The 57,671-nt window shown below is 42.0% G+C and carries 51 protein-coding genes, 9 tRNA genes and 2 rRNA genes (1 of these 62 running past the window's edge); 16 read left to right on the top strand and 46 right to left on the bottom strand.

Going from position 1 to position 57,671, the window contains the following annotated elements; translation table 11 throughout:
• On the bottom strand, positions 1-393 hold the 5' portion of the coding sequence (gene def, locus J7I90_RS26315) for a peptide deformylase (RefSeq protein WP_101225705.1). Its footprint begins 186 nt before the window's first position; only the first 393 of its 579 coding nucleotides appear in the window; it begins with the start codon at positions 391-393; the stop codon falls past the left edge of the window.
• Between the two features lie 249 nt (positions 394-642).
• On the opposite strand from def, the gene J7I90_RS26310 reads away from it, so the two are divergent.
• Together J7I90_RS26310 and J7I90_RS28215 are read left to right on the top strand one after the other, a co-directional pair.
• Positions 643-2,376: an AAA family ATPase gene (locus J7I90_RS26310; protein ID WP_214774742.1), complete on the top strand. Its 1,734-nt coding sequence runs from the start codon at positions 643-645 to the stop codon at positions 2,374-2,376.
• Between the two features lie 436 nt (positions 2,377-2,812).
• Entirely contained in the window at positions 2,813-2,977 is a 165-nt protein-coding gene (locus J7I90_RS28215) for a hypothetical protein (protein WP_214774740.1), read from the top strand.
• Positions 2,978-3,203: 226 nt separating this feature from the next.
• Here J7I90_RS28215 and nagE read toward each other — a convergent pair whose 3' ends face one another.
• Entirely contained in the window at positions 3,204-5,114 is a 1,911-nt protein-coding gene (nagE, locus tag J7I90_RS26300; RefSeq protein ID WP_214774738.1) for an N-acetylglucosamine-specific PTS transporter subunit IIBC, read from the bottom strand.
• Positions 5,115-5,419: 305 nt separating this feature from the next.
• Between nagE and nagA the strand changes: the two genes are divergently transcribed.
• Genes nagA through J7I90_RS26280 form a run of 4 tightly spaced genes read left to right on the top strand, consistent with a single transcriptional unit; the run spans position 5,420 to position 8,843 of the window.
• Positions 5,420-6,598, top strand: coding sequence for an N-acetylglucosamine-6-phosphate deacetylase (gene nagA / locus J7I90_RS26295; RefSeq protein ID WP_214774736.1), 1,179 nt, complete (start codon positions 5,420-5,422; stop codon positions 6,596-6,598).
• Positions 6,598-7,332: a glucosamine-6-phosphate deaminase gene (nagB, locus tag J7I90_RS26290; RefSeq protein ID WP_214774735.1), complete on the top strand. Its 735-nt coding sequence runs from the start codon at positions 6,598-6,600 to the stop codon at positions 7,330-7,332. Before nagA ends, nagB begins: the two co-directional genes overlap by 1 nt.
• Positions 7,333-7,346: 14 nt before the next feature.
• Positions 7,347-8,069, top strand: coding sequence for a GntR family transcriptional regulator (locus J7I90_RS26285; RefSeq protein ID WP_214774734.1), 723 nt, complete (start codon positions 7,347-7,349; stop codon positions 8,067-8,069).
• A 51-nt stretch (positions 8,070-8,120) separates the two neighbouring features.
• Positions 8,121-8,843 carry an SIS domain-containing protein gene (locus J7I90_RS26280; RefSeq protein ID WP_214774733.1) on the top strand — a complete coding sequence of 241 codons (723 nt, stop codon included), beginning with the start codon at positions 8,121-8,123 and terminating at the stop codon, positions 8,841-8,843.
• Positions 8,844-9,446: 603 nt separating this feature from the next.
• Here J7I90_RS26280 and J7I90_RS28310 read toward each other — a convergent pair.
• From J7I90_RS28310 to J7I90_RS26270, 3 genes are read right to left on the bottom strand one after another with little or no spacing between them, the layout of a single operon-like run.
• Positions 9,447-10,178, bottom strand: a complete 732-nt coding sequence (locus J7I90_RS28310) for an MMPL family transporter (RefSeq protein ID WP_483861571.1) — start codon at positions 10,176-10,178, stop codon at positions 9,447-9,449.
• Positions 10,150-12,564 (bottom strand): MMPL family transporter, encoded by a 2,415-nt coding sequence (locus J7I90_RS26275; protein WP_483861570.1) that lies wholly within the window; start codon positions 12,562-12,564, stop codon positions 10,150-10,152. The genes J7I90_RS28310 and J7I90_RS26275 overlap by 29 nt, the downstream gene beginning before the upstream one ends.
• Complete coding sequence (locus J7I90_RS26270; protein ID WP_214774732.1) at positions 12,564-13,028, bottom strand: MarR family winged helix-turn-helix transcriptional regulator; 465 nt, start codon at positions 13,026-13,028, stop codon at positions 12,564-12,566. The genes J7I90_RS26275 and J7I90_RS26270 overlap by 1 nt, the downstream gene beginning before the upstream one ends.
• Before the next feature lie 170 nt (positions 13,029-13,198).
• Between J7I90_RS26270 and J7I90_RS26265 the strand changes: the two genes are divergently transcribed.
• Positions 13,199-13,714, top strand: a complete 516-nt coding sequence (locus J7I90_RS26265) for a YtxH domain-containing protein (protein ID WP_214774731.1) — start codon at positions 13,199-13,201, stop codon at positions 13,712-13,714.
• 350 nt (positions 13,715-14,064) lie between these two features.
• Here J7I90_RS26265 and J7I90_RS26260 read toward each other — a convergent pair whose 3' ends face one another.
• The 10 genes from J7I90_RS26260 to J7I90_RS26215 all read right to left on the bottom strand — a co-directional run bounded on the left by J7I90_RS26260 (position 14,065) and on the right by J7I90_RS26215 (position 25,187).
• Complete coding sequence (locus J7I90_RS26260; protein ID WP_214774729.1) at positions 14,065-14,955, bottom strand: peptidylprolyl isomerase; 891 nt, start codon at positions 14,953-14,955, stop codon at positions 14,065-14,067.
• A 322-nt stretch (positions 14,956-15,277) separates the two neighbouring features.
• Positions 15,278-16,351, bottom strand: a complete 1,074-nt coding sequence (locus tag J7I90_RS26255) for an ABC transporter substrate-binding protein (RefSeq protein ID WP_214774727.1) — start codon at positions 16,349-16,351, stop codon at positions 15,278-15,280.
• Positions 16,348-17,151: an ABC transporter permease gene (locus J7I90_RS26250; RefSeq protein ID WP_214774725.1), complete on the bottom strand. Its 804-nt coding sequence runs from the start codon at positions 17,149-17,151 to the stop codon at positions 16,348-16,350. The genes J7I90_RS26255 and J7I90_RS26250 overlap by 4 nt, the downstream gene beginning before the upstream one ends.
• 1 nt (position 17,152) lies before the next feature.
• Positions 17,153-17,956: an ABC transporter permease gene (locus tag J7I90_RS26245; RefSeq protein ID WP_134784274.1), complete on the bottom strand. Its 804-nt coding sequence runs from the start codon at positions 17,954-17,956 to the stop codon at positions 17,153-17,155.
• Positions 17,946-19,055, bottom strand: a complete 1,110-nt coding sequence (locus J7I90_RS26240) for an ABC transporter ATP-binding protein (RefSeq protein ID WP_214774723.1) — start codon at positions 19,053-19,055, stop codon at positions 17,946-17,948. The genes J7I90_RS26245 and J7I90_RS26240 overlap by 11 nt, the downstream gene beginning before the upstream one ends.
• A 62-nt stretch (positions 19,056-19,117) precedes the next feature.
• On the bottom strand, positions 19,118-19,660 hold the full coding sequence (locus J7I90_RS26235; RefSeq protein ID WP_214774721.1) for a helix-turn-helix domain-containing protein: 543 nt from the start codon (positions 19,658-19,660) through the stop codon (positions 19,118-19,120).
• Positions 19,661-19,830: 170 nt separating this feature from the next.
• Positions 19,831-21,216: a protoporphyrinogen oxidase gene (locus J7I90_RS26230; protein ID WP_214774719.1), complete on the bottom strand. Its 1,386-nt coding sequence runs from the start codon at positions 21,214-21,216 to the stop codon at positions 19,831-19,833.
• Positions 21,217-21,395: 179 nt separating this feature from the next.
• Entirely contained in the window at positions 21,396-21,908 is a 513-nt protein-coding gene (locus J7I90_RS26225) for a GNAT family N-acetyltransferase (RefSeq protein WP_214774717.1), read from the bottom strand.
• A gap of 121 nt (positions 21,909-22,029) precedes the next feature.
• Positions 22,030-24,063, bottom strand: coding sequence for a Na+/H+ antiporter (locus J7I90_RS26220; protein ID WP_214774715.1), 2,034 nt, complete (start codon positions 24,061-24,063; stop codon positions 22,030-22,032).
• Positions 24,064-24,296: 233 nt separating this feature from the next.
• Positions 24,297-25,187 carry a diacylglycerol/lipid kinase family protein gene (locus J7I90_RS26215; RefSeq protein WP_214774713.1) on the bottom strand — a complete coding sequence of 297 codons (891 nt, stop codon included), beginning with the start codon at positions 25,185-25,187 and terminating at the stop codon, positions 24,297-24,299.
• A gap of 479 nt (positions 25,188-25,666) precedes the next feature.
• Between J7I90_RS26215 and yhfH (J7I90_RS27910) the strand changes: the two genes are divergently transcribed.
• The 5 genes from yhfH (J7I90_RS27910) to yhfH (J7I90_RS26195) are packed head-to-tail and all read left to right on the top strand — an operon-like array spanning position 25,667 to position 26,486.
• On the top strand, positions 25,667-25,801 hold the full coding sequence (gene yhfH / locus J7I90_RS27910; RefSeq protein ID WP_258249957.1) for a protein YhfH: 135 nt from the start codon (positions 25,667-25,669) through the stop codon (positions 25,799-25,801).
• A gap of 43 nt (positions 25,802-25,844) precedes the next feature.
• Positions 25,845-25,982: a protein YhfH gene (gene yhfH / locus J7I90_RS26210; RefSeq protein ID WP_082162914.1), complete on the top strand. Its 138-nt coding sequence runs from the start codon at positions 25,845-25,847 to the stop codon at positions 25,980-25,982.
• 29 nt (positions 25,983-26,011) lie between these two features.
• Complete coding sequence (gene yhfH / locus J7I90_RS26205) at positions 26,012-26,149, top strand: protein YhfH (RefSeq protein ID WP_076372630.1); 138 nt, start codon at positions 26,012-26,014, stop codon at positions 26,147-26,149.
• Between the two features lie 30 nt (positions 26,150-26,179).
• A complete protein-coding gene (gene yhfH / locus J7I90_RS26200; protein WP_082201097.1) occupies positions 26,180-26,317 on the top strand; it encodes a protein YhfH in 138 nt (45 codons plus the stop codon).
• A gap of 28 nt (positions 26,318-26,345) precedes the next feature.
• Positions 26,346-26,486 carry a protein YhfH gene (yhfH, locus tag J7I90_RS26195; protein ID WP_082352252.1) on the top strand — a complete coding sequence of 47 codons (141 nt, stop codon included), beginning with the start codon at positions 26,346-26,348 and terminating at the stop codon, positions 26,484-26,486.
• Positions 26,487-26,610: 124 nt separating this feature from the next.
• On the opposite strand, the gene J7I90_RS26190 is transcribed toward yhfH (J7I90_RS26195), so the two are convergent.
• The 12 genes from J7I90_RS26190 to J7I90_RS26135 form a co-directional block, all read right to left on the bottom strand.
• Positions 26,611-28,245 (bottom strand): PucR family transcriptional regulator, encoded by a 1,635-nt coding sequence (locus J7I90_RS26190; protein ID WP_214774711.1) that lies wholly within the window; start codon positions 28,243-28,245, stop codon positions 26,611-26,613.
• A gap of 157 nt (positions 28,246-28,402) precedes the next feature.
• Positions 28,403-28,621, bottom strand: coding sequence for a hypothetical protein (locus tag J7I90_RS26185; RefSeq protein ID WP_214774709.1), 219 nt, complete (start codon positions 28,619-28,621; stop codon positions 28,403-28,405).
• A gap of 16 nt (positions 28,622-28,637) precedes the next feature.
• Positions 28,638-30,122, bottom strand: a complete 1,485-nt coding sequence (locus tag J7I90_RS26180; RefSeq protein ID WP_214774707.1) for an NCS1 family transporter — start codon at positions 30,120-30,122, stop codon at positions 28,638-28,640.
• Positions 30,123-30,166: 44 nt separating this feature from the next.
• The gene (gene hydA, locus J7I90_RS26175; protein WP_214774705.1) at positions 30,167-31,585 is read right to left on the bottom strand and encodes a dihydropyrimidinase; all 1,419 of its coding nucleotides are present in this window, start codon (positions 31,583-31,585) and stop codon (positions 30,167-30,169) included.
• A 13-nt stretch (positions 31,586-31,598) separates the two neighbouring features.
• Positions 31,599-32,885, bottom strand: coding sequence for an NAD-dependent dihydropyrimidine dehydrogenase subunit PreA (gene preA, locus J7I90_RS26170; protein WP_214774703.1), 1,287 nt, complete (start codon positions 32,883-32,885; stop codon positions 31,599-31,601).
• A gap of 27 nt (positions 32,886-32,912) precedes the next feature.
• Positions 32,913-34,271 carry an NAD(P)-dependent oxidoreductase gene (locus J7I90_RS26165; RefSeq protein ID WP_396020120.1) on the bottom strand — a complete coding sequence of 453 codons (1,359 nt, stop codon included), beginning with the start codon at positions 34,269-34,271 and terminating at the stop codon, positions 32,913-32,915.
• Between the two features lie 711 nt (positions 34,272-34,982).
• Positions 34,983-36,248, bottom strand: a complete 1,266-nt coding sequence (gene hflX / locus J7I90_RS26160; protein ID WP_214774698.1) for a GTPase HflX — start codon at positions 36,246-36,248, stop codon at positions 34,983-34,985.
• 263 nt (positions 36,249-36,511) lie between these two features.
• A complete protein-coding gene (locus J7I90_RS26155; RefSeq protein ID WP_214774696.1) occupies positions 36,512-38,635 on the bottom strand; it encodes a heavy metal translocating P-type ATPase in 2,124 nt (707 codons plus the stop codon).
• Positions 38,628-38,999, bottom strand: a complete 372-nt coding sequence (locus J7I90_RS26150; RefSeq protein WP_214774694.1) for an ArsR/SmtB family transcription factor — start codon at positions 38,997-38,999, stop codon at positions 38,628-38,630. Before J7I90_RS26150 ends, J7I90_RS26155 begins: the two co-directional genes overlap by 8 nt.
• Positions 39,000-39,474: 475 nt before the next feature.
• Positions 39,475-39,675: a cold-shock protein gene (locus J7I90_RS26145; protein WP_034304915.1), complete on the bottom strand. Its 201-nt coding sequence runs from the start codon at positions 39,673-39,675 to the stop codon at positions 39,475-39,477.
• Positions 39,676-40,006: 331 nt separating this feature from the next.
• Positions 40,007-41,701: a methyl-accepting chemotaxis protein gene (locus tag J7I90_RS26140; protein ID WP_214774692.1), complete on the bottom strand. Its 1,695-nt coding sequence runs from the start codon at positions 41,699-41,701 to the stop codon at positions 40,007-40,009.
• A 12-nt stretch (positions 41,702-41,713) separates the two neighbouring features.
• Positions 41,714-42,883, bottom strand: coding sequence for an ATP-grasp domain-containing protein (locus tag J7I90_RS26135; RefSeq protein WP_214774690.1), 1,170 nt, complete (start codon positions 42,881-42,883; stop codon positions 41,714-41,716).
• Positions 42,884-43,247: 364 nt separating this feature from the next.
• On the opposite strand from J7I90_RS26135, the gene J7I90_RS26130 reads away from it, so the two are divergent.
• From J7I90_RS26130 to J7I90_RS26120, 3 genes are read left to right on the top strand one after another with little or no spacing between them, the layout of a single operon-like run.
• Positions 43,248-45,005, top strand: coding sequence for an ABC transporter ATP-binding protein (locus tag J7I90_RS26130; RefSeq protein WP_214774688.1), 1,758 nt, complete (start codon positions 43,248-43,250; stop codon positions 45,003-45,005).
• 23 nt (positions 45,006-45,028) lie between these two features.
• Entirely contained in the window at positions 45,029-45,703 is a 675-nt protein-coding gene (locus tag J7I90_RS26125) for a response regulator transcription factor (RefSeq protein ID WP_214774686.1), read from the top strand.
• A complete protein-coding gene (locus tag J7I90_RS26120) occupies positions 45,700-46,734 on the top strand; it encodes a sensor histidine kinase (protein WP_214774684.1) in 1,035 nt (344 codons plus the stop codon). Before J7I90_RS26125 ends, J7I90_RS26120 begins: the two co-directional genes overlap by 4 nt.
• A 109-nt stretch (positions 46,735-46,843) precedes the next feature.
• Here the strand turns inward: J7I90_RS26120 and J7I90_RS26115 are convergent, their stop codons facing one another.
• The 7 genes from J7I90_RS26115 to sigW form a co-directional block, all read right to left on the bottom strand.
• Positions 46,844-47,215, bottom strand: a complete 372-nt coding sequence (locus J7I90_RS26115; protein WP_214774682.1) for an iron chaperone — start codon at positions 47,213-47,215, stop codon at positions 46,844-46,846.
• A gap of 313 nt (positions 47,216-47,528) precedes the next feature.
• Entirely contained in the window at positions 47,529-49,331 is a 1,803-nt protein-coding gene (gene glmS, locus J7I90_RS26110; protein WP_214774680.1) for a glutamine--fructose-6-phosphate transaminase (isomerizing), read from the bottom strand.
• 464 nt (positions 49,332-49,795) lie between these two features.
• Complete coding sequence (gene glmM / locus J7I90_RS26105; protein WP_101225662.1) at positions 49,796-51,145, bottom strand: phosphoglucosamine mutase; 1,350 nt, start codon at positions 51,143-51,145, stop codon at positions 49,796-49,798.
• Between the two features lie 56 nt (positions 51,146-51,201).
• Positions 51,202-52,569: a CdaR family protein gene (locus J7I90_RS26100; protein WP_214774678.1), complete on the bottom strand. Its 1,368-nt coding sequence runs from the start codon at positions 52,567-52,569 to the stop codon at positions 51,202-51,204.
• A complete protein-coding gene (gene cdaA, locus J7I90_RS26095) occupies positions 52,562-53,386 on the bottom strand; it encodes a diadenylate cyclase CdaA (protein ID WP_034304935.1) in 825 nt (274 codons plus the stop codon). Before cdaA ends, J7I90_RS26100 begins: the two co-directional genes overlap by 8 nt.
• 220 nt (positions 53,387-53,606) lie before the next feature.
• The gene (locus J7I90_RS26090) at positions 53,607-54,230 is read right to left on the bottom strand and encodes an anti-sigma factor family protein (protein ID WP_048685729.1); all 624 of its coding nucleotides are present in this window, start codon (positions 54,228-54,230) and stop codon (positions 53,607-53,609) included.
• A 16-nt stretch (positions 54,231-54,246) separates the two neighbouring features.
• A complete protein-coding gene (gene sigW, locus J7I90_RS26085; protein ID WP_048685727.1) occupies positions 54,247-54,810 on the bottom strand; it encodes an RNA polymerase sigma factor SigW in 564 nt (187 codons plus the stop codon).
• A gap of 172 nt (positions 54,811-54,982) precedes the next feature.
• Between sigW and J7I90_RS26080 the strand changes: the two genes are divergently transcribed.
• Complete coding sequence (locus J7I90_RS26080) at positions 54,983-55,168, top strand: aspartyl-phosphate phosphatase Spo0E family protein (RefSeq protein ID WP_034304941.1); 186 nt, start codon at positions 54,983-54,985, stop codon at positions 55,166-55,168.
• 137 nt (positions 55,169-55,305) lie between these two features.
• Here the strand turns inward: J7I90_RS26080 and rocF are convergent, their stop codons facing one another.
• From rocF to J7I90_RS26020, 12 genes are all read right to left on the bottom strand, one after another.
• Positions 55,306-56,208 carry an arginase gene (gene rocF, locus J7I90_RS26075; protein ID WP_214774676.1) on the bottom strand — a complete coding sequence of 301 codons (903 nt, stop codon included), beginning with the start codon at positions 56,206-56,208 and terminating at the stop codon, positions 55,306-55,308.
• A gap of 208 nt (positions 56,209-56,416) precedes the next feature.
• Positions 56,417-56,492, bottom strand: a tRNA-Ala gene (locus tag J7I90_RS26070).
• A gap of 21 nt (positions 56,493-56,513) precedes the next feature.
• Positions 56,514-56,585, bottom strand: a tRNA-Gly gene (locus J7I90_RS26065).
• A 3-nt stretch (positions 56,586-56,588) separates the two neighbouring features.
• A tRNA-Gln gene (locus J7I90_RS26060) sits at positions 56,589-56,663 on the bottom strand.
• Positions 56,664-56,767: 104 nt separating this feature from the next.
• Positions 56,768-56,851, bottom strand: a tRNA-Tyr gene (locus J7I90_RS26055).
• A gap of 18 nt (positions 56,852-56,869) precedes the next feature.
• Positions 56,870-56,945: transfer RNA gene (locus J7I90_RS26050), tRNA-Thr, on the bottom strand.
• A 15-nt stretch (positions 56,946-56,960) separates the two neighbouring features.
• Positions 56,961-57,036, bottom strand: a tRNA-Val gene (locus J7I90_RS26045).
• 17 nt (positions 57,037-57,053) lie between these two features.
• A tRNA-Glu gene (locus J7I90_RS26040) sits at positions 57,054-57,128 on the bottom strand.
• 33 nt (positions 57,129-57,161) lie between these two features.
• Positions 57,162-57,234: transfer RNA gene (locus tag J7I90_RS26035), tRNA-Thr, on the bottom strand.
• A gap of 3 nt (positions 57,235-57,237) precedes the next feature.
• A tRNA-Asn gene (locus J7I90_RS26030) sits at positions 57,238-57,312 on the bottom strand.
• Between the two features lie 44 nt (positions 57,313-57,356).
• Positions 57,357-57,472, bottom strand: a 5S ribosomal RNA gene (rrf, locus tag J7I90_RS26025).
• 72 nt (positions 57,473-57,544) lie between these two features.
• Positions 57,545-57,671 (bottom strand): 23S ribosomal RNA (locus tag J7I90_RS26020); the annotation flags it as partial.

The raw sequence follows: 57,671 nt of genomic DNA, 5'->3' as shown, positions 1-57,671 counted from the left end.
ACGAGGTACATATCCCTTAATGTCACGGTCGACGGAAAGGCAGCCTTCACTTTGCGGTAAATAGATCATTGTGGCAGAATGGCTGATGATTTTCGGATTCACAAGGGCATATTCAAACAGCTTCCCCTTTTCGTCGGGAAAGTACATGACGAACATGCGTTTATTCAAGCCTATCTGATTGGCAGACAACCCAACTCCTTCACGTAAGTTGTACTTCTTTTGGAGTTTTGGGTCCTGGCTGTTTTTCAAGTATTGCATCATGCATTCCAACGTTTCACGATCTTCATCCGAAATCGGCAGGCTAACTTCATCCGTTACCTGACGCAGAATGGGATCACCTTCTCTAACGATATCCTTCATCGTAATCATATAGTCTTTTATAAATTTACTCATAGAACTTCACACTCTTCTACCATTTTATTTTTTCATGACTTAGACCATTTCACTTTAGCATTTTGCATTTAAAAAGTCTAATATGCCGGTTAGATTAAATATTCCTAAATTCCGGACCCTTTAAACCTTCATAATAATTATTATTTCTTGACTTTAACATTATTTACCTTTAATTTAAGGCATAAAGACCTATAGATTACATGTTTAAAAATTTTATACTGAATATATATACTTAAAGGAGATGAAAAATTGAACTCGAACTCTAAATTAGTTTCGAAATTGCTGCCGTTCCTTACGGCTCTCATTGTGATAATTGCTGGAATCAGTTGGTATGCTGTTACTCAGTCAAAGGATATGGTCATTCCTTTTTCATCGGTGGAAAAAACGATTAAAGCCCAAAATGGAGCTACTGTCACCATTGAAGAAAAAAGAAATGGCACTCTTCACATCTCCACACCAGATGGAGAATACGTTTCCAGTATTCCTCCCAACAGTCAAATGATCAACAAACTAGTCGAAACTTATAACGTTCAATATTCTTTTTCATCAACTAATAAATCAGCATTATGGATTTTAGGCGGGTTAATGGCGGCCCTCGTCACAACCGGTGTCATTATACAGAAAAAATCAAAGGGCGGATTGCGGATCGGCAGCAAAAAACAAAGCCTTTCCACCCCAAAACCCCTGCCAGAGATAACTTTGGATGATGTAGGCGGTTTACAATCCGAAATCAAACAGGAAATCCTTCAGACACTTACTACACTAAAGGAACCTGAACGTTCAGCTAAAATTGGAATTAAGCCGCCTCAAGGCATTTTATTATACGGCCCTCCTGGAACGGGGAAAACGCTGCTTGCACAGGCAATTGCAAAAGAGCTTGGTGCAAACTTCTTCTCAACGAGCGGTTCAGCTTTCAACGAAATGTTTGTTGGAGTCGGTGCAGCCCGAGTCCGCAGCCTTTTCCAAAATGCACGTAAGCAATCGCCAGCTGTCATTTTCATCGATGAAGTGGACGCATTGGCTGGTAAAAGGAAACCCCATGGCGGGGAAGAAGGCGAAAAAACGTTAACCGAACTGCTTGTCCAATTGGATGGGGGCCATCCAAATGAAGGCATTTTATTCATTGCAGCGACCAACCGGAAAGATATGCTCGATGAGGCATTTCTACGTCCGGGCAGGATCGATTTCTCTTTCCAAGTCCCACTTCCGGATACACAAGGAAGAAAGGAAATCATCGATATCCATACGAAGGGAAAGCGTCTAGCGACAGATGTCCTGGCTTCACTGGATGAGTTGGCTGAAAGTACATCCGGTTTCTCCGGCGCTGACTTAAGCTCCCTTTTCGATACTGCCTCACGTCATGCCCTGAGGAATGAACAGGATATGATTCATAAACAGGATCTTGATTACGCGATTGACCGTACGATACTTGGAGCGACATCACGTACCTTGAATGATGCGGAAACGAAGCGGCGTGTGGCCATTCATGAAAGTGGACATGCCCTGATTGCTGCTTTGACAAAGCCTGGCTCCGTTAGAAAGGCGACCATCATTCCGCGCGGGGAAGCCCTTGGATATGTAGCGCCGATCCCAAAAGAACTCCATCTGGCAACAGCCAGTGAATTGCTTGATCAAGTCAAAATGATCTTGGCAGGCGGCGTGGCGGAAAGAATGTATTTAGGAGAACATAGCATCGGTGTAGGCGGAGACGTGCAGCAGGCGAAACATCTACTTGAACAAATGGTCGATACCGGAATGCTTCAAGATGGATTCACCCTCACCTTCAATAAAGGCGAGAAGGAGCAAAAGATGCAGGAACTATTTACGAAAGCGATATCTGAAACAGAAATGTTGATTGACTCGAATCGCCTTCAGTATGAAGAGCTCGTTGAAGAGTTGTTGAAAAAAGAGACACTTGAGGGATCTGAAGTTCAGCGTATCGTTGATGCAGCGGAAATAACCAGCATTTGCTCGAATGCATGATACTCTTTTCCGCCGAGCCTTAAGACCTAATATACTATGTAGAGCCTGTTTCCAATCGAACAGGCTCTTTTTTTCATATGTGGTAGTGAGCCGCAAAGCCAGCCTTAATTAACATTTTATGTAGGCAGTCACTATACTGCTAGCAAAATGAAAGGGATGTCACTGGCAAAATCACAGTGGCCTTCCTCTACCAGAAACCTGACTGAATGAGTTACTTATCCGCTTCTGACCTGTTTTACATCCAGGGATTTAGCCATATGTTGTTTCGGTATCTTGGCCTTAAAATCATACTTTTTCAAACGCATTGCAAATAATAGGGCTATGACGAGCAAGCCACAGAACCTAGGAGAGCAAATTGATAGGATATTGAATTAACATGGTGTTCCCCATTCGTTCCTATCGAGCTAGTGCCCACTTCCCCAGAATGCTGGCTAGGATGGCTACACCAATTGCAGAGCCAATCCGGTTTTGTACATTGAACAATGTGGCTGCCATTCCCATCGAAGCAGAGTTGATATTGGTGAAAGTGGAAAACTGTACGGCCACAACAGTACGTCCCAAACAGAAAGTGGTCAGCCCGCTTTCTACAGCTGAAGCATGAAGGGAATGATACATTAACGGGAACACGAAGAGCATCGCCAATAGAAGGAGAGATGATCAGTGAGTATGACCCAAACCACCCCCTCCAACTCAAGACCCCGCAGGCGAAAGCCGAGGAGGCTCCCCGACCGTCCGCGCCATAAAAAAACTGCAGGCAAACTCACTTTTCTTTGAGTTTGTCTACAGTCTAAAGGAATGTCGACGAGTCGACACCCCTTTTTACAAATTTATAGTTTTTCCAACTGGATGATATCTGGTGTATTTTGTTTCTGGATCCCTGACTTTTGCAACTTCACTGCCGTTCCTTCAGGTAAGTTTGTGAATATAATAGGAGTGACCGTTGATGGTGCATTCCGTTTAATGAAATCTAAATCAATTTCCAAAAGAGGTGTTCCTTTTGTTATTCTTTGGCCTTCTTGAACAAGAGCTGTGAACCCTTCTCCATTTAATTTAACTGTATCCAAACCAACATGGATCAGAATTTCCAGACCATTATCCATTTTCAAGCCCAGTGCATGATTTGTCGGGAAGATACTTAGCACTTCACCATCGATTGGAGATACTAGTTTTCCGTTGACCGGCTCGATAGCAAAGCCATCCCCCATCATTTTCATGGCAAACACTTGATCGGGAACTTGTTCTATCGGTAAAACGGTTCCTTCAATTGGAAGAACAAAGTCATTTGCACCCAAAGCTTGGTTTTCCTCTACAACATCCTCTGCCACTTGTGCAGATGGACTTGTTTTCACTTTACTAGGGTCGACGCCATCTTTGACAAGCTGTTTCATTGCATTAGCAACGAATTCAACATTCGTTCCAACAATGACCTGCACACTCGATTTATTCAACTTCATGACACCGCGCGCACCATGCCGTTTTAAGGCTGCTTCATTCACATTTCCTGAATCGGCCACTTGTAAACGCAAGCGTGTTGCACAGTTATCAATTAGCTTTATATTCTCTTTACCGCCAAGATCTTGAATGAAAAGCGATCCCATATCGGTATATTTATCCCCTGTTTTCACAATTGTTTCTTCTTCCACTTCTTCCTCATCGTCTTCACGGCCAGGTGTTTTTAAATCCATGATCTTGATGACAAAATAGAAGATCACGAAGTAAACTGCCGCGTATACCAATCCAATCGGAATTAACCATAGCGGTTTTTGCGCAATACCAAAGTTCAAGAAATAATCAATGGCTCCTGCGGAGAATCCAAACCCATGATGGATATCCAATATAACAGCAAGTGCCAGAGAGACCCCGGTTAAAAGGGCATGTATTACATATAACACCGGTGCGATGAACATGAACAGAAATTCAATCGGTTCAGTGATTCCTGTAAGGAAAGAAGTGAAAGCCAACCCAACAAGCATCCCTGTCACCAATTTACGTTTCTCTTTCTTAGCAGCTGCAATCATAGCTAATGCTGCAGCTGGAAGACCGAACATCATGATCGGGAAAAAGCCGGTCATGAAGGGCCCAGCAGTCGGGTCCCCTGCGAAGAAACGATTTATATCACCCGTCGCTCCATTGTACTCACCAAAGACGAACCAAACCATACTATTCAAGACATGATGCAGTCCTACTGGAAGCAATAGGCGATTCAATACGCCGAATACGCCGGCACCCAATGCCCCTGCACCTGTAATCCAGTCACCGACACTATTTATTACATCTTGAATCGGAGGCCACACAAAACCGAATATCCCCGCAAGTATGATCATCGCAAGCGAAGTGATGATCGGGACGAATCGTTTCCCTGAAAAGAATCCAAGCCATTCAGGGAGTCTTATGTCGGAGTATCTATTATATAGAAGAGCGGCAACTATACCCGATATAATACCGCCTAAAACAGCCATGTTGATCTCTTTATCAATCGCTTGTGTACCATTCGTTAATACAAAGTATCCAACAAGACCTGATAATGCCGCAGCTCCACTTCCGTCTTTGGATAATCCTATCGCTATTCCCAAGGCGAACAATATCGCAAGGTTATCGAATATCGCCTTTCCAGCTGCGGCAATAAAGGCTATATCAAGTAAATCCGGTTGCCCTAAACGAAGCAATAACGCGGCTGCTGGTAAAACGGCAATCGGTAACATTAAAGCTTTCCCGATCTTTTGCAAAAAATTTAACATCGAACTCATCTCCCTTGTACCTAACTTCTTTGATCAACAACAAGATGTATTAAGCGTTTTCATTTTATCAATATGATAACTTTTCTTTGGGATTATACTAGCACAGAAAATATATAGATGTCTATACCAATTTACTTGTAAATATACTATATTCTTCGAAAACAAAGTAAAAACATCATTTTTGTTCCTGATACTCCTTAACTGGTCTAGACAACTATTAATAAAAACGATAAAATGAGGGCAAAATATATGAGACCATTTCATGACTCATTCATTAAGTTTTACTTTCATAAAGGAGATTATGTATGAAAACATTCATTATTAATAATCTGATGGTTCACAGCGAAAAGGAAACATACAAAAATGGGTACATTAAAGTCGTGGATGGAAAAATTGCCGAAGTTGGTCCAGTCAGCCAATACAAACAGGACGATGATGCCAAGGTGATTACCCTTTCACCGGATTATCAGGTAATTCCCGGTGCCATCGACATTCATATTCACGGAGCATCCAATTCCGATGCAATGGATGCCACACATGACGCATTATCCACAATGGCAAAGACCCTTCCTAAAGAAGGAACCACCAGCTTTCTGGCCACTACAATGACCCAATCCACCCAAGCCATTGAATCAGCACTTCTTAACGCTGGTAAATATATCGAAAATCAAACTCAAGAAAACGCTGAAATAGTTGGAATTCATTTAGAAGGTCCTTTCATTTCACCGGCCCGTAAAGGAGCACAGCCTGAGGATTATATCGTTGATCCTGATGTCACTCTATTTAAAAGATGGCAGGAAATGGCCGAAAATCAAATCAAGCTTGTAACGCTTGCTCCTGAACAACCGAACGGATTAGATCTTGCCGCCCACTTAAGGGGAACTGGCGTCGTCGCCTCCATCGGCCATTCAGATGCAACATATGACCAAATAGATGAAGCAATCCAGGCAGGGACTACCCACGTTACACATCTTTATAATGGGATGCGTGGACTCCATCACCGCGAACCTGGTGTTTTGGGAGCTGCTTATCTTCGAGACGAGCTATATGTTGAACTTATTGCCGATGGTATACACTGCAGGCCGGAAATGATCAAGCTGGCATATAACCAAATTACCAGCGAACGAATGATACTGATAACGGACTCGCTTCGTGCCAAATGGCTTGAAAAGGGAACCTATGATTTAGGCGGTCAGCCTGTTAATGTTGACGAAACGAAAGCAACGCTTTCAGACGGTACACTAGCCGGCAGTATATTGAAAATGAACGATGCCATCAAGAACACAATGGAATATACCGATTGTTCCATGACTGACATTATTAAAATGACAGCGGAAAACCCTGCCAAACAACTTCGGATTTTTGACAGAAAAGGAAGCATCCAGGTCGGCAAGGACGCAGATCTTGTAATATTGAATGACCGCTTGGACGTTGAAATGACGTTCTGCAGAGGGAATTTAGCTTTTAAAAAGGAGAATGTATAATGAATATCATACAAGTGCAGGACTACACGGAAATGAGCCGGAAAGCCGCAGAAATAGTGATCGGAAAAGTCAAAGGAAATCCAAATATCAAATTGGGCCTTGCAACAGGCGGTACCCCTAAAGGAATGTACGATAATTTGATTGAAGATCACGTGCGCAATCATACTTCATATGAACATGTAACGTCTTTTAATCTTGACGAATATATCGGCTTAAAACCAAATGATCCAAACAGTTACCATTATTATATGAATGACTCCTTATTCACTCACATCAATATAAATAAAGAGCGCACTCACCTGCCAAATGGCACAGCCGATGACACGAACGGAGAATGTCAACGGTATGATGAAATGATTGATTCCGTGGGAGGGATCGATCTTCAGATACTTGGCATTGGGCAAAATGGCCATATTGGTTTTAATGAACCTGGAACTTCCTTCACATCCGGTACACATGTCGTGACACTTGAAGAGTCAACGCGCCAAGCGAATGCACGTTATTTCGACTCCATAGACGAAGTTCCGACACATGCCGTTACGATGGGCATTTCAACAATCATGAAAAGCAAAGAAATTCTGCTGCTGATTTCTGGTGAAGAAAAAGCCGAAACACTGAAGAAATTGATACACGGTGACATTTCCGAGGAATTTCCTGCATCTATCCTAAAAAAACATAATAATGTTACAATTATCGCAGACCAAAAAGCGTTATCCGGAGTGATAATACCCTAAAGGAGCGAAAGTCGATGATTGATAAAAACTCACCTCTTCCGATTTATTTTCAAATTGAAGAACAAATAAAGAGACAAATAGAAAACGGTGAGTTCCAAGCGCACGATGCCCTTCCATCTGAACGTGAATATGCCGAGCAATTCGAAATTAGCCGGATGACCGTCCGCCAAGCCATAAATAATTTGGTGAATGACGGATACTTATACCGCCAGAAAGGAAGGGGAACATTTGTCGCCGATAAGAAATTGGAGCAGCAGCTCAATGGGCTGACCAGTTTTACCGAGGACATGAAGGCCAGGGGATTAAATCCAAGCAGCAAGTTGCTGAGCTTTGAAATCATTCCGGCTGATAAGAAGATTGCAAGTGAATTGCACATTTCCCTTTATGCTCCCGTTTATGAAATAAAACGCATTCGGTTGGCTGATGATGTTCCAATGGCGCTCGAAACCGTGTACATGTCTGCCAATTTAATTAAAGGATTAACGGAAGAAATCATTAATCTTTCCCTTTACCAATATGTGGAGAACTACGTTAAACTAAAAATAGACTATGCTACACAAACGTTGGAATCATCGATTGCTTCTGAATTGGAAGTCACCCATTTAGCGATTCCAAAGCACTCACCCATATTATTCATTCAAAGGCATACGTTCCTAATAGACGGAACTCCCCTTGAATATGTTAAATCGGCTTATCGGGCGGACAGGTACAAGTTCAGTATCAATATAAGCAGATAAAAATGAATATTTAGACTTTAATCACCAAGGTAATCGGAGGGTGTCACATTTATGAACTCATACTTTGAAGAAGTGCAGGCTTTACTCACAATTGTGGGAGAACAGGAAAAGCAATCAATTAAGGAATCTGTGGAACATATCTCAAAAGCAGTCATGTCGGATGGGATCATCCATTTATTCGGAAGCGGACACTCCCACATTTTGACCGAAGAGGTATTCTACCGGGCAGGTGGGTTAGCCGCAATTCGTCCAATTTTCGTTGAAGATCTAATGCTTTTTAAAGGAGCTTCAAGGTCATCCCAACTTGAACGCCAAAATGACCTATCAGAGAAATTCATGCATGATGAAGATATCCGTCCTGGTGATGTCTGTATTGTCATTTCGTCATCCGGCGTAAATCCCGTTCCGATAGATGTCGCCACCATCGCAAAAGAAAAAGGGGCATTCGTCATTGGACTAACATCACCGGAGTATGCAAAAAGTTGTTCTTCACGGCATAAACAGAAGCATTATCTCCACGATGTCGTTGATTTGGTCATAGACAATCATATTGCCAAAGGTGATACATTACTGAAATCAAATAATATACCTTTTGGTTCCGGATCGACCGTGGTCGGGGCCGTTCTCCTCAATATGATTTTCACGCAAGTCATCCAAGCGATTATTGAATCAGGGGAAACCCCTCCCGTATTCCTAAGCAGTAATATCGAAGGGGCAGATGAACACAATCAAAAGATCATCGCTAAATATAAAACAAGAATCCCCCAATTATGAAATGGAATACATAGTTTTTTTGTTTCGGTTGTTTATTTCTTACTGTAGGCAAACTCCATCGAGTTGGTCTACAGTTTTTTTGAGAGTTGGAAGTTGAGGTTGAATTCCACTGCAGGCACCCGCTTTTGAGCTGGAGGCCCGTGAGCCTCCTCGGCACCTTTAGTGTCCGGTACGGTATGTCTCCCTTGGACTCGTTTTTAGCAAGAATCCTTTTCCAGTCAACAGAGTTTTAGTAATTAGACAGAACTCCATGTGCCAACAGTCTTTCTGAAACTTTTATTGAAACGCTTTTCAATCCCCTTTTAACTAAAAGTTTCATTAACGAATGAGTGCAAGCATGTATTTATTGATTCCACACATTCGTTTCATGCACCAGCAGACCGTAACAGATTTGTGTTGTAGACGAGAGTAACACCGATTGAGAAAGTTGAAAAACCTGTGTTGCAGATGCAGTTTACAAAACCAGTACGCCTGATTATGTGTATGATGGAACTTATGATTGCAATTCTTCCTCCACCGGGCGAGCTTTTAAATCCATTTCCCATCTTATGATCATTCAAAAAGGGTTTCGGAATGGAGCCCTTCTTTATTTTATAGTCCATTTTATTCCTTATTTTTCAAAAACGGCCACCAATTCGCATTTCCAAACGTTGCAACCATCACCGGAATAAATAATGGCAAGATGACAAATGCATATAAAGCAAGCCCCACCAATATTAAAGTGGCTATTTCCAAGAGCGATAAAACTCCTGCTGGCATCATGGCAGCAAAGGTTCCGCCCAGAATGACAGCCGCCGAGATGATCACCGTTCCCATTTTTCTCATGGACAGTAACATCGCTTCCTTGACCGGCTTATCCTTCCACTCGTTAAAGCGATCCATCAAGAAAATGCTATAGTCAATGCCAAGAGCAATCAAGATGACGAAGGCAAAGAAAGGAACTGCCCAGCCGATGCCGGCATACCCGAGAATATTAACAAAAATCAACTCTGTAATGGCTGCCGCTGTATAATAAGTCAAAACGAGCGACACAATCAAATAGACAGGCATGATCAAGGATCGCAGCATGAAAAAGAGAATGATTGCAATACCCGACAGCATCAAAACGACCGTCCTTGAGAAATCCTCCCCAGACATCAGGCCCAAGTCATGATGTGTACTTGTGATTCCCCCTATCGCCACTTGCGCGTTTTCAAGCTTTGTATCTTTCGTTACTCTTTCAACGGTTGCCTCAATCGAATCGATTTGCTCGATTGCTTCATTGGAATAAGGATTCGCCTTGAACACCACATCCATGGTCATGGTTTTACCATCTTCGGATAAATACGCGTTCAATGCTTCCCCCGAATTCTTCGCTTTCCACTACTTCTTTGGGAATGTACATGCCTGTTACCGTTTTATCCGTTTTTGCCAGCCCTGATAAATAACCCTGTGCGGACGATAGTCCATCATGGACTTCATTCAGACCATCCGCACTTTCATTTAAGCCCTCAGTCAAATCAGTAAGCTGACCGCCGAGTCTTGAAAAACCATTCAGGAGTTCTTGCTGCCCATTACTTAAGCTAGTAAGGCCCCCTTTAAAACCTGACAGATTATTTATGACTTCCCCCTGACCATTAGCCATGGTGCTTAGACCCTTTTGTAAATTGTCAACGCCTGAAATCAATTGGTTCAGGCCCTCCCCAAGAGAATTTTGACCCTTTACGATTTCTGCCATATTTTCATTCGCCGTATTCAAACCGCCGGACACTGAACCAAGATTCGTATTGAGCTCTGAAAGGCCTGCTGCCATGGGCTCCAAGCCACCCTGTGCCCCTTGCACTGTTTGCTTGATCGTTTGATAGGACTGATCAGCCTGTAATTCTGGATGAGTGGCTTCCATTTGCTCAAAGGAAGGATTTAAACCGGCAAGGCTTTGTGATACACCCGTAAGGTTAGTTTGAATTTCTTTATATTGACCTGTGAGCTCACTTAACCCATTAGCTGATTGTTTATAGCCTTCGAGAAGCTGTCCGCTTCCGGCGGCGAGCTTATCCAAGTTTGCCTTGACCTCATTCAATCCGTTTTTTATGTCCCCGGTTCCTGAAGACCCATCACGAATGCCTGCTTCAATGCTTGTTAACGCCTTCTCCACCTGACCTACGCCGCTCTTTAATTCATTGGTCCCGGATATGAGCCCCCCTATTCCGTCCGTCGCTTGCTTCAATCGCGGTCCTGAATCGGATAGCTCACTGCCTGCCGTTTTCAATCCATCGCTGATTTGTTTAATGCCTTCATTTCCTTCCCCGATTCCCTTTTCCAAGGTTTCGGCTTGATTGGAGACAAATAAGTCCTTAATGGGTTCACCTGTCGGGCGTGTCATGGATCGAACTATTTCAACTTGATCCACCTTGACAATTTCCTGGCTGATTTTTTCAGCAAGTGCGACATATTCCTCCGAATCCATGCGTTCGTCATTCTTTATGACAATCTGAGTTGGCATCGATTGTCCCGGGCCGAATTCATCGGAAATGATATTAAATGCCATGATGGAAGGAACATCTTCACCCGCTTCTTCAAGGGAGTTATAAGAAATCTTCCCATCATACATAAACAAAAAGGGAACACAGACGATTGCGACAATCATAAGCGCCAATAATGGGCGGTTCAAGGAGAAGTTGCCAAGAGTTCCCCATAGTTTACTTTCACTATGCGCAAGTTTCCCTTTCGCCGGCCAGAATAGCTTCTTGCCAAGAACCGCCATGAAAAATGGGACGATCGTATATAGGGCGATCATTAATATGAAAACACCTATGGCAACGGCCGCCGCAGATTGATAGAGCTTAAAAGTAGAAAAACCAATTGCCGCAAAGCCAATCATTACAGTCAGACCGCTGAAGAAGACAGTCTTACCGGCGGTTCGGTATGTCTCCACGATGGCTTCAGGCAAGGACTCCCGAGATGATAGCTCCTCCTTGAAACGACTAAGAAGCAGGATGCAATAATCAGTTCCGATTCCAAATAAAATACCAACCAGGAATATTTGGGTGTAAGACGAAATCGGAAAGTCCCATTTATCCACCAGGAATGAGACGATGGATTGGCAACATAAATAAGTGAAACCTACCGTTACCAACGGAATGATCGGTGCCACCACTGAACGGAAGACTATCAGCAACACAGCCAGAATGAAGACAACCGTGATGCCTTCAGTTTTCTTCAGCCCCTCTTGGGAATTCGCATTAAGATCTTCATCGATCATCCAACTGCTTGTATAATAATGCTCGACATCCACTTGTTCCAACTCTTTATAAAGGGCATCGATCACTTCCTTAGCTTCCCGGTCGCCCTTGACCATCGTGATGGATGTCAAAACCGTTGATTCATTCTCCGAGACCAACTGACCTTTTAGCGAGGGCTCTTTAAAATGGGTCATGACCTCTTTGATGCCAAGCTCTGCCTTATTCTTTTCAAGGTTTTGGATCGCTACCTTGATCTCTTTCAATTCCGGGGAAGACAGCTTCTTATCACCATGAAATACGAGGGCCACTTGTGACTCATCTTTATCCTGGATCTCTCTCATTAGCTCATTGGCCATCCCAGAGGAGTACTCTGCCGGTACATCCAGCTGTCCCTTATTCCGGACAAGGTCCGCCATATTCGGTGCCGCAAACAATAAACCTGCCGTAATGGCAACCCAAGCGATAATGACCAGCCATCTTCCCTTTATGATCCCCCTCATTATATTTCCTCCCATTCCTCATTCTTCATTTGAATAAAAATTTGTGAAAGCTTCTCATATGTATCAAGGAATCTGACAATCTCTTCATAATCGAATTTCGTCATGATGCTCTCTACCAATTTATGAATCTTATTTTCCGTTTCCTGCAACAACGCTTCCCCCACTTTGGAAAGCTTCAAGTGAAAGACCCTGCGGTCAACCAGGTCCTGTTCCCTTTCTATCAATCCTTTGCCTTCCAGCCTGTTGATGTTGGACGTGACGGCACTCTTATTAATATAAAAGGCATCACTGATTTCCGTCGATGTACACAAACCCTGTTGTTGAATGAACCGTAAAGTATAGTATTGTTCATTCGTCAGCACATCACAAATCTGATCTTTTATTAATAGCTCCCCCATTTTATTGACATAGAAGGAAACCCTCATATATCGATCAATCAATCCAGTAACTTTTTCATTAGTCATGGTTGCACCTCCATAAAAAGTAGTTCAGTCATTTAACTATATGTAGAGTACTATTGTTTTATTTATTATGTCAATCCCATGACAGTTTATTATTTCCAGTTTAACTTATGGTAAATAAGGGAAAACCCAAAGTAAGCAAACAATCTACTATTCTAAAGGAGGAAATATAAATGACTCAAACAACTATCGAGACTCAAACGAATAGCAAACTTTTAAAAGGCATTCTAATCGGGGGGCTTGTCGGCGGTGCATTGACCTTGCTCGACTCCAACACGAGAAATAAAGTAAAGCGATCTGCCATCCTTTTAAAAGACAACTCCATGAATATGATTGAACAGGTCAAGGAAAATCCCGGCGAAATGAAGGAACAGATGGTATCAGGAGTCAAAGGGGCAACGGAGACGATTAAAGAGGCAATCAATGACGTTGAAACACTATATGAAACTGTCAATGAAGACGTGGTGGGTAAAGTATCTGAAGTAAAGGATATCTCCACTGATGCCCTTGGTACAGCGAAGGACGCAACAAGTGAATTGAAAGACATCAGTTCAAAAGTGGTCGTTGCCGGTAAACAGCTAAAAGAAACGCCAGCACAATCATTGAAATCCAATAATGAAAAAGAGAGTGATGAAATCGTTAAAAAATCAGGACTATCCAATCAAAAATCCATCTCATCCAACTTCTAATATATAAAAAAGCTGAGGCATTATGCCTCAGCTCAGACTGTAGACAAACTCAATGAAAATCGAGTTTGTCTATTTTTATGGCTTGTACAATTTGGATGTTGATTTCCGCTCCAGGCACTCGCTTTCCGCGGGCGGTCGGGGAGCCTCCTCGGCTTTCGCCTGCGGGGTCTCCCCTAGACGCGCATTTCACGCAGGAGTCTCGTACCTTCCGCTCCAATCAACTCTGTATAAAATTTACAGAACCATACCTATGGAGTTGAATGTGTTGCTTTGGGCCAATTGGATTTGGAACATCATTCGATGAAAGGTACACCAGAACCCTTTTTTCATATATCCTTCACTTGATAACCTTATTTAGAGTCCTCCAATTTATTCGTTATATCATGGTCTTTTTTCACTTCGGCTAACCAAACTGGATATTCCTCTTGTAATCTTTCAGAAAGAAGCGTTTCTTTAATTATTTCTTTACTGTCTTCTAAATTAGCTTTTTTCGCTTCCTTCTTACCGGTCACTTTTATGATATGGTACCCATATTCGGTTTTGACTGGATCACTGACTTTATTTATATCAAGATCAAAAGCAACATCTTCAAACTCTTGCACCATATTGCCTTTCCCAAAATACCCTAGGCTTCCACCTTTATCCGCCGTTTCAGTATCAGTGGAATATTCAGCTGCCAACTTAGCGAAATCACCGCCTGCTGCAAGTTCTTTCGCAACCTTTTTAGCCGTTTTTTCGTCTTCGACCAGAATATGGCTAGCTTCCACTTGTTCCGGTTGAGCAAATGTATCTTTATTATCTTCAAAATACGTACTGATTTCATCGTCCGTTATGGTAATTCTCGGTTCGACCAGTTTCTTCGTTTGCAGGTAAACCACGATGTCCTTTTTTAAAGCATCCATTGAAGAACCGCTTGCTTCCAATTGTTCTTTTAACGACTTTTCATCACCATAGGACTCAACCATAACATCGATTTCTTTCTGGATTTCTTCATCCTTAATTTTGATTCCTGCTTTTTCCGCTTCCAATTCAACCAATTTATTCGTAATTAACAGGTCTAAAGTATCTGCTCCGTATCCCGCAACAAGCGCGTCATACAGCTCATCCTCATTGATTTTCTTGCCATCGATACTCGCAATTGTCTTATCCATGGACGAAATCATCGCAAATGCCATGATCCCGGCAATGATTAAAATGCTCCCTGCCCAAATATATGCCTTCGTGCTTTTTAATAGTTTCATGAATAATCTCCCTTAAGTTTTCTATTATGATAGCTTGTAAATATTAATTAATCCTTAAGATTTTAACACAACCTTCAATATGCACTAACTCAATCATTATACTAACATACTTATATCCCTACAGATATTTTAGAGTATTTCATTCTGTTACAGATTTACTTTAAAGTTTTGGTTGTTCATTACAAAAAACGGTATTATACCGTTATATCAACTTTTGATTTATAGGTAACAGAGTGTAATTCGGCCTTTACTCGTGAGTTTCGAGCAAACGAAAAAGCATGGTGTACGGAGGGAATTCCTACACCATGCTTTATTTATTTTGTTATTTACGATGCATCTTGAATTCAAGGAAGAGTTCATTGTAACGGGCCAAGTTTTTCTTCCCAAGGTTTTCATACACTTCCAGTTTCTTCGTCAGTTCAGGTGATGGATAGAAACGTTCATCCTTCACCACTTCTTCAGGCATATATTTAAGTGCTTCTTTATTAGGTGTCGAGTAACTTACATATTCAGCATTCTGAGCCGCAACTTTCGGGTCCAGCATGAAGTTGATGAACTGGTGGGCCGCATCGACATTTTTCGTTGTTTTCGGGATGACCATATTATCAAACCATAGATTGGACCCCTCTTTTGGAACAACGTATTCGAGATCTTCATTTTCAGCCATGATTTCAGAAGCAACTCCCGACCAAACAAGGCCAATCGCCGCTTCCTGGGCTTCCAATAGCATGCGGCTTTCGTCCCCCACTATTGCTTTAATATTCGGGGTGAGGGCATCAAGTTTGGATTTTGCCTCTTGAAGGTGTTCTTCATCTGTATCATTCAATGAATAATTCAAAGAGTTCAGTCCCATGCCCATCACTTCTCTAGCGCCATCCGTCAAAAGGATTTCATTTTTTAAATCTTTATCCCATAAATCCGCCCATGCCGTTATTTCTTTGCCACCGAGCATCTTGGAATTGTAAACAATTCCAACGGTTCCCCAGAAGTACGGGACGGAATATTTATTCTCCGGATCGAATGGCAGATCGATGAATCGCTCATCGATATTTTTCAAATTCGGAAGCTTGGAATGATCCAAGGGAACCAGCAAGTCTTCTTGCCTCATCTTATCGATCATATACTCAGACGGAATGGCAATATCATAAGTCGTACCGCCCTGTTCGATTTTAGTCATCATGGCCTCATTCGAATCGAATGTCTCATAAATGACCTTTATACCTGTTTCTTCTTCAAAACGTTCGATTAGATCCGTATCGATGTAATCGCCCCAATTATAGATGGTAAGCGTATTGCTGCTCGTAAATCCCTGCGCTGAATTCAATTTTGAAATCGCATATAGCAGCAAAGCGGATACGAGGGAAATGAGCAAAAACATTTGGAGAATCCTTTTCATCGTTTCCCCCCCATTCCCGTTTGCCTAACACGTTGAGTTATAAAGTAATAGACGACAACCAACAGCAGTGTCACGACGAACAGCAGTGTCGATAGTGCATTGATATTCAATGAAATTCCACGGCGGGCCAATGAATAGATTTCCACGGAAAGAGTGGAGAAACCATTACCGGTCACAAAGAACGTTACCGCAAAATCATCAAGTGAATAAGTCAATGCCATAAAAAAACCAGCAAAGATACCTGGCAAGATGTATGGAAGGATGACCTTCGTCAATACATCCCACCGGCTTGCCCCTAAATCCCGGGCCGCATCGATTAAAGTGGGGCTCATTTCCTGAAGTTTCGGAAGGACCAGCAGCACAACGATCGGGATACTGAAGGCGATATGTGACAACAGTACCGAGTAGAATCCAAGCTTGATCCCGGCCATTGTGAATAAAATCAGGAAGGAAGCGCCGATGATCACATCGGGACTGACAATCAATACATTATTCAATGACAATACCGTATTCTTAGCTTTTCTGCTCGTAAAGGAGCGAATTCCAATTGCCCCTATCACCCCGACGATCGTTGCGATCAGTGCAGATAATAAAGCTATCACAAGTGTATTCAATACAATGATCAACAGCCTCGTATCTTGGAACAGCTCCTTGTACCACTCCATCGTGAACCCTTTAAAGTCATACATCGTTCCACCGCTGTTAAAAGAGTAAAAGACTAAAAAGAAAATCGGTGCATAGAGAATGAGAAAAATCAAAACGAGAAACGCTTTTGATATTGGTGATAATTTATTGCCCAATTTACACACCCTGCTTTCGGTTACCCGTTACAAACATAATCAGGAACATTATAATAATCAAAAATACCGCGATTGTGGAACCCATCCCCCAATCCTGTGTTACAAGGAAGTGCTGCTCGATAGCCGTACCAAGCGTAATGACTCGGTTACCGGCAATCAATCTTGTAAGCATGAACAATGAAAGTGCGGGGATGAAGACTACTTGGCATCCCGTCTTTACCCCATCTAACGTCAATGGAAAAATGACACGGCGGAATGTCATCCATCGGGACGCTCCCAAGTCATTGGCCGCATCCAAAAGGGTTGGATTCATTTCATCAAGCGCATTGAATATCGGTAAAATCATAAACGGGATGAAAATATAAACCGAAACGAATATGAAGCTGAAATCCGTAAAGAGAATCTGCTGCTTTCCGATTCCTATCGCTTCCAGAAAACCATTCGCCACACCATACGTGCCAAAAATTCCAATGAAGGCATAAGCCTTCAAAAGTAAATTGATCCAGGAAGGCACGATAATCAGCAAAAGCCACAACTGCTTATGCTTGGTTTTCGTTAACAAATAGGCTGTCGGGTAAGCCACTATAAGGGATATTCCCGTAATCAGGAATGCATACCAAAATGAGCTTAATGTCATTTTTAAATATACTGGCGTAAAGAACTTTTGATAGTTAATCAATGATAAATTGCCTTCAATATCAAAGAAGGAATAGTAAAGGATTAACAAAATGGGTGCGATCACGAATAAAGCAATCCATAAGACATAGGGTATGAAGTAAATATTCCGGGATATTTTATTCTTCATGACTTTCCCCATCATGATACGCTTCCAGACGCTTATCGAATTCTTCTTCAGTTTCACCCAATCGCATGACATGGATCGATTCCGGTTCGAAATAAAGACCTATTTCATCTCCGACTGCCACTTTTTTCGTTGATTGGACAAGCCACTCATTTCCATCATGGTCATAACAGCTGATTTCATAATGAACACCGCGAAATAGCTGGGAGTCCACCCGAACTTGCAGTTTTCCGCGATCGATGGAAGTGATCTCTAAATCTTCCGGGCGGATGACAATATCGACAGCTTCATTACTGTTCAATCCTTGGTCAACACATTCGAACTGTCTGCCGACGAATTCCACGAGGTAATCTTCAATCATTTTTCCTTTTACAATATTGGACTCACCGATGAAGTCGGCAACGAATCGATTCAGCGGTTCATCATAAATATCCGTAGGGGTCCCGCTTTGCTGGATTTTCCCTTTGTTAAGGACAAAAATCTCATCTGACATCGCTAATGCTTCCTCTTGGTCATGGGTGACGAAAATAAACGTGATTCCCAACCTCTGTTGCAGCTCCCGCAATTCATATTGCATTTCTGTACGCAATTTCAGATCGAGGGCAGATAGCGGTTCATCCAGGAGGATGACTTCAGGTTCATTAACAATAGCTCTCGCAATCGCTACCCGTTGCCGCTGACCGCCGGACATTTCCCTGATCTCCCGTTTTTCATACCCTTCCAAATTAACAAAGCTGAGGGCTTCCTTCACCTTGATTTCCACTTCCGAATTCTTCATTTTTTTGATCCGAAGACCAAATGCTACATTTTCAAACACATTTAAATGCGGAAACAGTGCATAATCTTGAAATACCGTATTCACTTGCCTTTTATTGGCTGGCACATCATTGATCTTTTTCCCTTCAAAGTAAATATCACCTTTGGAAGCTTCCGTAAATCCGGCAATCAAACGAAGGATCGTGGTCTTCCCACATCCGGAAGGACCCAATAGCGTATAGAACTTCCCTCTCTCGATTTCAAAACTAACATTATCGAGAACCACCGTTTCATCATCAAATTGCTTCGTAACCTGATCGAAGCGTATTATATTCCCATTTGCCATAGCTTCTACCCTCTCTCCATTCCCTTACTCATCAATCTTCAACGATTGCATTTTTTTGAATTCTATAAGTATGATTCCGTCACCACGAGTAATAACTCGGACGGACCTTCAAAATCATTGATGATTTGATGTTCATCTGAAGCATGAAAATAAATCGATTCCCCTGCCTTGACGAAATACGTATGTGTCCCTAGCTTTACAATGACTCTTCCGCTTAATACATAACCGAATGTTTCCGACAAGGATGGTTCAAATTGTTTGAACTCCCCTTCTTCCTGGAGAGTCAGGCGAATAGGTTCCATTTCCTTTTCATTCGATTCAGGCACGAGCCACTGAATTTGGTATCCCCGTTCCTCATCGATGAAAAACGTTTGTGCATCTTCTTCATACACTACTTTTTGGACTTGATCCTCATCATCGAAGAACTGTTTCGGCTTGCAGCCGAGTACTTCTAAAATATTGAAAAGAGTTTCAATCGAAGGGGAACTAAGATCCCTTTCCAACTGCGAAATATATCCTTTGCTTAAATCCGTTCTTTCGCCCAATTCTTCCTGGGTCAATCCTTTTTTCAAGCGAAGGTTCTTTATTTTTTTTCCAATTTGCATTCCATAACCCTCAATCGGTTTACTTATAGTAAACACATAGTAGATAAAGTTTTATATAAGTAAACTTTCAGTTTAATTTTACGAATATCATTATACAGTAAATGCCGGAAACTTCAAACGGAATTTCCGGCATTCATTAAAAAAAGGACTGCCGCCTGGCAGTCCCCCTTTTACAACTTCAGACATATCTCTTCCGCTTTCTTTTCCCCATCAGCTATACAATCAGGGATTCCGACTCCATTGTATGAACAGCCCGCAAGTAAAACATTCGGATATTTCTCGGAGATTTTCGCCTCCAGTGATTGAACGATTTGAGGATGTTTAATATGGTAGTTCGGCATATTTTCCTGCCATTTCGTCACTTCACTCGTAATTGGATTCCCTGAAATGCTTAGACTGTTCTTAATGTCGAGTAAAGCCACGGAGATCAATTCCTGGTTTGTAAGGGACTGTAATCGTTCATAGTCCGGACCAGAGCTTTTATAAAAAAGCCTCACCAAAAGCTGACTGTCTTCTGAAGTATGCTCCCATTTACGGCTTGTCCAGGTGCATGCATTACAGATCAAATCACTATTATCGCCTGCAATGAAACCTGTCCCGTCTTTAGGAAGCATGCTATCCGGGATATCGAATCCTAGATAAACGCTAATCATCGAACTATTGATCAAACCGTTGAAGTCCTCATCCAACTCCCGATCCCCCAATAATTTCTGGGCAATTGTATGCGGTGTACTCAATACGATAAAGTCCGTTTCCAGCGTTTCACCGTTTGCCAATGAAATGATGTACGACTCATCATTTTTTTCGACTTTATCTACACTGACCCCTTTTAATATCTCGACCATATCGAGGCTTTCCTCTATTCTTTCCACCAATGTTGACAAGCCATTTTTAAACGAAAGGAACTTCTTATTCCCCTTGCTTTTGTATTTCTGCTTATTTTCCGATAGACCTCGAATTATACTGCCATATTCATTTTTATAATCCAGCATCTCCGGAAGTGTTTTGGCAATGGTCAATTCATTTAATTTTCCTGAGTAAACACCTGATAGGACAGGCGATATCTGCTTTTGCACCAATTCCTTGCCTAAGAAACTTTCAAGAAATAAACCGATGGAGTCATTCTTCGTAAATGTCTCATTTTTTGTGTAGAAATCCTTTAAGGCGTCGACCTTCCCTTGAGCGGAAACCAGATCACTTTTGGCCAGTGACTCCAGGCTCATTGGTATTCCGAATAGGGCATCTTCGGGGATTCCCTTCAGCATCCCATCTGTATGAATGAATGATTTTCCCGTCGCGTTATAGACGACTTGGTCCTCCAGGTTCAATTCTTTAAGAAATGGCTGTATATTCTGTTTCCTGGCGACGATCGAATCGGCACCCGCTTCAATTTTAAAAGGACCATCGTGCACAGTCCTTATTTTACCGCCTAGTTCCTCATTTCCTTCTATTAATATTAATCGTACGGAGAGACTCCTCGCTTTAACTGTCTTTTGTAAATAATACATGGTTGATAAACCGGTAATGCCTCCACCTACGACTACGACTGTTTTCATTAGGACTACACCTCGATTAAGATTTTGCAATAAGTAAAGTGTACCATAAGGCAGCAGCATTATTAAAAGCAGCCCTTCTAAAATCATCGGTTACATAATGAAACCTGTAACAAATTGGACAAAAAAAGACCTCCCCTTTTGGAAAAGTCCACTTGCCAATTTTATTTGTTATTCCTCCCTTATTCGATATCCTTGTTCCCCATATCCAATCTATATTCCATTATCTCCATCAACCCGCTTCTGCCTTCCTTCTGAATGCCTGTATCCTTAAACCCCGATTTCGCATAAAGCGTTTTTGCATTCACGTTCATGACGTCCACTGCCAGAATGATCGAATCCTTGTTTGGAAAAATCCCTTTTGCGAATTCTGGAAGGCTTTGCAAGGCTTTCTTCGCAATCCCTTTTCCCTGATGTTTTTGATCAACAAGAAATCCCCTGAGCAATATCGCTTTTTTATCGCTGGTGAAAGGGGTGATGTTTTCGCCAATGTGTAAAACGAAAAAGCCAACTGGGATATCATTGGCCAATATTACGAAAGGGTACCTGTCGCAATCTTCCCGGCAATATTTCAGTGACTCTTCCGGCAGTGCTGAAAAAGGGGTTTGTGTATTCGGTAAATAAAACTGGGAAAGCTGGTGAAGGTGTTCCGGTATATAAGGCGTTAAAGTTATGGTCTCGATTTCCTTTTCCATTACTCACACTCTCTTTCATTAATATTCAATACATTAATGATTCGATGCCCCGTCCGATATTCCCTTCACAAACGAGAAGGAGCACTGCTGAATATAAATCGGCAGTGCTCCTTCCGTAAAATCAATGTGTATTTTCATTGATTGTCAATGCTTCCCGTAAATTGATTTGCTGGCGGAGTATGTTGGCAACATCACGGGAGATTTGTCGTTTTTCAAACATATCTTGCACTTCGTCCCGTTCTGCCTGGATTGCTTTATAGAACAGTTCTCTTTCATACTCAGCCATTTTATTAGGGGTACGGCCTCTGTTCTCACGTTTGCATTTTAAAATCAACACTTTATACTCTTCTATGATCATCGAGGATGTCTTATGATTATCGGCTGTAATTCCGGCCTGTATCTCTTGGATGGCGGCTTTATACATCCTGATTTTAAGATCCCTGACCTTTTCTAATCTCTTAAGATTGATTTTTCTTATTTCACTTTTATTAGGGAAAAATAATTTTAAAACCCTCAGCATACTTCTCCTGAACAGCGTTACTGACCTAAAAAAACGGAACTTCAATCGATTGGTTACGGCACCTTCCATACGCTGGATGTATTCCTTGCATATATACGCCGTCTCCCGGTCCACTTTTTCATCCTTAATAAGTTTATCCAGGAATCTTTGCTCTGCTTCAAGTGCCTTGAAGCGAAGCTCCTTCTCTTCTTCCCTTAATGCAGCCGGTTCTTTCTCCTGTTCTACATAGGACAGTTCATTGATCTTGGTACAATACCTGGAAATGATCGACAAAGCAGCTTCCCGGTTTTCATCTGTCATTTGGGACTCAATCACCCGAATAGCGGCTTGATGTGAGTGGATGGCCGCAACTTTCGTTTTGTCAGCCTGTTTATCCACCACTTCCTCTTCTTCCGAATGTGCCACGATTGGCAGGAATACACTCGCAACAATCAGTGTCAGCAATATGACACCTGCTGCAATGAAAATGATTAACGAACGCTCAGGAAAAGGACTTCCATCTGCCAACACATATGGAATCGAGAACGAACCCGCTAACGTTACAGCTCCACGAACACCGGAAATGGTAATGATCCCGGCCGCTTTGAAGTCCGGTTTTTGGGCTCCCGCTTTTTTCGTCATCCAGCCAATCGACCAGGCAGCCGTAAGCCAAATGAATCGTAAAGCGAAAAGGAAAAGTGTAATGATCACGATATAAAGGATCACTTGTCCATTATTGAAGGCTGGATCTTGAAAGATCGTTTTCGCAACGCTTGGGATTTGCAAGCCAAGCAAAACGAATACAAGACCATTCAATACATATAAAATGACGGACCATGTACTCTTTGAAACAACTTGAAGTTCCACTGTTGGTGAAATTTCCCGATCTCGTTCAATGGCATGGACAATTCCCCCAGCCACGACTGCCAAAATCCCAGAAAGGTGGAAATGTTCCACAGCGAGGAAAATAATAAAAGGAGTCAGGATTTGGATAAGCATATGCATCGTGACATCTTCCATCCCTAAACGGCGAAGAAATACGCGAAGCCTGATAATGATGAAAGCTATTACCGCCCCACCTACAAACCCACCAATTGCAATCCATATGAAACTGAAGGTTGCGTCGACTAAGGAGAAAACACCAGTGACTGTAGCTGCAACGGCAAACTTAAAGGCAACTAAGCCTGAGGCATCATTCATCAGCCCTTCGCCTTCGAGAAGGTGCATGATGCTCTTCGGCAATTTGACCCGACTCGCCAAAGCGCTTACTGCCACTACATCCGTAGGTGACAAAATGGCGGCCAAAGCGAACGCTGCCGGCAATGGTATCGAAGGGATCATCCAATTAATTAAATATCCGCCTGCCCAAACCGTTATGAATACGAGGCCCAGTGCAAGCATCAGAATGGGTGCTCTCAACTTCCACAGTGCTGTTCGGGGTACATTTTTGCCATCATTGAACAATAGGGGGGCGATGAATAATAGCAAAAATAATTCCGTCTCCATCTCAACATGCATACCCAGGGGTAAAAGTGCCAATATGACACCGAGTGCTATTTGTATTAATGGTACAGGAATAAAGGGTATAAAATGGTTAATTACATTAGACACTCCAATCAATATTAGAAGGGCTAATATAACAAGAAAAAACTCCATACAAACATCAAACTTCCTCTCTCATCTATAATCATAACTATAAGCGTAACATATTTATACCCAGTCAATCATGCATTAACTATTCTAACCTGGAATCCTTCTGAATAATGATACCTTTTATCAAAAGCGAAGGAGTTTACATTGTTTACGATGAACAACCGCAAAGAAAAAGCTGATCGGCTAAACCATGATCAGCTTTTCCCACATGATGAATGAAGTGGGGACTAAACGACTCATTTAGTTCCAGGGACGAATAGACGAATGTGTTTATGCAGTACATTTGCCTGGAAAGGAAGAAGAAAGCCTTCATCGCCATCGATATTGACTGCAAGTTCCTCTGACGTGGTTAAATGGAGCTTGGATGTTTTAATATATTCAACTTCGTCATTCCCCATGATCTCCCCCCTGATCAAACTGGGAATGATCTTGACGATGAGAGGAAGAGATAAATCCTTAATGATGAATGTGTGCAGCTTTCCATCATTCACTTCCGCCTCTGGTGCAAGTTGTTCAAAACCGCCGACAGAGTTAGTCATGGTTGCAATTAGTAAATGGGCCTCCCCCATCCACTTCCCGTGATCATGTACAACCGTTAAAGGAAACGGAGTCTTTTTAATGATCGCTTTTGCTCCTTCAATGAAATAGGCAAAAGATCCAAGACGGGTTTTTTGTTCAACGGAAACATTATAGGTGGCCTCCGCGATTGCCCCTACGGCCAACACATTCATGAAGTAACGGTCATTGATCTTCCCTATATCCGATTCCTTAATATGCATATCCTTAAATATCTCGATGGCTGCATTGGGATTCAGTGGTATTCCCAAAGACCTGGCGAAATCATTGATGGTTCCTAGTGGAATGATCCCGAAGATAGGCCGATGCTGCTGCTCGCCCAAGCCATTCACTATCTCGTTCACCGTTCCATCACCACCCATGGAAATGACAGCATCGAATCTTTCTGCACAGGCCTCCTTTGCAAAACCCGTCGCATCCCCCTCTCCTTCCGTTTTACGAACGCATACCTCATCAAAAAGTTCCCCTAGTGCCTTTTCCGCTTTCGGCAAAATCTTCCCTGCCTTTTCCTTGCCTGAAGATGGATTGACGATAATCATCGCTTTCGACATATGCTACCCCCCATTATTGTACTTCTACTAGCAAGTTACCTCTTTACTGAAGTATTAAAACCATACAGACAGGAACTTACATATAATCGCCGCCGTTTGGATATTGCCGACATTTTAGAACAAGCACTTTTATGTTACATCGACTGTGAAACAAGCATTCAATAATCACACAACTCCCTGTTTCCCATCTGTTATATTAATGCCCCACTCAACACATTGAAAATTGTTTGTCCGCTTCACTCCCCCATTGTTTTTTCGTTTTATAAAAAGCATTATTTCCTTCATTTCCTACTTGCAATGGAGAAAAATAAAAAAATATACAGATGATAAATCCCTTTCCAATGGGATTTTCACACTATGGCTGAAAAAAATTTCAAATTTTCTGTAAAATACCTATACATTTTCCAAATTCGGGTATATACTGTATTATAACAACAGACAAACATCAAAAACTGTACTATAAAGAAGGGGAGCGAGACATGCAAGCAAATCAATCAGATTTACTCATAATCGATTCATTTAAACATTGCCCGGAATGTGGTGAAACACATGTGGACCATTCAAATTCCTATCTGATGGAATGCGATCGCTGCCTTTCCAAACGTGAAGAATAAAGTGACAGGAAAATATATCCAATGTTAAAAGGAGGAAATCATCATGCAAATGAAAAAATCCATTGAGTTTTTTAACAATATACCTGCTAAACATTGCCCTGAGTGCGGTGACCATATTATCGAGCATGCTGAATCCTACTTAATGGAATGTGACCGCTGCCTTTCCAGACGCGAAGACTGATTAAAGCGAATCAAAAAGGAGGAACCATCATGCAAACTATAAATCCACTGGAATTCTTCAGGACACTGCCGCCTAAACAATGTTCGGAGTGCGGAACCCATATCACTGAACAAGCTGAATCTTACTTGATGGAATGTGACCACTGCCTTTCCAAACGCGAAGACTGATTAAAACCAAATCAAAAAGGAGGAACCATCATGCAAACCAAAAACCCACTGGAATTCTTCAGGACACTGCCGCCTAAACAATGTTCGGAATGCGGGACCCATATCATTGAACAAGCTGAATCCTATCTCTTGGAATGTGACCGCTGCCTTTCCAAACACGAAGACTGATTAAACCAAATCATAAGGAGGAATCATCATGCAAACCAAAAACCCATTGGAATTCTTCAGGACACTGCCGCCTAAACAATGTGCAGAATGCGGGACCCATATCATTGAACAAGCTGAATCCTACCTCTTGGAGTGTGACCGCTGCCTTTCCAAAAAAGATGAATATTAATAAAGAATGCTGACATCAAGGAGCTATATAGGCCATTTTGATGTCAGCATTAACCTTGTTATCTGCCTCCCTTTTGCATTCAAAAAAGGATGTCCCCTGGACACCCTTCAGTCTTACTATCTTTTCATCTCCCAATATATTTATCTACATATTTCCCACTGACCTTCCTGCTGCTGTATTGTAAGAAGTCCAATGCAAAAATCATGAATTCAAGGCCCAGACGCTTATCGGAACGCATAAAATCAGAACCTAGCAGTTTCTCCAATTTTTCAAGCCTATGATATAACGTTTGCCGGACAATGAATAATTGTTTTGATGTTTCCTGTTTAGAACCGTTACAGGCAAGGTATGTCTTCAGGGTAGGCATTAGCTCTCCATTGTATTGCTTGTCGTATTCAATGACAGGACCTAAATATTCATATACCGTTTCCTCCAGATTGCCATGTTTATTTATGAGTGAAATCATGCGATGCATATGTAAGTCCTGATAAAAGAAGCTCCTGTCATCCTCTGGTAACGTATCCTGAAGCAGCAAGGTCTCACGGGCCGTTTCATAACTTTTATAAATCTCACTTAACCTTTGAACATGCTTACCAAAACCAATGGAAAGCAGCCCCATACGATTACGCCCGCTTACATCCATTTTCATGATTCGATCCACCGCGCTTGTAACCCTTGATTTCCAATCTTCGGATGAACGATTATCACCTAAAATAAAAACAAGATGCTGATGTATTTCCATGGAGAATATCTGAAAGCCGTACTGTTCAAAAACAGTTCTGAACATGATCTTAAAATAGGTTCCATCTAATTTTGCGGAATTCTTATTATACTTTGGGTGTTGTTTGCAAATGCAAACAATTCCGCCATCCAACTGCATTTTCGGATCAATATAGGAAAGCCTTTCCCGGATTGCTTCGTCACTATATTCACCTTCAATCCAATTTGTAAGCCATATACTTTCTTCCGACATTTTCTTTTCTTCTATATATAACTCCCTTAATAGATGCTGTGCCAATGCGGTAGCCGTTCGATCCAAAATCAATGAATCAAAATCCGTCAACTCCCTGTCGTTGCTGCAAATGAGCAGTTCAGCATAATTTTCACCGAGCACTTGAATCGGCTGTCCAAGAACGGTTTTATCCAATTTCCGCTTCTCTTCATATATGTCCGCTACCATTTGATAGGTTGTTTTTTTCTTAATTTTTGGAATGGTGGCTATATCATTTTCATTAAAGATAAGAATAACCTGTACATTTAAATAGCTGTGGAGAAATTTTAGAATTGGTTCATAATGGTCAATTTCGAGGAGATTTTTATTTAACTGCTGTGAGTAGTTCTCTAAGTTGGAGATCATCTGATATTGTTTATTGATGATAAGGGAATGTATATCCTGCGTGATTTCCACGAAAGGGACTTCTTCATGAAATAGGATGATAGGGAATTGCCGTTCATTAGCGAGATCGATGGCACATTGCGGCACTGCCATCGTGTTGGCGCCAATCTCTATACAGAGTCCAGCTGCCTCGCATTCTATTAACTGTCTTAAGTAGGATAGAAAAGTGTCATCGCAGTCTTTCCACCCTAAACCGGTAGTCAGTATCAGTTCGTTTCCATTTAACAAATGGCTGATTTGGGTGACCTCCATGCAGTGGACCCACTTCACTTGACGCTTTATCCCACTGCTGCCCGCAATTATATCCGTCAGATTAAAATGCTTGCGTGTTAGAATTTCCTCGATTGTAATCGATGTATTCATCCAACCACATCCTTTTATAAAACTGCTTTAAAATCTATTATAAACGGACAACCCTTAAATCTCCAGACACTTGTCAGAAAATCTAACGTCAAAATTCTACAAAAAACTCGACCAAAAAGGACCCATTCGTGAGGAATAGGCCCGGTCCATAACTATTTCAATTCAATTTTTTTTTTAAAAGCAATGTAGAGAAGTATTTCCTTCCTTCCGGGGTTTTGATGTTCAATTGCTTCCATTCCTGCTTCGTTCCTTCAATCAGTTCAAAATCGAGAAAGGCTCCACTTAAACTTTCGGAAACCCGGGTGATTCGATATCCTCTTTCAAGCAAAAAATCGATTTGTTCCCTTTCTAAGCGATATTCTTGATATTCGGACATTTCCATTCCCCCTTTTTCAAACGTTCTCCTTGCCGGTCGAAGCCGTAAAAACCATCTCTTCGTCAAGTTCTGGACCTTTCCCGATTATCCAATCCCTTCCAACTGAAATGCCTAAATATTTCTCATCGCTCGGATCGATGATTTCAGCTTGTTCATACCGCTTGAACCACCAATATTTAGCTAATATAAAATAACTTGCACCGCCGAGAAGGAAACCGATAATAAACGAATAATTTGAAAATATCGTTGCACCGATTCCTCCAATCACCCAAGAAATGATTCCTGCCCAATTCACTCCATTCAAGTACTTATACTGGCCTTCACTTTCATAGAGTTCTTGTACATTCACTCTCCGTTTACGAAGGAAATAGTAATCCGCTACCAGGATGCCGACAATGGATGCCAGGATTCCACCTATTATTAATAAAACTTCTATTATGATGCCAAACAGGCTCCATGGCTGAACGACTATCCCAATAACCCCGGCTACAACGACTCCCGCCCAAAATGGCATTTTAGGACCCAAGACATTGGAGAAAATGGTAGCTGCGGGAACGACATTGGCCGTGGTATTCGTCGACCATTGAGCAAATACGATCATGATCAAAAGGACGCCGAGGGCAATTCCGCTTGCTGATCCCTGTATGGCAACTACAGGATCATAATTGGAAACAGCCATATAAGAAACCGCTCCGATAATCACCATGAACGTCTGGGTGATGGGATAGGTGATAATATTCCCAATTATTTGCCCCTTATTGCGCTTGAACCAGTTTTTTTCATTTTTTGGTGCCTTAATATAGCGGGAAAGCGTGGGCATATCTGCAGTCAACGTGCCCCAAAATCCCATATTTGCCATAATGACGACCATGAAGGCCGTTGCGGCAGCCCCGCCAGTGACCGGACTCTCAATCCAGGACCATACCTCCCTTCCTTGGGCCACAGCCTGATCGGACAGGGTGAAATACATCCAGCCAGAAATTAAAATGATGACGGGCGCCGCCAAATCGGCGAATCGTTCAATCGACTTTATTCCCATTGCCGTGTTGACTAATTGTAAAACGGCAAAAATGAGGAAGCAGATAAACCAATTATCAAAGTCAAAAAGAGTGGTAAAGATAGCGTTCATTGCAGTGGCTCCAAAGTAAGTATTGAGGCCGAACCAGCATGACGCTACAAAACCGCGTACAACCGAAGGGATGTGGGTGCCAATCGTACCGAACGGCGCCCTCATATAGACTGGGAATGATATTCCATGTTCAACACCGATATCCCCTGTCATTGTCATCAAAAAGCCGAGAACCACACAGGCAATGACCGTTGCAAGAACGACCCAGCCTAAGGACAAACTTTGAACACCGTTCCCACCTATCGCGAAGGCGGCCAATACTACAGCCATGCCCACCCAAATGAAACCAAATCCGGCTGCACTTATGTTTTTCTCACTATGGGGTATAGGCAGCAAATCGGGAGACTTTAAATAATCTTTCTTCTCACTCATAAAAATCCCCCTAAATTAATTTGCAAGATTCCTTACCGAAGTTTTTAGACTGTAAGCTTTTTCCCGGTATCCGGCGTCAGCGCCGCATTATATTTTGCCCGTTTCAAAAATTGCCCTTTTCCAGCTTCGCCTACAAATTGCTTGTCTTTAATGACGAATTGACCTCTCGATAAAACGGAAACCGGTTCACCCTTAATTTCCATACCCTCAAACGCATTATAATCCACCGCCATGTGATGAGTATCTACAGAAATGGATCTTTCAACTTTCGGGTCAAAAATGACAATATCTGCATCCGAGCCTACTGCAATCGTCCCTTTCTTAGGGAATAATCCAAATAGTTTGGCAGCACGCGTAGAGGTCATGTCGACGAATTGATTCAAGGTAATGCGCTCTTTCATGACCCCTTCAGAAAAGAGGATGCTCATGCGGTCCTCAATCGTTGGGCCGCCGTTCGGTATTTTCGTGAAATCTTCACGTCCAAGTTCCTTCTGTCCCTTAAAATCAAAAGAGCATTGATCGGAGCCGATCGTTTGCAGCTGCCCCGTTTTCAAAGCATTCCATAGCACTTCCTGGTTTTTCTTCTCCCTTAACGGCGGGGACCATACATACTTAGATCCTTCAAAATGGGGCTTTTCAAGATATGACTGGTCAAGAACCAAATATTGCGGACAAGTCTCACCCCAAATATCCACCCCTTTATTTCTTGCCTCAGTGATCTTTTCAACCGCCTCTTCACAGGTGACATGAACGACATAGAGCTGGCCATTTGCCATTTCCGTCAGTTTAGCTGCACGTCCAGTTGCTTCCCCTTCAAGCTCCGGCGGTCTTGTCAGTGCATGGTAAATTGGATCGGTGTTACCTTCAGCAAGCGCCTGCTTTGTAAGATAATCGATGACATCACCATTTTCAGCATGAACCATGACAAGTGCGCCAAGTTCCTTCGCTTGCAGCAAAGTGCGGTATAGCGTGGCATCATCCGCTTGAAAAACATTCTTGTAAGCCATGAACACTTTAAAGGAGGAAATTCCTTCATTATCGATGATACTTGGCAACTCAGCCAATACATCATCATTAATCTCACTGATCATTAAATGAAAACCATAGTCTATGGCCGCTTTTTCATTGGCCTTTTCATGCCATGTTTCAATTGCTTTCTTTAAAGGCACCCCTTTTTCGGTCAGACAAAAATCGATGATCGTTGTCGTGCCTCCATACGCAGCAGCGATTGTACCCGTTTCATAATCATCCTTTGTCGTTGTCCCGCCAAACGGCATATCAAGGTGGGTATGCGGATCAATGCCCCCCGGAAAAATATATGCGCCTTTTGCATCAATGATTTCAGCCCCCTCAGCCGTCAGGCCCTTGCCAATCATTGCAATCTTCTCATTTTCAATCAATATATCCGCTTGATACGTATCCGCAGCCGTTGCAATCGTTCCATTTTTAATGAGTTTCTTCATTTCGACCCCTCCATCATTTTACGAAATCAACACTTTCACTGCTTATGCCCCCAAGGAACGATTGGCGTTCATTCCACGTCATTGGCGGTAATTCATTTGTCAATTCGATCATATCGATCGCCCCATCGACCGGACAGACGATCGAGCAAAGATTACAGCCTACGCAATCCTCTTCGCGCACTCTTAAGAATGAGCTGCCTGACGTGTCCTTTAACATATCAATACATTGATGAGATGTATCTTCACACGCAATATGGCATTTATTGCAGTTAATGCACACATCATTATTAATGCGCGCAACGACCTTATAATTAAGATCTAAGTTCCCCCAGTCGGAATAGCGCGGTACGGACTTACCGACAATATCCATCACGGAGGATATCCCTTTTTCATCAAGATAATTGGACAGGCCATCGATCAAGTCTTCAACTATTCTAAAACCGTGATGCATGGCAGCCGTACAAATTTGCACTCCAGTCGAACCCATCAGCAAAAATTCCACCGTATCCTGCCAATTTGAAATGCCTCCAATTCCCGAAATGGGAACATTGATCATTTTATTCCTTGCACACTCTGCCACCATATTCAAAGCAATCGGCTTCACAGCGGGACCGCAATACCCTCCGTGAGCACCCTTGCCGCCTACATGTGGAATCGTATTCCATGAATGGATATCCACTCCTGCCAAGCTGTTGATCGTATTGATCATGCTTATTGCATCCGCCCCGCCGCGCACCGCCGCTTCAGCCGTAACCGTAATGTCGGTTATATTGGGCGTAAGCTTGACGATGACGGGTTTGGATGCAGCTTCCTTCGCCCAGTATGTTTGCTTTTCAACCAGTTCGGGAACCTGTCCCGAAGCAGCTCCCATCCCACGCTCTGCCATACCGTGCGGGCAGCCAAAGTTCAACTCGTAACCATCGACCCCTACATCTTCTATGCGTTTGATGATCTCATGCCACTTTTCCTGTTGTGGCTCCACCATCACCGATGCAATGATTGCATGACCAGGGAACCTCTTCTTCGTTTCATATATTTCTTTCAGATTCACTTCCAGCGGACGGTCCGTTATCAATTCTATATTGTTGAACCCGGCAACTCTTTGTCCATTAAAACTGACCGCTGCAAAACGTGATGAGACATTCAGGATGGGTTCACCCAAAGTCTTCCAAACTGCTCCTCCCCAGCCAGCTTCAAATGCACGCTGAACTTGATAACCCGAATTAGTAGGTGGTGCTGAAGCAAGCCAAAAAGGATTGGGAGATTTAATACCCGCAAGATCAATTGATAAATCAGCCATGATAAGCCTCCTAATTTTCATAGTTATTTAAGCAATATCCACCGCTTCGCCCATCAAAATCGAGTCAATTTCATAGGCTGTCTTTTTCCCTTGCTGGGCAGCTGATACAACCATTGCCTCACCTTGGCCTTTTCCGAAGATCACGTCACCGCACGCAAAGATCTTTTCATTCGATGTCCTGTAGGAATCACCCTCCAATGTTACGATGCCATCATCATGTTGAATGCCGAACTGTTCAATCAATCCTACATACCTGGATTGGCCTATGGCACGAATGACGCCATCGACCGGTATGACGAACTCTGATCCGGTAATTTGGACTGGACGGCGCCGGCCATCTTCACCTGCATCGCTAAGCACCATTTTTACGCACTCGATACCCGTTACCTGACCGCTATCATCCGATAGGATCCTGGAAGGGGCAGTTAGCCAGTGAAACCCGACACCTTCTTGTTTGGCAAACTCATATTCAAAATCATAGGCAGTCATTTCCTTTTGGGTACGACGATAAATAATGCTCACCTGTTCGGCGCCCAGGCGAATAGAGCAGGTCGCGGCATCGATCGCCGTGTTTCCAGCCCCAATCACCGCCATCTTCTTCCCAATGAATTTATCAGTGATTGTCCCTGTTTTCGTTGCCTTTACGAACTCGATTGCATCATAAACTTCAGCCAAATCCTCCCCTTCAATCCCAAGCTTAGGGACATCGGACATGCCTATCGCTAAAATGACCGCATCATGGTCGGCAGTCAGCTGATTTGCGGAAACATCCACTCCGACCCGTGTATTCGTTTTAATATCAACATCCAAACTCTTTACTTGTTCTACTTCCCAATAAGAAATGCTCTGAGGTAAACGGAACGATACAATTCCGTAAGTATTTAACCCGCCTGGATTCTTTTCAGCTTCGAAAATGGTTACACTGTAGCCAAGCAAGGCTAACTCCCTTGCTGCAGACAAGCCTGCCGGACCGCTTCCTACAATGGCAACTTTTTTGCCATTCTTTTCCCCGGCCTTGAATAGGGCTTGTTTATTTTGGATGGCCCAATCTGTGGAATAACGCTGGAGATTGCCGATCATGATCGGCTTTGTAGAATGGTTCAGGACACATGCCCCCTCACATAACTCTTCAGTCGGACATACCCGCGCACAGCTGGCACCGACAGGATTGGCCGTCATGATTGTCCTGGCCGACCCTTTAAAATTACCTGAAGCTATCTTCTTGATAAAACCGGGAATGTCTATTCCGGTCGGACAGGCTTGGATACATGGGGCATCATAGCAGTATAAACATCGATTCGATTCTTCAAAAGCTTCCCTTGGGGATAATCCCCTCTCCGCTTCCTGAAAGTTAATCTCTAGACCACCTTTTAACGGGCTCGTCATACTCATCCACTATTTCTCCTTCCAAACATTTATTTTTGAAAAATAAAAAGGGAGGAATTGCGTGCATTCTCTCTACTATCCTCATATTTAAACGATTGAAAGCATTGCCAACATGGTTTCCATCAATTTAATCACCTAACAGGTCATGGCGATTTCCCAGCCAAAAGTCTCTCATTTTGTTTACTATTTTCTCTCTCATTCTCTCACTGGTCACGCCTCGGACCCTGCTTCCTTCTATCACAAAAGCCCCCCCTACTAATCTTAAAAACTCAAATCCTGATGATAAATCGGAGAATTGAGTATTATTTATTCTATAATGTTAAAAAGCAAGATACATTATACAAAGTGTAAAGTATTTCCAGACATTGAATTTGCAATATGTAATATTCATGTTATATTTCCTAACAATAAGTGATAAACCTCGTCATTTTTCTACATCCAAACTTACTTTTCATCATACTTACTGATATTTTTGACTGACTTATTCCGATTACCTGCTTATCAACACTTTGTCCACATAAAAAAAAGCCCAGAAACGAAAATCTTGGTTTCCTGGGTCTTTTCACTTTTATCCACAACTTATTCACATATCATATAGCGTTATTCTCTTTGTTTTTGCAGAACAGAGGCATTTAACCAAAAGTTATCCACATTAACGAATCGACTTTTCCACTTATCAACAACCCATTAACAAATTATCAACAGGCAGGTTCATTCCGGATGTATAACGTATCGTTTATATTTCTCATAATCCGTTTTCTTGCACTCAAGCTTTAATCGATATCCGATTGCCTCATATTCCGTTTCCGTTATATGTCCATTTTCATTGAAATAAGAAACAAGCTGCCCTTGATCAAATGGAATCAGCATTTCACAGTGAGTATAGTCGACAAAAATATGCTTGCGAATTTGATTTATCAGTTCCTCGATGCCAACTTTGTTTTTTGCTGACATATATACAGAGCCACGATTCACCTGAGGGATATCCAACTCGGTAAGGTCCGCTTTATTATACGCAAAGATCGTCGGAATCCCTTTAATGCCTATATCGTTTAAAGTCTTTTCCGTTATCTCCATTTGCTGCTCATGATTAGGATTGGAAAAATCAACAACATGAATCAACAGATCTGCTTCTACCACTTCTTCCAATGTGGATCGGAATGCTTTCACTAGATGATGCGGCAATTTAGACACAAATCCCACCGTATCCGTCAATAAGAATTCCTTTTTATCCGGCAGCGGAATGTTTCGGACTGACGTCTCAAGCGTAGCGAACAGCATATCCTTCTCCAGCACCTGCTTCTCGGCATTTGGATGGAACATCTCAATCAGTGCATTCATGATCGAAGATTTACCAGCATTGGTATAACCGACTAAGGATACGACAGGGACTGCATTCTTTTTCCGCTGTTTCCTCTGCGTTTGCCTGTGTGCAACAAGGTCTTCCAGTTCTTTATTCAAGACACTTATATTTTCCTCGATCCTCCTGCGGTCAAGCTCTAACTGCTTTTCACCTGCACCTTTGTTTGTACCGACCCCGCCGCTCTGACGCCCTAATGACTCCCTTAAACCAACGAGACGCGGGAGCATATATTGCAGCTTTGCCACTTCTACTTGAAGCTGTGCTTCCTTCGTTTTCGCCCGATGCGCGAAAATATCCAGAATCAAGATTGTCCGGTCAATCACCTTGCAATCCATGTCCCTCTCCAGATTACGAAGCTGCGAAGGAGAGAGCTGGTCATTAAAAATGACGACATTAGCTTCTTTATGCTCAACGAGATTTTTCACTTCCTCGATCTTCCCCGTACCGATAAAATGTGATGAGTTCACCCGATGCAAATTTTGTGTGATGGTTCCTGCAACCTCTACGTCACATGCTTCCGTTAAATTGGCCAATTCCTCCATCGAATACTCAAAATCCTTTGAACCGTTGAGATTGACTCCAACCAAGATTGCCCTCTGCTGTAATTCCATCATTTCAAATCCCTTCCGTACATACTTACTCCCTATATTATACTTAAACAAACTGTCATGCCGCCTAAAAGCCAGCCACATTGTAGCCATACCAGACATCGCTTGCATAACGGTTGCTGCCCTTAGCAAAATGTTTTTATTGGACTTCCATTTACTAAAAGATAAAATTAAACAAAATTTTGCAAAGTTTCACATGAAACAATTGGAAAGCCCAAAATAAAAGCTCCCTGGTGCACCTTAAGATGCACCAGGGAGCCCATATTATTCTATTCTTTTATTCTCAATAACCTAAGGCTGTTCAATGTAACTAATAACGTCGCACCCATGTCGGCAAATATCGCCATCCAAAGTGTTAACCAGCCCGGCGCTATCAATAATAAGGCCAGGACTTTAATCACCAATGAGAACGTGATATTCTGCTTAATGATTTTTAATGTTTTGCGGCTTAAGCGGATTGTATAAGGCAGCTTCGATAAGTCATCTCCCATTAAGGCAATATCGGCTGTTTCCAGGGCCGTATCCGTGCCCGCCCCTCCCATTGCGATTCCTACCGTGGAAGCTGCCAATGCCGGAGCATCATTGACACCATCGCCTACCATGGCCACTCGATCGTATTTTTGTTTCCATCGTTTGATGATGGTCAATTTATCCTGCGGCAATAGCTCCGCCTCAATCTCATGAACGCCAGCTGCCGCTCCAATCGCTTTTGCCGTTCCGATATTATCGCCAGTCAGCATGATCGTTTTTTCAATTCCCAAAGCATGCAGTTTCCTAATGGCTTCCTTACTGCTTTCCCTTATTTCATCAGACACCGCGATGAGTGCCAGGAGCTTTACTTGATCGCCAAGCACCATCACCGTTTTCCCAGCATTTTGATAGCCGCTGATTAATTTAAGCACATCATCAGAGAAAACGAAACCTGCCTCTTCCACAAAAAGGTGGGGTTTACCAATGTAATAGATTTCTTGATTAATTTTCCCTTTTATCCCTTTACCGGTAATCGCAGTAAAATCCTCTACCAATAAAGAAGGATAGTCCACATCGCAGGTTTCCGCCTTTTGAAGAATGGCCGTGGCAAGGGGATGCTGTGATCTGCTTTCTAAAGCAGCGGCGATGGCCAGCACTTCCTGTTCATTCAACACATCAGATAACATTTTGAAATCGGTCACCTCAGGTACGCCCTTTGTTAAAGTACCCGTTTTATCAAACGCGATCGCCTTTAAGGCTCCCGCTTCCTCCAAATGGACCCCGCCTTTAATCAGCACACCATGTTTCGCAGCATTTCCGATTGCTGTCACGATGGCGATGGGCGTAGAAATGACCAAAGCACACGGACAGCCGACAACCAGAACAGCCAATCCCCGATAAATCCATTCACTCCAATCCCCGTTCATCACGATCGGCGGTAATACCGCAATGGCCAGGGCAATGAGCATGATGGCCGGCGTATAAAATTTCGCGAATTTATCCACGAAGGCTTGGGAAGGAGCCTTTTCGGCCTGTGCTTCTTCAACAAGGTGGATGATTTTTGCAATCGTCGTATCCTCGACCCGCTTCGTGACCTCCACTTCGAGCAGCCCTTCACCATTTAAGGTTCCGGCAAAAACTTCACCCTCAACCGTTTTAAAAACCGGCTCTGATTCACCAGTAATGGCTGCCTGATTAAGTGTCGAGGCGCCCTTTATGATCCGGCCATCCATTGCAAGCTTTTGACCAGGTTTAACGATCATGATGTCGCCCACTTCAATCTCGTCAACAGCAACCATCATTTCATGATGCCCTCTGCGGATCAAAGCTTCTTTAGGTGCGATGTTCATTAATGATTCGATGGAATTACGTGCTTTATCCATCGAATATTTTTCCAATGCTTCACTTATCGCAAATAGAATGACGACGGTCGCACCCTCGCCCCATTCACCAAGCACGGCCGCCCCGATAATGGCTACCGTCATAAGGGTGTGCATATCAAAGCGAAGCCGTACAAGGTTTTTCAAACCATTGGCAAATAATGAATATCCTCCAACTATGATTGCAGCCGCATAACCGAATACCGGCATGATGTTTCCATCAGCATATCGATTATCCAATATCCAGCTGACCAGCAATAAGATAACCGAAAACAACACTTTAATATTTTCCTTTTGCTTCCAAAACGGTTCTTTTTGAGTTACCTGTTCCTGTTCACCGCGGATCTTCAGGTTATCGAAAGCTCCCGCCTTTTCAATCTGTTCAATGGTCGTGCTGCCCTGTACCGATATCTTCGAGGCGCCAAAGTTGATTTTGGCATCCTTCACACCCTCTAGTTCACGGACATTGTTCTCGAATTTAGCCGCACAATTCGTGCAGGATAGACCCTGGATACGATATGTTTTCATTGGGGATTCAGCCATCGACCCTTACCTCCTGCTGATGTTCTAATGCAATGAGAATCAATTGCTTAATATGGTGATCATCCAAAGAATAAAAAGCCAACTTACCTTCTTTTCGATATTTTACGATTGCATGTTTATAAAGGGTACGAAGATGATGTGACGTCGTCGCCATCGAAGCACCAATGATATTGGCCAGATCGCACACACACAATTCCTCGTCCGTACAGAGCGCATAAGCTACCTTCGCCCTATTTTCATCGCCTATAACCTTAAACAGCTTCGACATGCTGGATATATCCACCTGGCCCATTTCCTCTTGAATGCGATTGACCTTCACTTCATCATGCAGGTGAACATCACATATATCTTTCAGTTCCGTCATCTTCTCACACCTCTCATTCAAATGTTCGTTTGATTATAATATAACATAATTCCCTGAATATTCAAATCCATATTTGAATGATAAGAATCTTTTCCCCTTCCCAAAGTTAATGAAAGTGCCCATATGTTTTTATATGTGGGCCATCGTTTTTTTGTTTCCCTTTTTGCTTACAAAAAAGTCATACTCTCCTCTTCCTGATCTTCAGGCGAAAAAAAAAGAAGCGACATAAATTCCTTTACGCCCCTTCAATCAGTGATTTCAATAATTACCTATCGTTACCTTGATACGTATAATATATTTAATTTAGTATTTTTTAGAAAAACTATGATATACTTAGTCAAACCTTTTTAAGCGTTTTACTTTACTTGTACCATTTACCCTGCTTATCGTTTAGCAGGGTTTTTTGTTATGTATTTTCACAAAACAAAAAAAGACGGACCCTTTAAAAGGGATCCGTCTTTTTTTGTTATTGAAATTATGCTTTTTGAACGTTAGAAGCTTGAGGTCCGCGTTGACCTTGTTCTACTTCAAAAGTAACTTCTTGGCCTTCGTCTAAAGATTTGAAACCTTCGCTTTGGATAGCTGAGAAATGTACGAATACGTCGTCTCCGTTTTCGCGTTCGATGAATCCAAAACCTTTTTCTGCGTTAAACCATTTTACTTTACCTTGTTCCATTGTTGTTGCCTCCTAGTGCATCTAAGCACAATGTATTACTATCCTTGCTCTAAGTCATCATCGAAAACGAAAAGTAGTACTTTTAGTATCCTTAGTACCGAACAAAAATAATTAAGACTAAGCATAACATTAAATGGTAGCGATTGCAAATAGTTTGGGGAAACTTTTTTCCAGCAATTTTTAATACTCTCTCAATTCTATTAAAAATCAAGCAGTAACCAAAGTCGCTATCACTTACAGCCCTCGGTCAACATGAACGCTCACATGCATTACCCCAAACAAAAACCCCTCGTTATAACGAAAGGTTTTTGTAGATGTTTACTTCAAATATTTATTTTTCCGTATTGAACTTTTCTACCATTTCTTCTAAAATCGCCGATTCTTTTGCTAAATCTTCATTTTGTTCCTTCAGTCCAGCCATTATGGTACTTTGTTGAATGGCAGCTGCCGAGATTTGCTCCATTGTTGCGACTCCTTCTTCGGAAATCGCCGCAATTTCCTGTATGGATGCCAGGCTTTCATCCGAAGACTCATTGATTTTTTTCGAATGTACGGCCAATCGTTCTGTGCCTTTCAGCAATTTCTCTACGGATTCGAATATCTTATTGAAAATCTCGCCATTGTTTTCCACTAAGGAGACACCATTTAGTATATCCTGAAAACTCTCATCATTATTTTGGATGACTTTGGCTGTTTGTTCATTAATCCGCATAATCGATTCTGAAATGATATCGATGGATTCATCGGTTTGCACAGCCAATTTTTGCACCTCTTGAGCTACTACGGCAAAACCTCTGCCAGCATCCCCCGCCCGTGCCGCTTCAATGGACGCATTCAGGGACAGCAGGTTCGTTTGGGAAGCAATCACCCTTATTAGGCCAATCACTTCATTTATCTTCACTACATCCTCTTCCAGGCTCACCAAATTGGCTTTATTCGCTTGGCCGTTTTCCATGATTTTATCCATCTGGCTCGTTACATCTTGCACTTGTTGACTCCCTTGTTCAGCAAGTGTATTTGCATGCATCGTAAATTCATTCATTTCATTCGTTTGCTCGTTCATTAAACGGATCGTATCCGTTAAGTCACTGATCATATTGGAAATCCGGTCAATATGATGGGCACGTTCTTCCGAAGCCTTTGCTTCTTCCGTTGTCCCCGTCACTATCTGGCCATAGGATTCCACCATCTCTTCAAAGGATTGCTGAATGGAAACTGTCGTTTGATTCATCGTTTGGGCGTGTTCACGGACATTCTGGATAATATGGGACAAACTTAATCTCATATCTTCGAATCCATTTGACAGATCGCCAATCTCATCCTCTCTGCCAACGGGAATCGATTTACTTAAGTCCCCTTTTGCCATTTCATTCGTGTAACCAACAAGTTCATTGACGGGTCCCGAGATCTTTTTCCCGATGACAACGGCGCATAGCACACCCAATATAACAGCACTTGCAAGAAATAAGATATTATAGAATATCATTGTGCTTTTCAATTCATCAATGAAGCTTGCATCCATATCGATTCCGACAATCGCGTCGGTTCCTTCGATCGGCGTAAAGTACGACTTATGTGTTCCCCACTTATCTTTATATATTTCACTCAAGATGTCTTCGCTTCCATTTATCGATTTTGCCTGTTCCGGTGTGAAGGGGGATTCCACCATATAGTCATCACTGCCGCTCAAGGCTACAATCATGTCGGCATCATTCTCCCGCTTCAAAACATAAACATATTCAATTCCTTCTTTATCTTCAACAAAGGCATCCAGTTTCCGCTTAATCTCTTCGCCCCGTTCGGAAGCTTTGTTTATCAAAGTGGGATTGAGGCTCGCTGCTAAACTGTGGGCATTTTCAGAAAGGCGTTCATCGAATTGCGGAAGGACATTCTCATTGATCATTTTATTAGTAATATAGGAAAAGCAAAGGCCCATGGCCCCTGCGAAAATCACGAAAGGAATAATATAAAACAAGAATAGTTTTGCCAATAGAGATTTTTTAGGATTCAGCTTTGAAAATCTCATTTCCATGCCCCCTTAGTTGAAAACCAGTTGTTTTATAGTCAAATATGGTATTAAATCCAAATGAAGCAATTGGAGATTTTCATTTAAATCCTCACTTCTATAAAAGATGATGGCCATGCTCCGGTCATTTTGAAAAGGAAGCTGCCTATATTCCAAAACCTGCTCGAATTCATGACAAAGTCCATCATGATCAATGCGTGCAACATCTTCCGGATTTATTTCAAGCGGAACCTCTGCAAAGAAAAAGCTATATATTCGATTGTCCATCTCTTCCAATATCCGATTCCAATCGGGTTTCGTTCCTGAAAAATAGTGTTCATACATATTCATTCCATAGGCATGGTAACCTAGATCCGTTGTACCCGCCCCAGCAAAACGCAGGGGATTGATTTCGATGGGTATCACCCGGTTTCCCTTTTTGCGGATTTCAAAGTGTACAGGATAATTCCTAAGCGGAAGTACCCTTTGGATATTCTTCATGAACTTCAATGCATCATGATAGATTTCATCAATGGCCAACTTCGAAGTATAATAAATTCGATCGGAAGTATCGTATTCATCCTTGAATAATCGTTTGAAGACATTCAAAATGACCGGTTCACCATCTTGATTGTAATAACCATCAATGGCATACTCTTCACCCTGAATCCACTCTTCTATTAAAACGGTCTGGGAACCGACCACTTCTGAATCATATAATCCATCCGAATGAAGTAAATCCGCTTTAAGCTGGTTCACGGCCATATCCCAATCCTGTTCATTCTTTACTTTGTGCACACCTACACTTGAATAGCCAATATTGGGTTTGATAACTACCGGAAATGGTATTTGATTTTTATCCAGCTCACTTATCATGGATAAATCGATATCTTGGAAATAGAAATCAGGATATAAAGATTTCGTCAAATTTCGTACCTGACTCTTATCCTTCAATAACTTTGACCAAATGTATTCATTGCTATTCGGTTGAAAATGACCTAATAGTGTTATGCCATTTTCAGAGTTTGTAAGAATTCTTTTGTCCTTTTCCATGGACTTGAAAAATTCTGTATCCTTTTGAATGTTTAGCTTTTCTGATGTTAATGTGTCTCCCCATTGCCCTTGTTCCAATACTGGAATTTGCTGTTCCTCTAACACCTTTAGAAGAATTGGCGACACAATGGACTCATTCAAAATAATCATTTTTTCCACCTAACTTATACTGTTTTTTGTATCTCCATATTTAATCGGTTAAAACCGGTAAGTTTTTAGCCTATATAGGTATTTATTATTAAAAATGAAATAAAAATCAAGATATCACTATATCTTTTTACCTATAAGTCATAGACTTGAGATCCTTACACATATTCCTTACCGTTAACCATCGAATATTTAATTTCCTTGTATCTTCATGAAAAAAAGCCGACACTATTTTAAGTGTCTGCCACATTTTTTTCATCATCATTCAGAAAAGGTCTCACCAAAATTTTTGTGGGTTAACTAAGACTCGTTCATATTCAATTCATAACTTCTTTATATACTTCTCTGTAATGAAAATCGAGAAAGGATGTATTTACATATGTCAGAAGCAAAAAAACAAAAAGGATGGCGCCAGTTCATTCGATTGGTCCAACAAACGAAGCCTTCCAAACTAATGATAGGGATTGCATTAGCATTAAGCCTAGGCACAACAGGTGTAGCTTTATTAGTCCCATTATTCACAAAAAATCTAATCAATGATTTTTCAGTCAGTTCACTAAACGCTGAAAGAATCACACTTCTCGTTGTTGCCATCATTGTTCAAGCATTGGCCAGTGGATTTTCCATCTATTTATTAAATCGGATCGGTCAATCCGTAGTGGCAGGTATCCGCGATCAACTATGGAAAAAATTACTCGTATTACCCATTAGTTATTTTGATGATCATCCATCGGGAGAAACAGTCAGCCGAATGACAAATGATACAACTGTAGTGAAGGGATTAATCTCTGAACATCTCTCTAATTTCGTTACAGGAATCATTTCCATCGTAGGTTCCATGATCGTATTATTCGTACTCGATTGGAAAATGACATTATTGATGTTCACCGCAATTCCACTCTCTGTTTTGATATTAATGCCGCTAGGGAAAAAAATGCACAAAATATCTAAAGGGATGCAGGACGAGACAGCAAGCTTCACCGCAGTCCTTCAGCAGGTTCTAACGGAAATACGTCTTGTTAAAGCATCTAATGCAGAAGATTCGGAATATCAAAATGGCCAAAAAGGAATTCAGAAATTATTTCAATTCGGATTAAAAGAGGCAAAAATCCAAGCGTTGATTGCGCCGCTAATGAGTTTTGTCATGATGGCATTACTCGTCCTGATTTTAGGATATGGGGGAATGCGTGTTTCTTCAGGGGCCCTGACTGCTGGAGCTCTAGTTGCATTCATCATGTATCTTTTCCAAATAATCATGCCAATGGCTCAATTAGCCAGTTTCTTTACACAATTCCAAAAAGCAACGGGTGCAACAGAGCGCATCATTTCCATTCTGGATTCTGCGGAGGAAGAAGATGCGAAGCAGCCCGTTCAAAATATGAGTCAATCCATCAGCGTGGATCACCTGAACTATAGTTACAATAATGGAGAACAGGTACTTAAAGATATAAGCTTTAACGTTGAGGCCGGTAAGGTCACTGCAATAGTCGGCCCGAGCGGAAGCGGAAAAACGACCCTTTTTTCATTATTCGAGCGTTTCTACAAACCACAGGAAGGGTCCATATCCATAGGTGGGACATCCATAAATGACTTCACCCTGCTTTCATGGAGAAGCCAGATTGGATATGTTTCACAAGAAAGCCCGATTGTATCCGGTACAATTCGAGATAATATTTGTTATGGCATCGATCGGGATATAACAGATGAAGAATTAAATCAAGTGGCTAAAATGGCGTATGCAGATCAATTCATTTCTGAGCTTCCGAACGGATATGATACAGAGGTCGGTGAAAGGGGCATGAAATTATCAGGCGGTCAAAGACAAAGAATTGCAATCGCCCGTGCATTTTTAAGAAATCCGAAAATATTAATGCTGGATGAAGCTACCTCCAGCCTGGACAGCAAATCAGAAAAAGTGGTTCAACAGGCATTAAATCATTTAATGAAAGGAAGAACAACAATAGTCATCGCCCACCGCCTATCGACCGTTATCGGTTCAGATCAAATCATCTTCCTTGAAAAAGGGAAAATAACAGGCAGCGGAACACATAAAGAGCTATATAATACGCACTCATTATATCGCGAATTTGCCCAACAGCAGTTGCACAAGCTTGACCTGGCCTAATTCGCCGAAAGGAAAGAAGAAGGATGACAAAAATATTGATAGTCGATGATGATGCACATATCCGCGAACTTATAAACCTGTTGTTAAGAAAAGAAGGCTTTGATCTATATGAAGCCTCAGATGGAATGCAAGCATTGAAAGTAATGGAAAAAGTGAAAATCGATTTGGCAGTCATCGATATTATGATGCCTAACATGGATGGATGGCAATTATGCAAAGAGTTACGGGAATTTAGTGATATCCCCATTTTAATGCTGACTGCAAAAGGGGAAACAACACAAAAAGTAAAAGGATTCGGGTTTGGGGCAGATGATTATCTTGTAAAGCCATTTGAACCGATCGAATTGGTTCTTAGAATAAAGGCTTTATTAAAACGGTATAAAATCACTATTTCACAAACATTAAATATCGGCGAATTAAAAATGAATCGCAACACGCATGAAATGTCATTCAAAGAACAGGCATATACGATTCCATTAAAAGAATTCGAATTGCTGTTTAAATTAGCAAGCTATCCTGGAAAAACTTTTTCCAGGGAAGATCTTATCGAAGACATTTGGGGCTATGATTATGAAGGTGATGAACGGACTGTCGATGTTCATATAAAAAGAGTGAGGGAACGGTTTCCCGAATCGGATTTCCCCTTCCGGATTAAAACGATCTGGGGATTGGGCTACCGTTTGGAGATAACGAGATGAGAGGCAATCGATTTTTCAAAAAAATGCTTGGCATGCTGTTTTTTGTAACGTTTATTTCAATTTCCTTTTCCGCCGGGTACTATATCATTGAGCTTTTGCCCTTAAGGTTAACCGATTATGTTCGCTATCTGGCTACAATCGTGACAAGCATCGCAATCATGATATTAATTGGTCACCTTATCCATGCTATCCATCATAATAAACGGGTAAATATTTACCTCGAGATCATAGATGCCTTAAGGAAAATAGCAAATGGCGATTATAATGTACAACTGGATTTTAATATGGACAAGAGAAACGAAATGACCGACATCATTAACCACTTCAATCACATGGCCAAGCAATTGAAGCAAATGGAAGAAATGCGGCAGGAGTTCATCTCTAATGTCTCACATGAAATACAGTCGCCTCTTACCTCCATTGTAGGATTTGCCCAAGCACTTCAAGTTAATATGCTGACAATCGAAGAACGAAATCATTATCTTAATATAATAGAAACAGAGAGCAGGAGATTATCCAAATTAAGCGATAACCTTCTAAAGCTTACATCCCTTGAATCTGAGCATCATCCTTTTGATAGGACAGATTTCCGGCTGGATCAGCAAATAAGGACCATTATTTTGGCTTGTGAACCCGCTTGGTTGGACAAAGAACTCGAATTGGACATATCCCTAGAAAAGATTCGAATAGTTGGAGACCAGGATTTGATGAGCCAAGTATGGACAAATTTAATACACAATAGCATCAAATTCACCGGCCATCGCGGAAAGATCTCGATTCGATTACAACAGATTGATAGCCTGGCATCCATAACGATATCCGACAATGGAATCGGCATTTCCGAAACAGACCAGTTCCATATTTTCGAGCGATTCTATAAAGCCGACCTGGCAAGGGAACGTTCAAAAAGCGGCAGCGGTTTAGGGCTATCGATCGTAAAAAGGATTATAGAGATGCATGAAGGGACCATATCCGTAAAAAGCGAACTCGAAAAGGGAACTACTTTTACGATTCTGCTTCCTATTTCGTGAGGTTTTTTGATCTTAAAATTTATTTTAAATCATAGGTAATAAAAAACAGCTGCAATGGCAGCTGTTTTTTAAATCTATTTGTTGGTTTTCACCCTTAATAATCATTTTTTTATTTCCGCCAAAAAGTTGAACAGTCTGCCTTATCAAAAATATTATACTCTATCATTTTCTCAAGTAATGGGTAATCAACCGGACTGTCCCACTTGATACGTACCAACTGCTTGGTGTGATCATAGCCAGCCTGCACGATTTCATCAGAGAAATGATCGATCCCTGCCTTTTCAGGGGCAACAGCCAAATGATGTGTGGCTACGCTAAAGCCAATGATATATGTGTCATGATCGGTAAACATAGGCTGATTCCACGCAATCTTCGACATTAGATTTGGAAATTTCTTAGTTACCCAAGCCAGGACTTCTTCCGTTCGTTCCCTATGTTGCGGGTTATCGATATTCGCTAAAAATTCTGCAAAGACTTCCATGCTATTCTCTCCTAAATAAAAAAATTTTTATGAAGACTTCATTTTCAACATCCCCTAAATTCAATACGGGTTTCTTTCAACAATGTACCATCGGAAGATCATTAACATTGCTCTAAATGCCATGACTACCTACTGATGGATTTGATAGACTGCATTACACTGCCACCGATTCTTATTACCTCGGTCTTCTAATCCACTTGTCAACTTGGGAGGTTCCCGTTGTTTTAAATATAAAAAATACCCCTTTGGCTAATCATAGCCAAAGGGGTAAAGCTTCGCAACTTTTCATAATCTACATTGCATTCATTCCCACTTACTCAACCGTTACACTTTTCGCAAGGTTACGCGGTTTATCCACGTCACATTCGCGGTGCAAGGCTGCGTAGTAGGCAATGAGCTGCAGCGGGATAACAGAGATAAGGGGTGTTAATAGTTCATTCACTTCCGGGATGACGAAACGATCATCCTCTTCTTCCAGACCCTTCATGGAAATGATGCAAGGGTTGGCGCCACGGGCAACCACTTCCTTCACATTACCACGGATGCTTAGGTTGACGCCTGCTTGAGTAGCAAGGGCTATGACAGGTGTACCTTCTTCAATCAAGGCAATCGTTCCATGTTTAAGCTCTCCGCCAGCAAAGCCTTCCGCCTGGATGTAAGAAATCTCCTTCAGCTTAAGGGCCCCTTCAAGTACAACATAGTAGTCAAGTGAACGGCCGATGAAGAAGCAGTTTCTCGTAACGGACAAATATTCACGGGCGATGTCTTCCATCTCTTCTTTCGAATCACATAGGGCTTCCATGGCCGTCGCAACGATTCCAAGCTCTTTTACAAGGTCGAAACCATACTCCATGTTACGGAATTGGCCAGTTACATTTGCCAAGATTGATAAGACTGCCACTTGAGCTGTGTAGGCCTTTGTAGAGGCAACGGCAATTTCAGGGCCAGCATGCAGCAAGAGCGTATAATCCGCTTCACGTGACAATGTAGAGCCAGGTACGTTCGTGATGGTCAGGGCTTTATGACCAAGCGCTTTGATGGACACTAATACGGCACGGCTATCTGCAGTTTCACCACTTTGTGAAATGAAGATGAATAACGGTTTTTTCGATAATAACGGCATATTGTAAGTGAATTCCGATGCGACATGGACCTCAACCGGAATTTCAGTCATTTTTTCGATGAATTGCTTACCAATCAACCCTGCATGATAGCTGGTTCCGCAAGCGATGATATAAATACGGTCAGCCTCACTTACGGCTTCAGTAATATTATAGTCGATTGCAAGTTTACCTTCTTCATTTTGGTATGCTTGAATGATTTTACGTATTACCGCTGGCTGCTCGTCGACTTCCTTGAGCATATAGTGAGGATACGTACCTTTTTCAATATCACTTGCATCAAGTTCAGCCGTGTAAGGAGCACGCATGACTTCTTCGTTGGAAAGGTTCTTGATCGTTACCTTTTCATTTGTCACGATAACCATTTCCTTATCCATCAGTTCAAGGAATTGATCTGTGACTTGCAACATCGCCATTGCATCCGAAGCGACAACGTTAAAGTCTTTTCCGACGCCGATCAGCAGCGGGCTTTTATTTTTGGCGACTAAGATGGTTTCATCATTTTCAGCATCCAATAGGGCAATTGCATATGAACCCTCTAATAGAGTGAGTGTTTGACGGAACGCCTCTTCCACTTCCATGCCCTCGTTAACGAACTTCTCTATGAGTTGAACGATGACTTCCGTATCCGTTTCACTTTTAAAGGCAACATCCTTCAAATATTCACGTTTTAGAATCGCATAGTTTTCAATGACCCCATTATGAACTAAAGTCAATCGACCTGAATTACTTTGGTGCGGATGGGCATTTTCACGGCTTGGCACACCATGGGTGGCCCAGCGCGTATGTCCAATTCCGGTTTGTGCCATAGTATTTTCATCCACGGCTGCTCGTAAGTCCGCGATTCTTCCCTTTTCCTTAAAGATTGTCACGCCTGCTTCATTTCTCACAGCAATCCCTGAAGAGTCATAACCGCGATATTCAAGTTTTTCAAGACCTTTTAATAAAATTTCCTTTGCATCGTTAAGTCCAATATATCCAACAATTCCACACATAATTTCTGTTCCTCCAACCGATTCGAGGGAACAGGAATGCACGGGGGCATCCCTGCCCCCTCATCTCTAATATATTTTTATAAAGGAAATGCCCTAAAGCACTTTTTCCCATTGTGCATTTCCAACCCTTTGTGCAGTAAGTTGCCCTACTGTTTTAAGATTGGAATTATTGCGGCTGTGCACTTCAGCCGGGAGGTATCCGCCGATCATTCGATAAACCTCCTCCTCGTCAACTAAGCCATTTCTCGTCCAGACTTAGTTCAGGCGCTTTTGTGAATCCTTTTCTCCTTGCCTACCCTCCTTTTTAAAACAACCATTTTCAAGAAAATGAGTTGTAAATCAGGATAATCATACCTTAAATAAGGGACATAGGTCAATTCTTTATTACCAAGACCTGCGAAAAAGAACTTCTTTATAAAAATATGCATAAAAGGAAATTTCGTTCCTTTTATGCATAGGATTGGTTATTCGTTTATTCCCATTTCCGCTCTTACAACTGCGACGATGCGATCTACATAATTAGTGCATTCCTCAACTGTCGGTGCTTCAGCCATAACACGGACTAGCGGTTCAGTACCGGATGGTCTCACCAAAATACGGCCATTTCCGTTCATTTCCCCTTCAACAGCCTTGATGACTTCCTGTACCTTTTCATTATCGGTTACAGCGTGTTTATCGGTAACTCTGACATTGATCAGCGTTTGTGGATATTTCTTCATCTCGCCAGCAAGCTCCGATAAGGTTTTTTGGGTATCGCTCATGATGTTCACAAGCTGTAGACCCGTCAATAGGCCATCACCTGTCGTGTTATAGTCCAGGAAGATGATATGTCCGGATTGTTCACCGCCAAGGTTATAGCCGCCTTTTCGCATCTCCTCGACCACATAGCGATCTCCCACTGCCGTCTGGGCGCTTTGTATGCCATGCTCTTCAAGACCTTTATAAAAACCAAGGTTACTCATGATCGTAGAAACCACTGTTCCCTGTTTCAGACGGTTATTTTCTTTCAAGTATTTCGCACAGATATACATGATTTGGTCGCCGTCCACTATATTCCCTTTTTCATCTATGGCAATGACACGGTCACCGTCACCATCGAAAGCAAGTCCAACATCCGCACCTTTTTCTTTTAAGAATTCAGCAAGTGCTTCAGGGTGGGTGGAACCTACCTTATCATTAATGTTCAAGCCATTGGGCGATGCCCCCATTGTAGAGATGTCTGCATCAAGATCTGCAAACAGATGCATGGCCAAGGCAGATGTGGCCCCATGTGCACAATCAAGAGCAACATGTATGCCTGTAAAGTCTTCATCCACTGATTGTTTCAAGTACTGGAGATACTTTTGCCCTCCTTCGAAATAATCGTTCAAATGGCCTAAATCTCCGCCAACCGGGCGTGGAAGTTCATCCTTTTCCATATCTAATAGTGCTTCAATTTCCGCTTCTTGATCATCGGATAACTTAAACCCATCCGGTCCAAAGAATTTAATGCCATTATCCGCTACCGGATTATGCGAAGCGGAAATCATGACACCTGCTTCAGCACTTAAGGCCTTTGTTAAATAGGCTACTCCCGGTGTCGAAATGACACCCAGGCGCATCACTTCAGCCCCAATGGATAAAAGACCTGCAACAAGCGCACCTTCCAGCATTTCACCTGAAATACGAGTATCGCGTCCTATAAGCACTTTGGGTTTTTCTGTATTTCTAGTAAGGACGTAGCCACCAAAACGGCCTAGTTTAAATGCCAACTCCGGTGTTAACTCGCTATTCGCTATACCCCTTACTCCGTCTGTTCCAAAATATTTACCCATCTTTATCGCTCCTTCTTCGAATCGTTACTGAATTTAATGATGATGTTAAAGGAAGGTCATGTCTCTTCGTCTTTTTGTGTGATGGTGACCGAAACCGTTTTAGAATCCAGTTCCCATTCCACTCCCTCAGGCACTGTTACCGCCAGATCCACATCATGCGTACCTTCATCTAAATTACTCACATCTACTGTAAGATTAATGTCGTCTTTAGTTATTTTCTTCAAATCATCCGCATCACCAAGCAAAGTGATGCTGGTTACATCGGATTCCAATTCGGCATCTTGGTCATCCCGTATGCCCACAGGAACTATTTGTATATTGTTGAAAGTTTTGGACTCAACGGCAGCCGGTTCATCTTCTTCTTCTGGTTCTGGTTTTTCTTCGACTACTTGTTCTTCTTGTTTTTGTTCGGTTTCTGGTTCTTCCTCTTCCACGACTGGCTCTGCATTCTCTTCATCTACATCAACTTTTTCTGTACGAATCTTGACCTTCGCCTTACCCAAGGACATTTTTTGTACACTATCCGGTTTATTAAGATCGAGTTCCAGTTCTGTATCACCATCAATTTTCGAGATATTTACAGGAAGATTTATTTCATCTATTTTCTCCAGGCTCGTCTCCGAACCAAATAAGGTGACCTCTTTTGGATCGACACTTATACTCGTGATCCTGATTCCATCCTTTGCCTTGCCGGTTTGCTTCGGTGCTATCGACACCGTCTTGGAAGGAATGCTCACTTTTAAGGAAACGGCAACAGAAGATGGCTCGATCGTCACATCCAGCTTATTCAAATCCCTGTCCAAGGCTTTAACGGTTGCCTTGCTGTTCACCGTTTCGTTAAGTCCCTTACTTATTTCAAGGTTTGCCTTTACATAGGAAATTTGTTCAATTGCATCTTTAGCACCCGTTATTTTAACAGTTTTCGGGCTGACTGTTGGCTGACCAGCTGTATACCCCTCTTCAAGTAAAGAGCTGTTATACTCGGCCTCAACGGAGAATTCCTTCGTCACCCGTTCCTGAACGTTGACTTCCGCATATTCCGGATCGATCGTCGCCACTAACTTTTCATTCAAATCACTTATTTTAAATGTGACAGTTCTGTCCCCCATTGAGATTGCAGGATCAGAAAGGTCTACATACACTTTAAAATCCCTTTGATTTTTCGCATTAATCAATAGGCTTTTTGCTCCCTTTAGAGTAACATCAACTGTTTCAGGCACCCCGCTCACCACTAGATTCTCACGGTCATAGTACACTTCAACCGGTACATTTTCGATGGTCTCCGTACTGATTTCAGGGGCAGTCGATAAACCAAGGGATTTTTTATCCGACTCCATCTCAAAGTTAATAGAAATGAACAAAAGTGCTGCCAAGGCAAAAGCTACGATTCTCATAAACCAAGCGCTATTGGTGAATTTATCCATTCTTTTTCCCCCTCCAGTTAAAGATGCTTGAGGAAGTTGATTTGATATTTTCCACTACCAGTTCACTTGTAAGCATGGCCCTAAATGATTCTTGATTCAAATCCCGGTAAAGTTCCCCGTTTTTAGTGACGGATATTCCTCCCGTTTCTTCTGATACGACAATCGTCAGACTATCCGTAACTTCACTCATGCCTATGGCTGCCCTATGCCGTGTGCCAAGTTCCTTTGATATGAATGGACTCTCTGATAATGGCAAATAGCAAGCGGCGGCTGCCACCTGGTTATTTTGTAAAATAACTGCGCCATCATGGAGCGGCGTATTAGGGATGAAAATATTAATGAGCAGTTCTGAAGAAATATAGGATTTCAGGGGTATCCCCGTTTCAACATAATCCCCCAGCTCCGTACCTTTTTCTATCGTAATCAAGGCACCAATCCGCCTTTTTGCCATATAGGTGGACGCCTTTAGGATTTCCTCGACTAAACGCTCTTGCTGATTCTCTTCTGGAACGGTGCCCCTTGCAAAGAGCTTCCCGCGTCCTAATTGTTCAAGTGCCCTTCTCAGTTCAGGTTGAAAAATGACGAGAATAGCCAATACTCCCCAATTCATGACTTGTGCCATTAACCATCCGAGTGTATTGAAACCAAACAGGTTGCTTAAGCTTTTTACAATGACAATTACAAAAATTCCTTTTAGCAGCTGAATAGCCTTCGTGCCTCGAATAATAGTTAACAATTTATATATCACAAACCATACAAGGAGAATATCAATGAAATTTACTACATAGTCCCAAACAGTCAAATTGGTTAAAGACATGTTGTTTCCTCCAGTCAGTATTACTCCAAATACCAATTACAATCTTTATTTACAATAACCTTAATAGTATACCATTTTTTAAATGATTCATCTAAAAACTAGTGTGAGAAATTTACACAGGAAAAAAGAACCATTAAAAATGGTTTCCCTTCCTTAAAAAAATAAAGCTGGGCGAAGTCATCGTAAATCAAAAACGATGCCCCTGCCCAGCTTCTATTCCTTATTCTTTTTTCTCCTCTTTAGCAGGAACCAACGAGGTTGCAGTGTCCTTCACTTTATACCACATCCACTCAAAAGCTTGGTCAATAACATGGATGCTTCCAGTCACATTCCCTGCTTTAGACATATACTTATGCCCATTTATGACTGTCACATCTCCCTCTACTTCACCATCTATTTGAATATTACCATTTTGAACTACCACATTTCCCTTGATTGTCTCACCCTCAGGCACAATCACCGTTTCACCTTCGACCACTAAGTTAGGCTGCTTTGATACTGAAAAATGTTCGTCCTGATTATAAGTGGAAAAAACAGATCCTGTCATCAATATGATGAACATCGCTGCCGCTGTCATGAAAGGATGGCTTTTGAACCAACGTTTGGCACCTGTTGTTTTCGTTTCCTTTGGCAATTGAGCCATAACCTTCGCTGTAAAGTCATCCGGGGCCTTTATATGGGAAGTGCTTTGTACAAGAGCGACCGCCTTTTTCATTTCATGAAAGTAATCCCGGCATTCAGCACAGTCATGCAAGTGCTCCCGTAAAACTTCTTTATGCTCCGGTTTGATGTCCTCATCTAAATAATCATGCATATATTCAATGATTTCCTCATGGCAGTTCATTTTTCTCACCTTCTTTTTATAAATGGCGTAGTTGTTTACGCAAGGCTTCGCGACCGCGATGTATCCTCGTCTTAACCGTACCGACCGGCAAATCGAGTATCTCACTGATTTCCTTTAGAGATAACTCTTCAATATACTTCAATACGATTACCGATCGGTATTTCTCGGGCAATTTCATTATCTCCACTTGAATGGTTTCCTGCAGTTCTAATGATTCAACCTCTTCCTCGGGTTTCGCCATATCCGATGCAATTTGGGAATACATATTCAATCCCTCTGTTCCTGCCACCTCTGCATCGAGATAGTAGTCCGGTTTTTTCTTTCGAAGCCGGTCAATACAAAGATTGGTCGCAATCCGATATAACCATGTAGAAAATTTCATTGTTATATTGAAACTTCGAATGTTCACGTAGGCCCTTACAAAGGCCTCTTGAGCCAAATCTTCTGCTTCTTGCCTGTTTCCGAGCATCCTGAAACATATTTGGAAAACTTTGTCCTTGTAAATTTCGACAATTTCCCCAAAGGCATTATGGTCTCCTTTTAATACTTGATTAATTCTCTCTTTAATGAGTGCATCCATTTTCCGGTATTACCCCCGCTCATGCGGCTATACGATTACTACGAATCGTAAGCTGAAAGGTTTCAAAAATTTAATACATTAATTTTAACAAAGTTTTACATTTTATGTTTAAGAAAAAAAAAACAGGGCTATATAGTAAGAAATTGTAAAATTCAAAGGAGTGATTCTCTATATGAGTACTGAACAAATTTTAGACCATATTGAACAATGCAGACAGAAAATGATGTTTTTGGCTTCCCGTTCTTCGATGGTGGATAATGAAGTTATTGAAGTTAGCAGCAAACTGGATTCTTTAATCATTCAATACATCCATTTAACTAAAAACGGAGATCTCATGGACAGACGTGCTCTCAAGTGAATATGGATACAAGATTGCATCCATTTATCTATAGATATGTTTCTGTTACATACACCCTGGTAAATGAACCTACGTCTTCTAGCATATAAAAAACAGTAACCCATTACAAGCCGGTTACTGTTTCTTTTAATTATTAGTTATAATAATTTTTCTCCAAATAGCGAACCCATTAAGGCCACGGCAACGATTGCCGTTTTATTTCGCTCATCTAAAATGGGATTCACTTCAACGAATTCAGCGGATGTAATCAAGTTGGATTCCGCAAGCATTTCCATGGCCAAATGACTTTCCCGATAACTTATACCACCAATTACCGGTGTCCCGACTCCGGGTGCATCTGCTGGGTCCACTCCATCCAAATCCAGTGAAAGGTGGACGCCGTCCGTTCTTTCCCTTAAATAATCCATGCATTCTTCCATGACCCGTGTCATTCCCATCCGGTCGATCTCATGCATCGTGAATACTTTAATCCCTTTCTCACGGATAAGTTCCTTTTCCCCTTCATCCAATGACCTCGCTCCAATGATTACGATGTTTTCAGGTTTCACTTTTGGAGCAAAACCATGAATATTAATCAGGTCCGGATGACCAATTCCAATACTGACAGCTAAAGGCATCCCGTGTATATTTCCTGATGGTGAAGTTTCTTCCGTATTTAAGTCGCCATGTGCGTCGTACCAAATCACACCTAAATTCTTATAGTGCTTCGAGACTCCTGCCAGTGTGCCTATCGCTATTGAATGGTCTCCCCCCAATACAAGCGGAAAGGAACCTTCTTCTATTATTTCATCAACTCTTGCAGCTAACTGGGTGTTACCTTTTGCTACAAGCTGTAAGTTTTTTAAATTTGTTCCGGGTTCATCTGCATTTTCAGGACGCCCTACAATTATATCCCCTAAATCCTCTACTTCTATATTCAACTTTTCAAGACGCTCGACAATCTCTGCGCAGCGGATGGCACTAGGTCCCATATCCACCCCTCGCCTTGCTTGACCAAGGTCCATAGGCAATCCGATGACGGAAATTTTCTGAATAGACATACAATTCCCCCTTCCATCATTTTATATCGTATATGCCAATTGGTTCAACTCGACATTTCCATGTATAAAGATGCACGTGTTCTGATTACATATGTTTTTTTGTGAAAAAATATCTTTCTGGGAATTAGTTTACCCAACTATGCCATAAACAAAAAAAAGTCTTAAACCATTTTTGGCTTAAGACGTAAGTTTTGGTGTATGTAGTTGATGGTGGAGCCTAGCGGGATCGAACCGCTGACCTCCTGCGTGCAAGGCAGGCGCTCTCCCAGCTGAGCTAAGGCCCCTAAGGAATTTAAAATATATTAAGCGGAAGACGGGATTCGAACCCGCGACCCCAACCTTGGCAAGGTTGTATTCTACCACTGAACTACTTCCGCAAATGGCTGGGCTAGAAGGGATCGAACCTTCGCATGACGGAATCAAAATCCGTTGCCTTACCGCTTGGCTATAGCCCAATATATGTTATGCAATGATTAATGTACAACAAAATAAAAAGGTGGTAATCATATATTTCCCCAATACAGAGAATATATAACTGATCCACAGGATTTTATTAAAATGGTGGAGGGGGGCAGATTCGAACTGCCGAACCCGAAGGAGCGGATTTACAGTCCGCCGCGTTTAGCCACTTCGCTACCCCTCCGCAATATATGGTTGTAAATGGTGCCGGCAAGAGGACTTGAACCCCCAACCTACTGATTACAAGTCAGTTGCTCTACCAGTTGAGCTACACCGGCAAGTAAAGAATATAATGGTGGAGGATGACGGGATCGAACCGCCGACCCTCTGCTTGTAAGGCAGATGCTCTCCCAGCTGAGCTAATCCTCCGAATTAATGATTTAAAATGGTGACCCGTACGGGATTCGAACCCGTGTTACCGCCGTGAAAGGGCGGTGTCTTAACCGCTTGACCAACGGGCCGAACTGTTTTTTTTGTTCATAGATAGATTGGGAAGCTCCCAAGCGGATTCGAACCGCTGACCTCTTCCTTACCATGGAAGTGCTCTACCTACTGAGCTATGGAAGCATATGGCTCCGCAGGTAGGACTCGAACCTACGACCGTTCGGTTAACAGCCGAATGCTCTACCACTGAGCTACTGCGGAATAATATAATGTTTCCTAAAACCCATTAAAGATTTAAATGAACAGCCTGGCAACGTCCTACTCTCACAGGGGGAAACCCCCAACTACCATCGGCGCTGAAGAACTTAACTTCCGTGTTCGGAATGGGAACGGGTGTGACCTCTTCGCCATCATTGCCAGACTATATTCATTTTTGAAGAATTCATTCCTTCAAAACTAGATAATAAGAAGGTATTTCATTTTTTAAAAAGCGTTGGTTAAGTCCTCGATCTATTAGTATCAGTCAGCTCCACATGTCACCATGCTTCCACCTCTGACCTATCAACCTGATCATCTTTCAGGGATCTTACTAGCTTGCGCCATGGGAAATCTCATCTTCA

Source organism: Bacillus sp. ISL-57, assembly GCF_018613135.1.
Classification (GTDB): domain Bacteria; phylum Bacillota; class Bacilli; order Bacillales; family DSM-1321; genus Peribacillus; species Peribacillus frigoritolerans.
This window is presented reverse-complemented; position numbering and strand designations above follow the sequence as displayed.

Excerpts from the sequence above, each read along its gene's own strand:
- J7I90_RS28215 (WP_214774740.1), top strand. The coding sequence starts at position 2,813 with ATGGCTACACCAATTGCAGAGCCAATCCGGTTTTGTACATTGAACAAT.
- nagE (WP_214774738.1), bottom strand. The coding sequence starts at position 5,114 with ATGTTAAATTTTTTGCAAAAGATCGGGAAAGCTTTAATGTTACCGATT.
- nagA (WP_214774736.1), top strand. The coding sequence starts at position 5,420 with ATGAAAACATTCATTATTAATAATCTGATGGTTCACAGCGAAAAGGAA.
- nagB (WP_214774735.1), top strand. The coding sequence starts at position 6,598 with ATGAATATCATACAAGTGCAGGACTACACGGAAATGAGCCGGAAAGCC.
- J7I90_RS26285 (WP_214774734.1), top strand. The coding sequence starts at position 7,347 with ATGATTGATAAAAACTCACCTCTTCCGATTTATTTTCAAATTGAAGAA.
- J7I90_RS26280 (WP_214774733.1), top strand. The coding sequence starts at position 8,121 with ATGAACTCATACTTTGAAGAAGTGCAGGCTTTACTCACAATTGTGGGA.
- J7I90_RS26275 (WP_483861570.1), bottom strand. The coding sequence starts at position 12,564 with ATGAGGGGGATCATAAAGGGAAGATGGCTGGTCATTATCGCTTGGGTT.
- J7I90_RS26270 (WP_214774732.1), bottom strand. The coding sequence starts at position 13,028 with ATGACTAATGAAAAAGTTACTGGATTGATTGATCGATATATGAGGGTT.
- J7I90_RS26265 (WP_214774731.1), top strand. The coding sequence starts at position 13,199 with ATGACTCAAACAACTATCGAGACTCAAACGAATAGCAAACTTTTAAAA.
- J7I90_RS26260 (WP_214774729.1), bottom strand. The coding sequence starts at position 14,955 with ATGAAACTATTAAAAAGCACGAAGGCATATATTTGGGCAGGGAGCATT.
- J7I90_RS26255 (WP_214774727.1), bottom strand. The coding sequence starts at position 16,351 with ATGAAAAGGATTCTCCAAATGTTTTTGCTCATTTCCCTCGTATCCGCT.
- J7I90_RS26245 (WP_134784274.1), bottom strand. The coding sequence starts at position 17,956 with ATGAAGAATAAAATATCCCGGAATATTTACTTCATACCCTATGTCTTA.
- J7I90_RS26240 (WP_214774723.1), bottom strand. The coding sequence starts at position 19,055 with ATGGCAAATGGGAATATAATACGCTTCGATCAGGTTACGAAGCAATTT.
- J7I90_RS26235 (WP_214774721.1), bottom strand. The coding sequence starts at position 19,660 with ATGCAAATTGGAAAAAAAATAAAGAACCTTCGCTTGAAAAAAGGATTG.
- J7I90_RS26230 (WP_214774719.1), bottom strand. The coding sequence starts at position 21,216 with ATGAAAACAGTCGTAGTCGTAGGTGGAGGCATTACCGGTTTATCAACC.
- J7I90_RS26225 (WP_214774717.1), bottom strand. The coding sequence starts at position 21,908 with ATGGAAAAGGAAATCGAGACCATAACTTTAACGCCTTATATACCGGAA.
- J7I90_RS26220 (WP_214774715.1), bottom strand. The coding sequence starts at position 24,063 with ATGGAGTTTTTTCTTGTTATATTAGCCCTTCTAATATTGATTGGAGTG.
- J7I90_RS26215 (WP_214774713.1), bottom strand. The coding sequence starts at position 25,187 with ATGTCGAAAGCGATGATTATCGTCAATCCATCTTCAGGCAAGGAAAAG.
- yhfH (WP_258249957.1), top strand. The coding sequence starts at position 25,667 with ATGCAAGCAAATCAATCAGATTTACTCATAATCGATTCATTTAAACAT.
- yhfH (WP_082162914.1), top strand. The coding sequence starts at position 25,845 with ATGCAAATGAAAAAATCCATTGAGTTTTTTAACAATATACCTGCTAAA.
- yhfH (WP_076372630.1), top strand. The coding sequence starts at position 26,012 with ATGCAAACTATAAATCCACTGGAATTCTTCAGGACACTGCCGCCTAAA.
- yhfH (WP_082201097.1), top strand. The coding sequence starts at position 26,180 with ATGCAAACCAAAAACCCACTGGAATTCTTCAGGACACTGCCGCCTAAA.
- yhfH (WP_082352252.1), top strand. The coding sequence starts at position 26,346 with ATGCAAACCAAAAACCCATTGGAATTCTTCAGGACACTGCCGCCTAAA.
- J7I90_RS26190 (WP_214774711.1), bottom strand. The coding sequence starts at position 28,245 with ATGAATACATCGATTACAATCGAGGAAATTCTAACACGCAAGCATTTT.
- J7I90_RS26185 (WP_214774709.1), bottom strand. The coding sequence starts at position 28,621 with ATGTCCGAATATCAAGAATATCGCTTAGAAAGGGAACAAATCGATTTT.
- J7I90_RS26180 (WP_214774707.1), bottom strand. The coding sequence starts at position 30,122 with ATGAGTGAGAAGAAAGATTATTTAAAGTCTCCCGATTTGCTGCCTATA.
- hydA (WP_214774705.1), bottom strand. The coding sequence starts at position 31,585 with ATGAAGAAACTCATTAAAAATGGAACGATTGCAACGGCTGCGGATACG.
- preA (WP_214774703.1), bottom strand. The coding sequence starts at position 32,885 with ATGGCTGATTTATCAATTGATCTTGCGGGTATTAAATCTCCCAATCCT.
- J7I90_RS26165 (WP_396020120.1), bottom strand. The coding sequence starts at position 34,271 with ATGACGAGCCCGTTAAAAGGTGGTCTAGAGATTAACTTTCAGGAAGCG.
- hflX (WP_214774698.1), bottom strand. The coding sequence starts at position 36,248 with ATGATGGAATTACAGCAGAGGGCAATCTTGGTTGGAGTCAATCTCAAC.
- J7I90_RS26155 (WP_214774696.1), bottom strand. The coding sequence starts at position 38,635 with ATGGCTGAATCCCCAATGAAAACATATCGTATCCAGGGTCTATCCTGC.
- J7I90_RS26150 (WP_214774694.1), bottom strand. The coding sequence starts at position 38,999 with ATGACGGAACTGAAAGATATATGTGATGTTCACCTGCATGATGAAGTG.
- J7I90_RS26145 (WP_034304915.1), bottom strand. The coding sequence starts at position 39,675 with ATGGAACAAGGTAAAGTAAAATGGTTTAACGCAGAAAAAGGTTTTGGA.
- J7I90_RS26140 (WP_214774692.1), bottom strand. The coding sequence starts at position 41,701 with ATGAGATTTTCAAAGCTGAATCCTAAAAAATCTCTATTGGCAAAACTA.
- J7I90_RS26135 (WP_214774690.1), bottom strand. The coding sequence starts at position 42,883 with ATGATTATTTTGAATGAGTCCATTGTGTCGCCAATTCTTCTAAAGGTG.
- J7I90_RS26130 (WP_214774688.1), top strand. The coding sequence starts at position 43,248 with ATGTATTTACATATGTCAGAAGCAAAAAAACAAAAAGGATGGCGCCAG.
- J7I90_RS26125 (WP_214774686.1), top strand. The coding sequence starts at position 45,029 with ATGACAAAAATATTGATAGTCGATGATGATGCACATATCCGCGAACTT.
- J7I90_RS26120 (WP_214774684.1), top strand. The coding sequence starts at position 45,700 with ATGAGAGGCAATCGATTTTTCAAAAAAATGCTTGGCATGCTGTTTTTT.
- J7I90_RS26115 (WP_214774682.1), bottom strand. The coding sequence starts at position 47,215 with ATGGAAGTCTTTGCAGAATTTTTAGCGAATATCGATAACCCGCAACAT.
- glmS (WP_214774680.1), bottom strand. The coding sequence starts at position 49,331 with ATGTGTGGAATTGTTGGATATATTGGACTTAACGATGCAAAGGAAATT.
- glmM (WP_101225662.1), bottom strand. The coding sequence starts at position 51,145 with ATGGGTAAATATTTTGGAACAGACGGAGTAAGGGGTATAGCGAATAGC.
- J7I90_RS26100 (WP_214774678.1), bottom strand. The coding sequence starts at position 52,569 with ATGGATAAATTCACCAATAGCGCTTGGTTTATGAGAATCGTAGCTTTT.
- cdaA (WP_034304935.1), bottom strand. The coding sequence starts at position 53,386 with ATGTCTTTAACCAATTTGACTGTTTGGGACTATGTAGTAAATTTCATT.
- J7I90_RS26090 (WP_048685729.1), bottom strand. The coding sequence starts at position 54,230 with ATGAACTGCCATGAGGAAATCATTGAATATATGCATGATTATTTAGAT.
- sigW (WP_048685727.1), bottom strand. The coding sequence starts at position 54,810 with ATGGATGCACTCATTAAAGAGAGAATTAATCAAGTATTAAAAGGAGAC.
- J7I90_RS26080 (WP_034304941.1), top strand. The coding sequence starts at position 54,983 with ATGAGTACTGAACAAATTTTAGACCATATTGAACAATGCAGACAGAAA.
- rocF (WP_214774676.1), bottom strand. The coding sequence starts at position 56,208 with ATGTCTATTCAGAAAATTTCCGTCATCGGATTGCCTATGGACCTTGGT.